57 protein-coding genes and 4 tRNA genes (2 of these 61 only partly in view) are annotated in these 55089 nt (G+C 72.3%); 35 read left to right on the top strand and 26 right to left on the bottom strand.

The window, feature by feature from the left end; translation table 11 throughout:
* On the top strand, positions 1–1063 hold the 3' portion of the coding sequence (gene purF / locus BMZ30_RS10545) for an amidophosphoribosyltransferase (RefSeq protein ID WP_093378639.1). It extends 485 nt beyond the left edge of the window; 1063 of the gene's 1548 nt are visible here — the last part of the coding sequence; the start codon falls outside the window, past its left edge; the stop codon is at positions 1061–1063.
* A 13-nt stretch (positions 1064–1076) separates the two neighbouring features.
* Positions 1077–2183 carry a phosphoribosylformylglycinamidine cyclo-ligase gene (gene purM, locus BMZ30_RS10540; protein ID WP_093378341.1) on the top strand — a complete coding sequence of 369 codons (1107 nt, stop codon included), beginning with the start codon at positions 1077–1079 and terminating at the stop codon, positions 2181–2183.
* Positions 2184–2240: 57 nt separating this feature from the next.
* On the opposite strand, the gene BMZ30_RS10535 is transcribed toward purM, so the two are convergent.
* Entirely contained in the window at positions 2241–2432 is a 192-nt protein-coding gene (locus BMZ30_RS10535; RefSeq protein WP_093378339.1) for a DUF3073 domain-containing protein, read from the bottom strand.
* A 376-nt stretch (positions 2433–2808) separates the two neighbouring features.
* On the opposite strand from BMZ30_RS10535, the gene BMZ30_RS10530 reads away from it, so the two are divergent.
* Positions 2809–3021 (top strand): BldC family transcriptional regulator, encoded by a 213-nt coding sequence (locus tag BMZ30_RS10530; RefSeq protein WP_093378336.1) that lies wholly within the window; start codon positions 2809–2811, stop codon positions 3019–3021.
* Positions 3022–3088: 67 nt separating this feature from the next.
* Here the strand turns inward: BMZ30_RS10530 and BMZ30_RS10525 are convergent, their stop codons facing one another.
* The 5 genes from BMZ30_RS10525 to BMZ30_RS10505 all read right to left on the bottom strand — a co-directional run bounded on the left by BMZ30_RS10525 (position 3089) and on the right by BMZ30_RS10505 (position 4277).
* Entirely contained in the window at positions 3089–3373 is a 285-nt protein-coding gene (locus BMZ30_RS10525; protein WP_093378333.1) for a DUF3618 domain-containing protein, read from the bottom strand.
* A complete protein-coding gene (locus BMZ30_RS10520; RefSeq protein WP_093378330.1) occupies positions 3370–3795 on the bottom strand; it encodes a phage holin family protein in 426 nt (141 codons plus the stop codon). Before BMZ30_RS10520 ends, BMZ30_RS10525 begins: the two co-directional genes overlap by 4 nt.
* A 123-nt stretch (positions 3796–3918) precedes the next feature.
* Positions 3919–3991, bottom strand: a tRNA-Phe gene (locus BMZ30_RS10515).
* Between the two features lie 41 nt (positions 3992–4032).
* A tRNA-Asp gene (locus BMZ30_RS10510) sits at positions 4033–4106 on the bottom strand.
* Between the two features lie 98 nt (positions 4107–4204).
* A tRNA-Glu gene (locus BMZ30_RS10505) sits at positions 4205–4277 on the bottom strand.
* Positions 4278–4429: 152 nt separating this feature from the next.
* On the opposite strand from BMZ30_RS10505, the gene BMZ30_RS10500 reads away from it, so the two are divergent.
* Both BMZ30_RS10500 and galE read left to right on the top strand, forming a co-directional pair.
* On the top strand, positions 4430–4774 hold the full coding sequence (locus BMZ30_RS10500; protein ID WP_093378637.1) for a metallopeptidase family protein: 345 nt from the start codon (positions 4430–4432) through the stop codon (positions 4772–4774).
* 25 nt (positions 4775–4799) lie between these two features.
* Positions 4800–5786, top strand: a complete 987-nt coding sequence (gene galE, locus BMZ30_RS10495; RefSeq protein WP_093378327.1) for a UDP-glucose 4-epimerase GalE — start codon at positions 4800–4802, stop codon at positions 5784–5786.
* A gap of 49 nt (positions 5787–5835) precedes the next feature.
* Here galE and BMZ30_RS10490 read toward each other — a convergent pair whose 3' ends face one another.
* The 3 genes from BMZ30_RS10490 to BMZ30_RS10480 form a co-directional block, all read right to left on the bottom strand.
* A complete protein-coding gene (locus tag BMZ30_RS10490) occupies positions 5836–6879 on the bottom strand; it encodes a hemolysin family protein (protein ID WP_093378324.1) in 1044 nt (347 codons plus the stop codon).
* Positions 6872–8239 carry a hemolysin family protein gene (locus BMZ30_RS10485; protein ID WP_093378322.1) on the bottom strand — a complete coding sequence of 456 codons (1368 nt, stop codon included), beginning with the start codon at positions 8237–8239 and terminating at the stop codon, positions 6872–6874. The genes BMZ30_RS10490 and BMZ30_RS10485 overlap by 8 nt, the downstream gene beginning before the upstream one ends.
* 66 nt (positions 8240–8305) lie before the next feature.
* Complete coding sequence (locus BMZ30_RS10480) at positions 8306–9397, bottom strand: FAD-dependent oxidoreductase (RefSeq protein WP_093378319.1); 1092 nt, start codon at positions 9395–9397, stop codon at positions 8306–8308.
* Positions 9398–9456: 59 nt separating this feature from the next.
* Here BMZ30_RS10480 and BMZ30_RS10475 point away from each other — a divergent pair, with 59 nt between their 5' ends.
* Entirely contained in the window at positions 9457–10908 is a 1452-nt protein-coding gene (locus BMZ30_RS10475; protein ID WP_093378634.1) for a mechanosensitive ion channel family protein, read from the top strand.
* Positions 10909–10946: 38 nt separating this feature from the next.
* Positions 10947–11597, top strand: coding sequence for a maleylpyruvate isomerase family mycothiol-dependent enzyme (locus BMZ30_RS10470; protein WP_093378317.1), 651 nt, complete (start codon positions 10947–10949; stop codon positions 11595–11597).
* Here the strand turns inward: BMZ30_RS10470 and BMZ30_RS10465 are convergent.
* Both BMZ30_RS10465 and BMZ30_RS10460 read right to left on the bottom strand, forming a co-directional pair.
* The gene (locus BMZ30_RS10465; protein ID WP_143073182.1) at positions 11586–12089 is read right to left on the bottom strand and encodes a DUF3592 domain-containing protein; all 504 of its coding nucleotides are present in this window, start codon (positions 12087–12089) and stop codon (positions 11586–11588) included. The genes BMZ30_RS10470 and BMZ30_RS10465 overlap by 12 nt on opposite strands.
* 128 nt (positions 12090–12217) lie before the next feature.
* Positions 12218–12580 carry a DUF6518 family protein gene (locus tag BMZ30_RS10460; RefSeq protein ID WP_143073181.1) on the bottom strand — a complete coding sequence of 121 codons (363 nt, stop codon included), beginning with the start codon at positions 12578–12580 and terminating at the stop codon, positions 12218–12220.
* Here BMZ30_RS10460 and BMZ30_RS10455 point away from each other — a divergent pair.
* Positions 12572–12871 carry a maleylpyruvate isomerase mycothiol-dependent enzyme family protein gene (locus tag BMZ30_RS10455; RefSeq protein ID WP_093378310.1) on the top strand — a complete coding sequence of 100 codons (300 nt, stop codon included), beginning with the start codon at positions 12572–12574 and terminating at the stop codon, positions 12869–12871. The genes BMZ30_RS10460 and BMZ30_RS10455 overlap by 9 nt on opposite strands.
* A 15-nt stretch (positions 12872–12886) precedes the next feature.
* Here BMZ30_RS10455 and BMZ30_RS10450 read toward each other — a convergent pair whose 3' ends face one another.
* Genes BMZ30_RS10450 through BMZ30_RS10440 form a run of 3 tightly spaced genes read right to left on the bottom strand, consistent with a single transcriptional unit; the run spans position 12887 to position 14926 of the window.
* Positions 12887–13654: an ABC transporter permease gene (locus tag BMZ30_RS10450; protein ID WP_093378308.1), complete on the bottom strand. Its 768-nt coding sequence runs from the start codon at positions 13652–13654 to the stop codon at positions 12887–12889.
* The gene (locus BMZ30_RS10445; RefSeq protein ID WP_093378305.1) at positions 13651–14376 is read right to left on the bottom strand and encodes an ABC transporter ATP-binding protein; all 726 of its coding nucleotides are present in this window, start codon (positions 14374–14376) and stop codon (positions 13651–13653) included. The genes BMZ30_RS10450 and BMZ30_RS10445 overlap by 4 nt, the downstream gene beginning before the upstream one ends.
* Positions 14369–14926, bottom strand: coding sequence for a TetR/AcrR family transcriptional regulator (locus tag BMZ30_RS10440; protein ID WP_093378303.1), 558 nt, complete (start codon positions 14924–14926; stop codon positions 14369–14371). The genes BMZ30_RS10445 and BMZ30_RS10440 overlap by 8 nt, the downstream gene beginning before the upstream one ends.
* 108 nt (positions 14927–15034) lie before the next feature.
* On the opposite strand from BMZ30_RS10440, the gene BMZ30_RS10435 reads away from it, so the two are divergent.
* Positions 15035–15307: a DUF1905 domain-containing protein gene (locus BMZ30_RS10435; RefSeq protein WP_093378300.1), complete on the top strand. Its 273-nt coding sequence runs from the start codon at positions 15035–15037 to the stop codon at positions 15305–15307.
* Positions 15308–15339: 32 nt separating this feature from the next.
* Here BMZ30_RS10435 and BMZ30_RS10430 read toward each other — a convergent pair.
* A tRNA-Lys gene (locus BMZ30_RS10430) sits at positions 15340–15412 on the bottom strand.
* A 197-nt stretch (positions 15413–15609) separates the two neighbouring features.
* On the opposite strand from BMZ30_RS10430, the gene BMZ30_RS10425 reads away from it, so the two are divergent.
* Positions 15610–16065: a hypothetical protein gene (locus BMZ30_RS10425; RefSeq protein ID WP_093378298.1), complete on the top strand. Its 456-nt coding sequence runs from the start codon at positions 15610–15612 to the stop codon at positions 16063–16065.
* A 297-nt stretch (positions 16066–16362) separates the two neighbouring features.
* Here BMZ30_RS10425 and BMZ30_RS10420 read toward each other — a convergent pair whose 3' ends face one another.
* The gene (locus tag BMZ30_RS10420) at positions 16363–17208 is read right to left on the bottom strand and encodes an RsiV family protein (protein WP_143073180.1); all 846 of its coding nucleotides are present in this window, start codon (positions 17206–17208) and stop codon (positions 16363–16365) included.
* Between the two features lie 609 nt (positions 17209–17817).
* Between BMZ30_RS10420 and BMZ30_RS10415 the strand changes: the two genes are divergently transcribed.
* From BMZ30_RS10415 to BMZ30_RS10400, 4 genes are all read left to right on the top strand, one after another.
* Positions 17818–18114, top strand: coding sequence for a hypothetical protein (locus BMZ30_RS10415; RefSeq protein ID WP_093378293.1), 297 nt, complete (start codon positions 17818–17820; stop codon positions 18112–18114).
* Positions 18111–19808 (top strand): alpha/beta hydrolase family protein, encoded by a 1698-nt coding sequence (locus tag BMZ30_RS10410; protein WP_093378290.1) that lies wholly within the window; start codon positions 18111–18113, stop codon positions 19806–19808. The genes BMZ30_RS10415 and BMZ30_RS10410 overlap by 4 nt, the downstream gene beginning before the upstream one ends.
* Positions 19809–19921: 113 nt before the next feature.
* On the top strand, positions 19922–20413 hold the full coding sequence (locus BMZ30_RS10405; RefSeq protein WP_143073179.1) for a hypothetical protein: 492 nt from the start codon (positions 19922–19924) through the stop codon (positions 20411–20413).
* A gap of 119 nt (positions 20414–20532) precedes the next feature.
* Positions 20533–20823 carry a Fe-S cluster assembly protein HesB gene (locus BMZ30_RS10400; RefSeq protein ID WP_093378285.1) on the top strand — a complete coding sequence of 97 codons (291 nt, stop codon included), beginning with the start codon at positions 20533–20535 and terminating at the stop codon, positions 20821–20823.
* A 57-nt stretch (positions 20824–20880) separates the two neighbouring features.
* Here the strand turns inward: BMZ30_RS10400 and BMZ30_RS10395 are convergent, their stop codons facing one another.
* Positions 20881–21633 carry a M50 family metallopeptidase gene (locus BMZ30_RS10395; RefSeq protein ID WP_308430770.1) on the bottom strand — a complete coding sequence of 251 codons (753 nt, stop codon included), beginning with the start codon at positions 21631–21633 and terminating at the stop codon, positions 20881–20883.
* Between the two features lie 280 nt (positions 21634–21913).
* On the opposite strand from BMZ30_RS10395, the gene BMZ30_RS10390 reads away from it, so the two are divergent.
* Both BMZ30_RS10390 and msrB read left to right on the top strand, forming a co-directional pair.
* The gene (locus tag BMZ30_RS10390) at positions 21914–23437 is read left to right on the top strand and encodes a DEAD/DEAH box helicase (RefSeq protein WP_229828702.1); all 1524 of its coding nucleotides are present in this window, start codon (positions 21914–21916) and stop codon (positions 23435–23437) included.
* 106 nt (positions 23438–23543) lie between these two features.
* Positions 23544–23942, top strand: a complete 399-nt coding sequence (gene msrB, locus BMZ30_RS10385; protein WP_093378283.1) for a peptide-methionine (R)-S-oxide reductase MsrB — start codon at positions 23544–23546, stop codon at positions 23940–23942.
* Positions 23943–23952: 10 nt separating this feature from the next.
* Here msrB and BMZ30_RS10380 read toward each other — a convergent pair whose 3' ends face one another.
* From BMZ30_RS10380 to BMZ30_RS10370, 3 genes are all read right to left on the bottom strand, one after another.
* Positions 23953–24441 (bottom strand): MarR family winged helix-turn-helix transcriptional regulator, encoded by a 489-nt coding sequence (locus BMZ30_RS10380; RefSeq protein WP_177191348.1) that lies wholly within the window; start codon positions 24439–24441, stop codon positions 23953–23955.
* A complete protein-coding gene (locus BMZ30_RS10375; protein ID WP_093378279.1) occupies positions 24438–25991 on the bottom strand; it encodes an MDR family MFS transporter in 1554 nt (517 codons plus the stop codon). Before BMZ30_RS10375 ends, BMZ30_RS10380 begins: the two co-directional genes overlap by 4 nt.
* A gap of 124 nt (positions 25992–26115) precedes the next feature.
* Positions 26116–27546 carry a sugar porter family MFS transporter gene (locus tag BMZ30_RS10370; RefSeq protein WP_093378276.1) on the bottom strand — a complete coding sequence of 477 codons (1431 nt, stop codon included), beginning with the start codon at positions 27544–27546 and terminating at the stop codon, positions 26116–26118.
* 36 nt (positions 27547–27582) lie between these two features.
* Between BMZ30_RS10370 and BMZ30_RS10365 the strand changes: the two genes are divergently transcribed.
* The 5 genes from BMZ30_RS10365 to BMZ30_RS10345 all read left to right on the top strand — a co-directional run bounded on the left by BMZ30_RS10365 (position 27583) and on the right by BMZ30_RS10345 (position 34207).
* Complete coding sequence (locus tag BMZ30_RS10365; protein WP_093378274.1) at positions 27583–28245, top strand: hypothetical protein; 663 nt, start codon at positions 27583–27585, stop codon at positions 28243–28245.
* A gap of 371 nt (positions 28246–28616) precedes the next feature.
* Positions 28617–29237 carry a DUF47 domain-containing protein gene (locus BMZ30_RS10360; protein ID WP_093378271.1) on the top strand — a complete coding sequence of 207 codons (621 nt, stop codon included), beginning with the start codon at positions 28617–28619 and terminating at the stop codon, positions 29235–29237.
* Between the two features lie 5 nt (positions 29238–29242).
* Entirely contained in the window at positions 29243–30247 is a 1005-nt protein-coding gene (locus BMZ30_RS10355; RefSeq protein WP_093378269.1) for an inorganic phosphate transporter, read from the top strand.
* Positions 30248–30329: 82 nt separating this feature from the next.
* Complete coding sequence (locus BMZ30_RS10350; protein WP_143073178.1) at positions 30330–32210, top strand: DUF4198 domain-containing protein; 1881 nt, start codon at positions 30330–30332, stop codon at positions 32208–32210.
* A gap of 215 nt (positions 32211–32425) precedes the next feature.
* Positions 32426–34207, top strand: coding sequence for a carboxypeptidase-like regulatory domain-containing protein (locus tag BMZ30_RS10345; protein ID WP_093378263.1), 1782 nt, complete (start codon positions 32426–32428; stop codon positions 34205–34207).
* Positions 34208–34213: 6 nt separating this feature from the next.
* Here BMZ30_RS10345 and BMZ30_RS10340 read toward each other — a convergent pair whose 3' ends face one another.
* Genes BMZ30_RS10340 through mshD form a run of 3 tightly spaced genes read right to left on the bottom strand, consistent with a single transcriptional unit; the run spans position 34214 to position 38515 of the window.
* On the bottom strand, positions 34214–35257 hold the full coding sequence (locus BMZ30_RS10340; protein ID WP_229828706.1) for an NUDIX hydrolase: 1044 nt from the start codon (positions 35255–35257) through the stop codon (positions 34214–34216).
* A complete protein-coding gene (locus BMZ30_RS10335) occupies positions 35254–37557 on the bottom strand; it encodes an RNA degradosome polyphosphate kinase (RefSeq protein WP_219810214.1) in 2304 nt (767 codons plus the stop codon). The genes BMZ30_RS10340 and BMZ30_RS10335 overlap by 4 nt, the downstream gene beginning before the upstream one ends.
* A gap of 37 nt (positions 37558–37594) precedes the next feature.
* Positions 37595–38515 (bottom strand): mycothiol synthase, encoded by a 921-nt coding sequence (mshD, locus tag BMZ30_RS10330; protein ID WP_093378258.1) that lies wholly within the window; start codon positions 38513–38515, stop codon positions 37595–37597.
* Between the two features lie 83 nt (positions 38516–38598).
* On the opposite strand from mshD, the gene BMZ30_RS10325 reads away from it, so the two are divergent.
* On the top strand, positions 38599–38988 hold the full coding sequence (locus BMZ30_RS10325) for a tautomerase family protein (RefSeq protein ID WP_093378256.1): 390 nt from the start codon (positions 38599–38601) through the stop codon (positions 38986–38988).
* A 426-nt stretch (positions 38989–39414) separates the two neighbouring features.
* The gene (locus BMZ30_RS10320) at positions 39415–40815 is read left to right on the top strand and encodes an NAD-dependent malic enzyme (protein ID WP_093378253.1); all 1401 of its coding nucleotides are present in this window, start codon (positions 39415–39417) and stop codon (positions 40813–40815) included.
* Between the two features lie 6 nt (positions 40816–40821).
* Here BMZ30_RS10320 and BMZ30_RS10315 read toward each other — a convergent pair whose 3' ends face one another.
* Positions 40822–41868: an NADH:flavin oxidoreductase/NADH oxidase gene (locus BMZ30_RS10315; protein WP_093378624.1), complete on the bottom strand. Its 1047-nt coding sequence runs from the start codon at positions 41866–41868 to the stop codon at positions 40822–40824.
* A 128-nt stretch (positions 41869–41996) separates the two neighbouring features.
* On the opposite strand from BMZ30_RS10315, the gene BMZ30_RS10310 reads away from it, so the two are divergent.
* Complete coding sequence (locus BMZ30_RS10310) at positions 41997–42479, top strand: GNAT family N-acetyltransferase (protein ID WP_093378251.1); 483 nt, start codon at positions 41997–41999, stop codon at positions 42477–42479.
* Here BMZ30_RS10310 and BMZ30_RS10305 read toward each other — a convergent pair.
* A complete protein-coding gene (locus tag BMZ30_RS10305) occupies positions 42421–43038 on the bottom strand; it encodes a shikimate kinase (RefSeq protein ID WP_093378247.1) in 618 nt (205 codons plus the stop codon). The two genes, BMZ30_RS10310 and BMZ30_RS10305, sit on opposite strands and share 59 nt — an antisense overlap.
* Positions 43039–43129: 91 nt before the next feature.
* Here BMZ30_RS10305 and BMZ30_RS10300 point away from each other — a divergent pair, with 91 nt between their 5' ends.
* The 4 genes from BMZ30_RS10300 (at position 43130) to BMZ30_RS10285 (ending at position 49894) form a co-directional block, all read left to right on the top strand.
* A complete protein-coding gene (locus tag BMZ30_RS10300) occupies positions 43130–43948 on the top strand; it encodes a formate/nitrite transporter family protein (protein WP_093378245.1) in 819 nt (272 codons plus the stop codon).
* 78 nt (positions 43949–44026) lie between these two features.
* Positions 44027–46054 (top strand): acetate--CoA ligase, encoded by a 2028-nt coding sequence (acs, locus tag BMZ30_RS10295; RefSeq protein WP_093378242.1) that lies wholly within the window; start codon positions 44027–44029, stop codon positions 46052–46054.
* A gap of 9 nt (positions 46055–46063) precedes the next feature.
* Positions 46064–46468, top strand: coding sequence for a VOC family protein (locus tag BMZ30_RS10290; protein WP_093378239.1), 405 nt, complete (start codon positions 46064–46066; stop codon positions 46466–46468).
* Between the two features lie 63 nt (positions 46469–46531).
* Complete coding sequence (locus BMZ30_RS10285) at positions 46532–49894, top strand: proline dehydrogenase family protein (RefSeq protein ID WP_093378237.1); 3363 nt, start codon at positions 46532–46534, stop codon at positions 49892–49894.
* Here the strand turns inward: BMZ30_RS10285 and BMZ30_RS10280 are convergent.
* On the bottom strand, positions 49860–50654 hold the full coding sequence (locus BMZ30_RS10280; protein WP_229828811.1) for an HAD family hydrolase: 795 nt from the start codon (positions 50652–50654) through the stop codon (positions 49860–49862). The two genes, BMZ30_RS10285 and BMZ30_RS10280, sit on opposite strands and share 35 nt — an antisense overlap.
* A gap of 87 nt (positions 50655–50741) precedes the next feature.
* Between BMZ30_RS10280 and BMZ30_RS10275 the strand changes: the two genes are divergently transcribed.
* The 7 genes from BMZ30_RS10275 to BMZ30_RS10245 all read left to right on the top strand — a co-directional run.
* A complete protein-coding gene (locus BMZ30_RS10275) occupies positions 50742–51200 on the top strand; it encodes a hypothetical protein (RefSeq protein WP_093378232.1) in 459 nt (152 codons plus the stop codon).
* Positions 51201–51307: 107 nt separating this feature from the next.
* The gene (locus BMZ30_RS10270; protein ID WP_177191347.1) at positions 51308–51985 is read left to right on the top strand and encodes a CpaE-like family protein; all 678 of its coding nucleotides are present in this window, start codon (positions 51308–51310) and stop codon (positions 51983–51985) included.
* Positions 51975–53132 (top strand): TadA family conjugal transfer-associated ATPase, encoded by a 1158-nt coding sequence (locus BMZ30_RS10265; protein ID WP_093378229.1) that lies wholly within the window; start codon positions 51975–51977, stop codon positions 53130–53132. Before BMZ30_RS10270 ends, BMZ30_RS10265 begins: the two co-directional genes overlap by 11 nt.
* The gene (locus BMZ30_RS10260; RefSeq protein ID WP_093378226.1) at positions 53129–53821 is read left to right on the top strand and encodes a hypothetical protein; all 693 of its coding nucleotides are present in this window, start codon (positions 53129–53131) and stop codon (positions 53819–53821) included. The genes BMZ30_RS10265 and BMZ30_RS10260 overlap by 4 nt, the downstream gene beginning before the upstream one ends.
* A gap of 4 nt (positions 53822–53825) precedes the next feature.
* Entirely contained in the window at positions 53826–54383 is a 558-nt protein-coding gene (locus BMZ30_RS10255) for a type II secretion system F family protein (RefSeq protein ID WP_229828710.1), read from the top strand.
* Positions 54384–54429: 46 nt separating this feature from the next.
* Positions 54430–54897, top strand: coding sequence for a hypothetical protein (locus BMZ30_RS10250; RefSeq protein WP_093378224.1), 468 nt, complete (start codon positions 54430–54432; stop codon positions 54895–54897).
* 38 nt (positions 54898–54935) lie between these two features.
* Positions 54936–55089, top strand: partial view of a S66 family peptidase gene (locus BMZ30_RS10245; RefSeq protein WP_093378618.1) — the beginning only. It continues 896 nt past the right edge of the window; the window shows 154 of its 1050 coding nt (coding positions 1–154); its start codon is at positions 54936–54938; its stop codon lies beyond the right edge, outside the window.

The raw sequence follows: 55089 nt of genomic DNA, 5'->3' as shown, positions 1-55089 counted from the left end.
CGCGCTGTTCGCGGGCGACGCCGACCACACGCTCGAGGCGACGGCGCTCGAGGTCTTGCCCCGGCTGCGCGGCGCCTTCTCGCTCGTCTTCATGGACGAGCACACCCTGTACGCGGCCCGCGACCCGCAGGGCGTGCGCCCGCTCGTCCTCGGCCGGCTCGAGCGCGGCTGGGTCGTGGCCAGCGAGACGTCCGCCCTCGACATCGTCGGTGCGTCGTACGTCCGTGAGGTCGAGCCCGGCGAGATGGTCACGATCGACGCCGACGGCCTGCGCTCGCAGCGGTTCGCGCCCGTCGAGCGCGCCGGCTGCGTGTTCGAGTACGTGTACCTCGCCCGCCCGGACACCACGATCGCCGGCCGGTCCGTGCACGCCGCACGGGTCGAGATGGGCCGCCAGCTCGCCCGCGAGCACCCGGTTGAGGCGGACCTCGTCATCCCCGTCCCGGAGTCCGGCACCCCGGCGGCCGTCGGCTACGCGCAGGAGTCGGGCATCCCGTTCGGCCAGGGCCTGACGAAGAACGCCTACGTCGGCCGGACCTTCATCCAGCCGTCGGACTCGCTGCGCCAGCTCGGCATCCGCCTCAAGCTCAACCCGCTGCGCGAGGTCATCCGCGGCAAGCGGCTCGTCGTCGTCGACGACTCGATCGTGCGCGGCAACACCCAGCGCGCGCTCATCCGGATGCTCCGGGAGGCCGGCGCGGCCGAGGTGCACGTGCGGATCAGCTCCGCACCCGTGAAGTGGCCCTGCTTCTACGGGATCGACTTCGCCTCGCGGGCGGAGCTGATCGCCAACGGGCTCAGCTCCCACGAGATCGGCGCCTCCCTGGGGGCCGACTCGCTCGGGTACATCTCGCTCGACGCGATGATCGCCGCGACCGAGCAGCCCACCACCCAGCTCTGCTCGGCCTGCTTCACGGGCAAGTACCCCATCGAGCTGCCGAGCGCGGACCGCCTCGGCAAGCACCTGCTGGAGCAGAACGAGCTGCCGCTGGGCGACCCGGCCGACAACCTGCCGCACCTGACCGTCTCCGCCGGCGGCGCCGGCGCGCTCGACCACCCCTGACGCGAGGAGCACCATGACCGACGGACTGACCTATGCCGCCGCCGGCGTCGACACGCACGCCGGTGACCGGGCGGTCGAGCTGATGAAGGACGCCGTGCGCGCCACGCACGGGCCGCAGGTGCTCGGGGGCGTGGGCGGGTTCGCCGGCCTCTACGACTTCAGCGAGGTGGCGAGCTACACCCGCCCGCTGCTCGCGACGTCGACGGACGGCGTGGGGACCAAGGTGGCGATCGCCCAGGCGATGGACAAGCACGACACCATCGGGTTCGACCTCGTCGGCATGGTCGTGGACGACATCGTCGTCGTCGGCGCCAAGCCGCTCTTCATGACCGACTACATCGCGTGCGGGCGCGTGGTGCCCGAGCGCATCGCGGCCGTGGTGCGCGGGATCGCGCAGGCGTGCGAGGTCGCCGGCACCGCCCTCGTCGGCGGCGAGACGGCCGAGCACCCGGGCCTCCTGGGGCCCGACGAGTACGACGTCGCCGGCGCGGCCACGGGTGTCGTGGAGGCGGACGCGCTGCTCGGCCCGGACCGTGTGCAGGACGGGGACGTCCTGATCGCGATGGCGTCGTCGGGCCTGCACTCCAACGGCTACTCGCTCGTGCGCGCCGTCGTGGCGCACGCCGGCTGGGCGCTCGACCGCGACGTGCCGGACCTCGGCCGCACGCTGGGGGAGGAGCTCCTGGAGCCGACCCGCGTCTACGCGGCGGACTGCCTCGCGCTGGCGGCCGACCCCGCCGCGCAGGTGCACGCGTACACGCACGTCACCGGCGGGGGGCTGGCCGCGAACCTCGCCCGGGTGCTGCCCGCCGGCATGATCGCGACCGTCGACCGCGCCTCGTGGGAGCTGCCGCCCGTGTTCCGGATGGTCCGCGAACTCGGTCAGGTGCCGCGCGGCGACCTCGAGAGCACGCTCAACCTCGGTGTCGGCATGGTGGCCGTCGTCGGGCAGGACGCCGCCGACGCGGCCCTCGCGCGCTGTGCCCAGCTCGGGGTACCCGCCTGGGTGCTCGGCACGGTTGCGACCGACGAGCAGGCTGGCACCGAGCGTGCCGACGTCGTCGCTGGCACCAAGGGAGTCCAGGCCGGAGCCGTGCGCCTGGTCAACGACTACCGCTGACGCGCGCCGCGGGCCCGACGCCGAGGCGAACGGTGCCGCGGCGACGAGCCGAGCGCGTCAGCGCTCGTTGCTCCAGGGGGCGCCGAGATCCTCGTCGTCGTCGTGCGTCGGACGGCTCTCCACCGCGACGTCGGTACGGCCGGAACGCGCGAGCTCTTGCTCGAGCGCACGGATGTCCGTGGGAGGCGTGTAGTACTTCAGCTCGCGAGCGACCTTGGTCTGCTTCGCCTTCTGACGGCCGCGGCCCATGGCTCCGACCCCCCTTACATAGAGGCGGGACTGGCCTGTGCGTGGCGGTGCCACATCACACGGGCGGTCCCAGCGTGGTGTCTCGTCTGTTCGTGGTCCCACGGTACATGCTCGCTCGGCGTTTGGACCACTTGCCCGCCTGCTGGGCCTGGGCCCTGGGCGCTCGGGCGGCCCTGCGCCGAGCCCGCTGACGTGCCCGGCGGCCGTTTCGCCGCGCCTTATCCGTGGGCCACGTGTGAGCGCTGCCACACGTGCAGGCCCGCGAGGCGCGTCAAGCCCGGATTGCCCGAATCTGACCAGGCGTTTTGGGTAATACTCCCAGGCTCCGGTGCGATGATATGGACGTATCCGCAACAGACTTCATGAAGGAGAGACCATGCCTGTCCACGGCACTGAGTCCGACGTACTGCTGACTCCTGCCGAGGTGGCGAGTCTCTTTCGGGTAGACCCGAAGACGGTCACCCGCTGGGCGAAGGCCGGCAAGCTGTCGGCCATCCGCACCCTCGGCGGCCACCGCCGCTACCGCGAGGCCGAGGTCCTCTCGCTGCTCGACGGCAGCGCCGAGGAGCGCACCGAGCAGGTCGGCTGACCGTCCTCCGATGAGCACCACGGAGGCCGCCCTCCCTCACGGGACGGCGGCCTCCGTCGTCTTCCGGCTAGCGGCGGATCAGCTTGAGCGCGACGAGCCCGACGACGCCAGCAGCGGCGCCGAGCAGAACCTTCACGTTGCGCGCGCGCGACGGGTCCTCCTCCGGCAGGCCGGCGCCCTTGAGGAACGCCGCGGTGTCGGAGCCCGCCTGCACCGCGGCGACCTTGGCCTCCGCGGCGCGGATGCGAGGGTCGAGCCGCAGCGAGAGCGAGTCGATCGTCGCGGCGAGCTCAGCGCGGGTGGCGGCGATCTCGGACTCGAGGGTCTTCTGGGAGATCTTGTCGTCGCTCATGACTTCAGACCCTTCTTGACGGCGTCGACGTCCTTCTTCACGCTCGCGGCGGCGGCCTCCGGCTTGGGCGGCGTGCCGGCGTCGAGGCGCTTCTTGCCGACCAGCGCGAGCACGCCGACGACGAGGAAGAGGACGACGGCGACGATCAGCGCGGACAGCCACGGCGCGAGCGCCTCGGAGAGCCCGAGGACGGCGGCGTCGATGAGTACGCCGAGCCCGTAGAGCGCGAGGATGCCGGCGGCGGCGAACAGACCGATGGCCATGCCCAGCTTGCTGAGCTTGGCCGTCATCTCGTTCTTCGCCAGCGCGATCTCGGCGCGTACCAGCTTGGACGTCTGCTCGGTCAGCCGGCTGAAGAGCACGCCGAGCGACGGAGGGGCGTCGTCCGCGGCCGTCGGGCCGGTGGGGTCGTGGTACGTCATGTCGTCGTGCCTTCCGGGGCGTAGGACGGGTGAGCTGAGCCCTACTCAACCGCGTCTGGGCGACCGGGGCAATCGGAGGCGACAAGACAAGAGCCCCGCACGGCGGACCGGGCGGGGCTTGCGTGGCCACTGGCAGGGTCGAACTGCCGACCTTTCGATTTTCAGTCGAACGCTCTACCAACTGAGCTAAGTGGCCAAACCGACAACGCCCGGCCAGATGACCGGGCGATGATCGAGCGACCCCGACGGGACTTGAACCCGCGACCTCCGCCGTGACAGGGCGGCGCGCTAACCAACTGCGCTACGGGGCCTTGGTGGTACCAAGACCGTACTGCTGGGTGATGCTGATCGTGCTGTTCTCCGTGCTGGTGATCGAGTCTGACCGGCCGTGCTGCACCGATCCTACCTGTACCCCCAACGGGATTCGAACCCGTGCTACCGCCGTGAAAGGGCGGCGTCCTAGGCCACTAGACGATGGGGGCCTAGTCTTGTTGCCCGGCGTCGAACCGTCGAAGACCTCGCATAGCATATGCGTATCTGCGGCGAGAGTGCAAAATCGTTGCGGTTCCAACGATCTGATGCCGTTCGCCGGCCTCGGACCACCAGCGGAGAGACGGACACCCACGTGATCGAGATGACACGCGAGCGCTTCGAAGAGCTCGTCAGCGACGCGCTGGACGAGATCCCCGCGGAGCTCGCCAGCAAGATCGACAACGTCGTCGTGCTCGTCGAGGACGACGCCCCGGCCGACGACCCCACGTTGCTGGGCCTGTACGACGGGGTGCCGCTCACCGAGCGGACGCCCCTGTGGTCCTCGGGGTTCCTGCCCGACCGCATCACGATCTTCCGCAACCCCACCCTGGCGATCTGCGACACCGAGGAGGACGTCGTGGAGGAGGTCCTCGTGACGGTGGTGCACGAGGTCGCGCACTACTTCGGTATCGACGACGCCCGGCTGCACGAGCTCGGCTGGGCCTGAGCCGACCGGCGACTAGGCTCGGGGCATGACGACTCTCGTGACTGGTGGTGCCGGCTACATCGGAGCGCACGTGGTGCGCCTGCTGCAGGAGGCCGGTGAGCACGTCGTCGTCGTGGACGACCTGTCGACCGGAGCGGCGGACCGCATCGGCGACGCGACCCTGATCGAGCTCGACGTCGCGTCCCCGGGGGCGGTCGAGGTCCTCACCACGGCGATGCGCGACCACGACGTCGACGCGGTCATCCACTTCGCGGCCCGCAAGCAGGTCGGCGAGTCCGTGCTGCGTCCCACGTTCTACTACGCCCAGAACGTCGGCGGTCTCACGAACGTGATCGACGCGATGGTCGCGGCGGGCGTCGAGAAGCTGGTGTTCTCCTCCTCGGCGGCGACCTACGGCAGCCCGGAGGAGTCGGTGGTCTCCGAGACCGCCCGCACCGCGCCGATCAACCCGTACGGCGAGACCAAGCTGATCGGCGAGTGGCTCGGCCGCGACGCCGAGCGGGCGCACGGACTCAAGTTCGTGGCGCTGCGGTACTTCAACGTCGCCGGCTCCGGCTGGGACGACCTGGGCGACCCCGCCGTTCTCAACCTGGTGCCGATGGTGCTCGAGCGGGTCACCCAGGGCCAGCCCGCGCGGCTGTTCGGCGAGGACTACGACACGCCCGACGGCACGTGCATCCGGGACTACGTGCACGTGGCCGACCTGGCCGACGCGCACATCGCCTCGCTCGACTACCTCGACCGGGTGGACCGCGAGTTCGACGTGTTCAACGTGGGCTCAGGCGCCGGCGCCTCGGTGCGCGAGGTGATCGACGCGATCGCGCGGCACACCGAGCTGCCCGTCACGGTCGACGTCGAGCCTCGGCGCGCGGGCGACCCCGCGCTGCTCGTGGCTTCCCCGGAGCGGATCGAGCAGGCCATGGGCTGGCGCACCAGCCGCACGTTCGACGACATCATCGCCTCGGCGTGGTCCGCCTGGCAGGCCGGACCGCGCGCGGTCGAGCTCGACTAGCAGCCCGGGTGCGCCCCTCCCGCACGAGGGGCGCACGGCTCGTGACAGCTCAGGACGTGATCTGCTGGGCGGCGTCGACGATCTCGCCCACCATCTCCTCCACGAGGTCCTCGAGCATCGCGACGCCCGTCGCGGCGCCGTCGGACGCGAGCACGAGCGACAGGTGCGAGCCCGCGCGCTGCATGGCGGCGAGCGCGTCGTCGAGCGTGGTGCTGGCCTCGAGCAGCGTGAGCCGCCGGATCTGCTCCGCGCTGATCGGTCGGTGCAGGTCTTCGGCCGCGGTGCCGAGCAGGTCCTTGAGGTGGACGTAGCCCTCGAAGCCGTTGGACCCGTAGATCGGGAACCGCGAGAAGCCGGTGCGCACGCACGCCGCCTCCGCGTCCGCGATGGTCGCGCCGTGCGGCAGGACCTCGAGGTCGGCCACGGGGACCGCGACGTCGGCGACGGTGCGCTCGCCGATCCCGAGGGCGCCGGCGACGAGCTCGTGCGCCTCGGCGTCGAGCAGCCCCTCAGCACGGGACTGCGCGACGAACGAGGCGACCTCGTCGGCGGTGAATGCTGAGGCGACCTCGTCCTTCGGCTCGACGCGGATGAGCCGGAGCACCAGGTTCGCGGAGTGGTTCATCACCCACACGATCGGCTTGAACACCGTGGCGACGAAGTAGAGCGGGGGCGCGAGGATCAGCGCCGAGGCCTCGGGCGAGGCGATCGCGATGTTCTTCGGGACCATCTCACCCAGCACCATGTGCAGGTAGACGACGATCGAGAGGGCGATCGCGAACGCGATCGGGTGCACCGCGTCCTCGGGAACGCCGAGCGAGGCGAGCGGACCCTCGATCAGGTGCGCGACGGCCGGCTCAGCGATCGCACCGAGGCCGAGCGAGCACATGGTGATGCCGAGCTGGGACGCGGCGAGCATCAGGGAGACGTTCTCGAGGGCACGCAGCGTGATGCGCGCGGCCCCGGAGCCCTCGGCGGCACGCGGTTCGACCTGCGTGCGACGGACGGAGATGACGGCGAACTCGGCGCCGACGAAGAACGCGTTGCCCAGCAGCAGGGCGACCGCGACGAGCAGTGCGACCTGGTCAGACATCGGTGTTCTCCTCGTCGTCCGGCTCCACGACCGTCAGCAGGACGCGGTCGATGCGCCGTCCGTCGAGGTGGCGCACGGTCAGCAGCGCGGTGATGATCGGCGCGATCCCGTCCTCGTCGAGGTTGCCCGTGTGGCGGGCCTCGACCTCGACGGAGTCGCCGACCTCCGCGAAGCGTTCGAGCTCCTCGGTGATCAGCCCCGCGAGCGTGTCGGAGTCGCGCCCCTCGGGCAGCTGGACACCGGTGATCTCCTCGACCTCGTCGGGGCGCAGGAGGCCGTCGAGGCTCCAGGCGCGGTCGCCGATCTCGACGTGAGGGTTGCCAGGCTCGTCCTGCTCGTCGGAGATCTCGCCGACGATCTCCTCGACGATGTCCTCGAGGGTGAGGATGCCGGCGGTCCCGCCGTACTCGTCGATCACGACGGCCATCTGCAGGCCGGTGCGGAGCTCGGCGAGCGCGGCGTCGAGCGGCATGGGGGAGGGGACCTCGCGGACCGGGTTGGCCATCGCGGTGACCAGGCGGGTCTCGCGCTCGGCGAGCGGGACGGCCAGGGCGTGCTTGAAGTGGACCACGCCGATGATGTCGTCGACGTCCTCGCCCATCACCGGGAACCGTGCGTGGCCCGTCTCGTGGGCGGCGACCAGCACGTCCGACGCCGTGGCGTCCGAGTCGAGGAACGTCACCTGGGTCCGGGGGGTCATGGCGTCCGCGGCCGTGCGTTCGGCCATCTCGATGGAGTGCTCTACGCGGCGCGCGAGCCGCTGGTCGAGCATCCCCTGCGCCGCGGACCGGGTGGCCAGCGAGCTGAGCTCCCCGGGCGTGCGGGCGGAGGCGAGCTCTTCCTGCGGCTCGATGCCGAGGCGCCGGATCAGCCAGTTGGCGGAGCCCTGCAGCACGAAGAGGAACGGGCGGCTGGCGGCGGTGAAGCCGCGCTGCGTGCCGGCGACGGCGCGGCCGACGCGGACCGGCTCGGAGATCGCCCAGTTCTTGGGGACGAGCTCCCCGAAGACCATCTGGCTGAACGTCGCCAGGATGAAGGCCGCTGTGAGCGAGATACCGGTCGTGGCGGTGTCGGACAGGCCGGTGAGCCCGAGGGGGCCGCGCAGCAGCGTCGCGATGGACGGCTCGGCGATCACACCGACGACGAGCGACGTGACGGTGATGCCGAACTGCGCCCCCGACAGCTGCGTGGACATCTTGCGCAGCGCCGTCTGCAGCGAGCCGGCGCGCTTGTCGCCGGTCTCGGCGAGGCGTGCGACCGTCGGTCGGTCGACGGTGACGAATGCGAACTCAGCGGCGACGAAGATCCCGTTCAGGACGATCAGCACGACCACCGCACCGAGGAGCAACCACTCGGTCATGCGCCCACCTCGGCCGACGCGCGCTGCGCAGGATGTCGGAACTTGGTGGGCTGGGGACTACAACTGTCAGACTCCATGCGCCTCATCGTAAATGGTCCGGGACCCCAGGCGCTCGGCAGCGACGCGCGCGGCCTGGCGCCCGGCCCGGGTGGCGCCGAGCGTGGAGGCGCTCGCGCCGTAGCCGACGAGCAGCACGCGCGGGTCGCGCTCGACGACGACGCCGCCGTCGGTGCGGATCCCGCCGCCTGGCTCGCGCAGCCGCAGCGGCGCCAGGTGCTCGAGCGCGGGCCGGAAGCCCGTGGCCCACAGGATGGCGTCCGCGCGCACCTCCTCGCCGTCGTCGAACACGACGCCGTCGGGCGTGAGGTGCGTGAACATGCCGCGGGAGACCAGGACGCCGTCGGCGATCCCCTGGCGGTACTCGGCGGTGAGCGGGAGTCCCGTGGCGGCGACGACGCTGAGGGTGGGCAGGCCGGCGCTCGTGCGGGCGGCCACCGACCGCTCGACCTCGCGGCCCCAGGCGGCGTCGAAGGCGCGGTCGGTCCACTGCGGCGGGCGCCGCGTCGCCCACGTGGTCGTGGCGATGCCACGCAGCCGCAGCAGGAACTGCACGGCGGACGTGCCCGCGCCGACGACCACGACGTGCTGGCCGCGGAAGTCCTCGGCGGACCGGAAGTCGCGCGTGTGCAGCTGCCGGCCGCGGAACACGTCGCGGCCCCGGTAGAACGGCCAGTAGGGGCGGTCCCAGGTGCCGGTCGCGTTGATGATCTGCCGCGCGGAGACGTCGACGTCGCCCTCGGGCGTCGTGGTGTGCACGAGCAGCGGGCCGTCCGGACCGTCGGGCGACGTGACGCTGCGGACGCGTACCGGCCGGCGCACGGGCAGGCCGAAGAGGCGCTCGTAGGCGTCGAAGTAGCGGGACACGACGCGCGAGGACGGCTCGTCGCGATCGACCTCGCCGAGCGGCAGGCCGGGGAGGTCGTGCACGGCGTGGGCGCCGCCGAGCGTGAGCGACGGCCACCGGTGCCGCCACGCGCCGCCCGGGCCGTCGTTGGCGTCGAGGACCACGACGTCGGCCCGTGGCGCGCGCCGGCCCAGGTGGTAGGCGGCCGACAGGCCGGCCTGGCCCGCGCCGATCACCACCACGTCCACCGTCATGCCGGGCCAACGGCGACGGCGGCAGGCGGTATTCCCGTGAGGTCCCTAGCGTGGAGGCCATGGAAGAACAGGAGATCGGAGCCGCGACCGACGTCGTGCAGACCCTCGTCGCTGTGGGGGCCGCCTGCGTGGCGGCGTTCGTGCTGGGGACCGTCGTGTCGTTCGTCGTGCGCAGGCTCGGCCGGGGCACGGTGTTCGCGACCGACCTCTCACGCCGGCTGCGCAGGCCGCTGCGTTACCTGCTGACCGTGGTGCTCGTGTGGATCGCGGTGCGCCTGGTGACGGACCCGGAGGTGGGCTGGCTCGGCCCCGTCGAGCACGTCCTGCTGATCGCGCTGATCGTCGTGGGCGCGTGGTTCCTGGGCGCGACCGCGTTCGTGGTGGAGGACAGCGCGTTGCAGCGCTACCGGACGGACGTGCCCGACAATCGGCACGCGCGGCGGGTGCGGACCCAGATCATCGTGGTGCGGCGCCTCACGGTCGCGCTCGTGGTGCTCCTGGCGATCGCCGGCGTGATGCTGACCTTCCCGGGGGCGCGGGCGGCCGGGGCGAGCCTGCTGGCGTCGGCGGGTGTCATCTCGATCGTGGCCGGGCTCGCGGCGCAGACGTCGCTCGCGAACGTCTTCGCCGGGCTCCAGATCGCGTTCACCGACGCGATCCGGGTGGACGACGTCGTCGTGCTCGAGGGCGAGTGGGGGCGGATCGAGGAGATCACGATGACCTACGTCGTCGTGCACCTGTGGGACGACCGGCGGCTGATCATGCCGTGCACCTACTTCACCTCGACGCCGTTCCAGAACTGGACGCGGCGGGCCGCCGAGCTGCTCGGCACGGTCGAGCTGGACCTCGACTGGGACGTCCCCGTGGCGGGCATGCGCGCGGAGCTCAAGCGGCTGCTCGAGGAGACGTCGCTGTGGGACCAGCGCGTCGGGATCCTGCAGGTCACGGAGGCGACGGGTGGGTTCGTGCGGGTGCGCGCGCTCGCGTCCGCAGCCGACGCCGGGACGCTGTTCGACCTGCGCTGCTACCTCCGGGAAGGCCTGCTCGGCTGGTTGCAGCGTGAGGCCCCCCAGGGCATGCCGCGCACGCGTGTGCTCGGGGCGGGCGAGCTCCGGGCGGAGGCCGGCCGGGACGACGACGGCGCGCGGCCGGGTACGTCGGTCCGGGTCGGCGGTGGTGAGGATGGTGCGGTGGACGACGGCACGTCGTCGAGCGCCCCGCCCAGCCTGCCCGCGCTCGCCGAGGACGCGGTGCAGGCCGGCAAGCCGGTGCCGCGCCGGGTGTCCGTGCGCGCGGAGCGGGACGCTGCTGCCGTCGAGGAAGCCGCCGCCTCGCACGCGACCGCCCCCACCCTGGTGCTCGACGAGGGGCTGTTCACGGGGAGCGCGGACGCAGAGCGGCGCTCGCGTGCGTTCGCGGGGCCGGGGGCCGACGTGATCGCCGAGCGCGAGCAGACCGCTTCGCAGCAGCGCGTCGAAGAGGGCCCCGCCTCCGACGACGAGCGTCGCTGACCCTGGCCGTGGGGGGCCCGAGCAGGCACGATGGGCGGGTGACCGAGACGACGATCGATGTCCTAACGGCGACGACGACCGAGCGTGCGGCGCTCGCACGGGACCTCGCCGGGCTGGACCACGCCGACTGGGCGCGGCCGTCGCTGTGCGGTCGATGGACCGTGGAGGAGGTCGTCGCGCACCTCACCGCCGCCGCGAGCCTCGGGCGGGCGCGGTGGATGCGCAGCGTCCTGGGTGCCCGGTTCGACTTCGACGAGCACAACGCGCGCCGGCTCGCCGAGCACCGCGGCGCGACCCCGGCCGGGACGCTCGCGCGGTTCGAGGCGATCGTGCCCAGCACGACGTCGACGTTCGGCCCGAAGGAAGCCTGGCTCGGCGAGGTCGTGATCCACGGGGCGGACATCCGCCGACCGCTGGGGATCGAGCATCAACCCAACACCGCCGCCGCCACCCGCCTGGCCGGGTTCCTCGCGCGCACGAGCTTCACCGTGCCGAGCAAGAAGATCGCGACCGGGCTGCGTCTCGAGGCGACCGACGGCCCGTTCGCGGCTGGCGCGGGGTCGGTCGTGCGGGGCTCGACGCTCGCGCTGATCATGGCGATGGCGGGGCGGTCCGCCTACCTCGAGGACCTCCAGGGTCCTGGCATCGACGTGCTCGCGCAGCGGGTGGCCGCGGCGTCATCGTGGTGAGTTCTCGACTTTGCTGCGCCCCGCGACGAGGGCGGCGATCCCGAGGGCGAGGACCACGTGGCCACCGACGGCGAGAGCGGTCGGCACCCATGCGGGGCTGCGGTCGTACCGGGGCGAGGGCGCGCTCGACGTCGGCTCTGAGGGGTCGTACGTGATGTCGATCGGGCCGCCCACTGCCAGGGAGCAGTACCGCTCGCTCACGTTCGGGCTGCTCGCCGACACAGCGACGCCATCGAGCATGAACGTGTAGCGCGGCCCGCACGGACGGTAGTCGTCGTCGCCGTACGGGAAGACCTCGGACACCATCGCGGTCACCGTCGCGGTCGTGGTCGCGCTGTAGACCGGCAACGTCCCCATGGCCGCGGCGAACGACATCGCCCAGGCAGCGAACAGGGCGGCTGCGTAGACGAGGAGCGCCAGGACGAAGGCGACGATCCGCGCCGGGCGAGGTCGACCTCGAGCAGGGCGCACTCGGGCGGACTTCAGGACCACGATCGACCAGTCCTCTCGGCCGGGGGCACCGGCGCTCTGCCGGATCGACAGAACATATCGGATCCTGGCCGCACGGTGACATGACCTCGTTCGAGGTTCGAGGTTCGAGGCGATGGCCATGGCGCCGGTCAGCCCGTGAGGACGACCGACGCGGCCAGGAGCAGCATCCCCGCGACGCCGATCGTCCCGCCGAGCGCGACGAGCCTGTCCCGCGTGGACTCCGCACGCATCGCAGCCACCCACGCCAGCAGGGCGAGCGCCACGACTCCGACCCCGATCCAGTAGGTCACGCCGGTGCTCTCCGCGACCTCGGTGAGGCCGTACGCCGCCTCCGCCATGCCAGCCCCGCTGAGCGCCGCGGCGCCGAGCGCGGCGCGCAATCCGACCGTCCGCAACCACGTCGCAGCGACGCCGACGACCGGCCCGGCGATCAGACCCACCAAGCCGAAGAACACCGGAAGGAAGCCTGGCTCGGCGAGGTCGTGATCCACAGCGCGGACATCCGCCGGCCGCTGGGGATCGAGTACACGCCCGACGGCGCCGCCACCACCCGCCTGGCCGAGTTCCTCGCGCGCACGAGCTTCACCGTGCCGAGCAAGAAGGTCGCGACCGGGCTGCGGCTCGAGGCGAGCGACGGCCCGCTCGCGGTCGGCGCGGGGCCGGTCGTGCGGGGGTCGACGCTCGCGCTGATCATGGCGATGGCCGGGCGGTCCGCCTACCTCGACGACCTCCTGGGTCCTGGCGTCGACGTGCTCGCGCAGCGGGTGGCCGCGGCGTCCTGAGGATCGTCGGACCGGTCAACGGTCGAGCTGGAGGCGCCGCCATGCGAGCACCGTGAGAGCGCCGAACCCGAGCGGGACCACGAGCACGGTGGCCAGCTGGCCCGCGTGCACCGCCCCCGGGTCGAGAGCCCACAGCGCCGGTGCGGCGACCGGAAGCCAGGCCGCCACCTCGAGCGAGGCGATGGCGGTGACCTGGGCGACGACGAGGATCGCGAGCGTGGCGCCGATGCCCGCGAGCAGCCCGCGACCCAGGGTGGCCGCCCACGCGGCCGGGACTGCGACCAGGCCGGTGAGCGTCCCGAGGGCGAGCTGCCTGGCGAGCTGAGCGACGACGTCGGCGTCGAGAGGGCCCAGGCGCAGGGCGAGGCCCGCGACGAGCACCAGGGCCGTCAGCGCGAGCGCGACGACGAGGACCCACACGAGGTGGACCACGAGCTTCGCGACGGCGATCGTCGACCGCGGCACCGGGAGCGCGAACAACCCGGTGACGGTGTGGTCCGCGAACTCCCGGCCGTAGGTCCAGCTGAGCCCGACGCCGAACGCCAGGAGCGCTCCGGCGGCGGTGATCTGAGCGGTGACGCCGGTGAGCAGGGCCCAGCCGGTGCGGTCCGCGAGCGGGCCCAGCTTGGCGACGATCTGGGCGTTGCCGCCGTCGGCCGCGGCGACCATCGCGCCGCCGATCGCGGCGATGCCGACGACGACGAGGAGCGTCGTGGTGCGCAGCACGCGGGAGCGCCAGGCCTTGGTCAGCTCCACGTGCACGGAGGTCTGTAGGCCGGTCATCGTCCCCGCTCCTCGTCGTCGGCGTGCAGCAGGTGGAAGAACGCCCGTTCGAGGTCGGGCGTGGCGGGGTCCAGGGCGCCGACGATCTGGCCGTGGTTCAGCACCGAGATGCGGTGCGCGATGCGCGCGACCTCGTCGAGGTGGTGGCTCGAGACGAGCACGCCGGTGCCGGTGGCGGCCCGCGCGAGGAGGACCTCGCGGAGCGCGATCACCCCGGCGGGGTCGAGGGCGTTCGTCGGCTCGTCCAGGACGACGAGCCTGGGCCGGTGCTGCAGGGCGGCGGTGAGCCCGAGGCGCTGTCGGTTGCCCTGAGAGAGGCGCGCTGCGCGGATCGCGGCGTAGCGCGTGATGCCGAGGTCTGCCATGCCGGTCGTGACGATTTGGGCGACCTGGTCCGCGGCGACCCGGCGCAGCCGCGCGGCGAGCTCGAGGTTCTGGCGGGTGCTCAGCTCGGGGTAGGCGAACGGGTGGTCGACGAGGTGGCCCACGCGGCCCCATGCCTCGGCCGGGAGGTCGTTCAGCGCGATCCCGCCGAGGTGGACCGTGCCGCTGGTCGGGCGGAGCATGCCGAGCACGGCGCGCATGAGCGTCGTCTTGCCGGCGCCGTTGAGGCCGGCGAGCGCATGGATCTCGCCCGGCGCGACGGTGAGATCGAGCCCGAACAGCCCGGCGTCGGGCCCGAACTCGCGGACGGCGCCCGTGACGCGCAGAAGGTCAGTCATCGTCGGCTCCCAGCACCCGGAGGGCCGAGGCGAGAGCGCCAGCGAGGGTCTGACCGTCAGCGCCCGCCCAGTCGTAGAGCGCGGCGGTGAGGGCGGCCAGGGTCGCAGCGGCGGCCACGCTGGCGTCGCTCGGGGCGGTGCCGTCCTGGACGAGCTGGTCCCGGATGGCGGTCTCGGTGGCCTCGTTCGCGCGTGTCGCTGCTGCACGGAGGGCGGGAGACGACGACACCACCCGGACGCGTCGGCGGGTGCTCTCGCCCGCCAGCTCCGGCAGGGATCGCGTCGCGTCCCGGACCGCGCGGGCGACGCGCACCAAGGGCGGCTCGTGCGTGGGCCGCAGGGCGATCGCAGCGGCGAGCACGGGGTCGAAGGGGTCCGTCGTCACGGCGGCCTCCTTGGTGGGGAAGTGCCGGAAGAAGGTCATCTCGGAGACGCCGGCGACGGCGGCGATCTCGGCCACCGTCGTGCGCTCGAAGCCCTGGCGCTCGAACAGCTCCAGCGCGCAGGCAGCGAGACGCTCGCGGGTGCGCTCACGCTTCGACGGGGCCATGCGTGAAATGTTAGTGACTAACGTTTGGAAAGTCACGCGAGGTGTCGGCGCCGTCCCGACCGCTACACCGCCGTAGACGGGCACCGCCAGCTCGCCTAGCGTGGCGCCATGGCAGCTGAGCAGAAGACGTTCCAGACGACGATCGGGGTCGAGGTCAAGGGAGAGACGTGGAGCTGCGTCGAGATCCCGGACTCGGCGGACTTCTTCGGGACCGGCAGGACGGTGCGCGTCGACGCCGAGATCGACGACGTCGTGCTCGAGAACGTCGGCGCGATGGTCACCGGCACCGGCGGGCACATGGTGTCGCTGAGCGCCAAGGTCCGCAAGAAGCTCGGCAAGGAGATCGGGGACGCGGTCTCCGTCGTGATCACGCGGCGGTAGTCGCCGGGTCTATGCGCTGCGGTGCTGTGCGGTGGGCCCCGTGGGGCTCGAACCCACGACCCGCGGATTAAAAGTCCGATGCTCTGCCAACTGAGCTAGAGGCCCGGGGCACGCCGGATCGAACCGCCGTGCCGCCGCAGACATGCTACGTGGCCGGGGCGGCGTCGGGCACGGGAGGCGACGCGTGCGCACCTCAGCCACGCCCAGCCGGGCCCCGCAGCCCTTCCGCCGCGGCGCGCGCGCCACTAGGTTGTGGGAGCAGAGCAGAGCCGAGGACGGACTCGGCGCAGGGGGAGAGACACATGCGCAACGCACTGAGCAGGCCCAGCAGCACCACGCGTGCGGTCGTGGCCGCCGGCGCCATCACCGCTGCCGCCGGCGTCGTGCTGATCGGCACCCAGACGACGGCCTTCGGAGGGGCCGCCGACCCGGACTGCGAAACCGAGCTGCTCGCCCTGGAGACGGTCGCCGCCGGGTACAACGTCGACGACTGCCCCGAGGGCCCCAGGGAGGTGCGCATCGAGGGTCGGTTCCAGGCGCAGGTCCCGCAGCGGGACGGTCACGTCAGCCTGTCCGCCTTGGAACCGCACGGTGACAGGACGTCGTTCAAGGTGAAGGTTGACAACCACGGCACCGTGCGCGTCCACCTGTCGACGTCCGACGACGACCTGATCGCCGACTTCCACCCGCTGCTGGACGCGAGCGTCTTGGTCGACGGCCTCCCCACCGTGACGCTCGCGGAGCACGCCTCGAGCTGAGCCCGGCGCCGGTCAGCCCGCGAGGACGACCGACGCGGCTAGGAGCAGCATCCCCGACGCCGGTGGGACCAGTGAGCTGACCGGTTCCGCATCAGCCGCCCGGGCGACCCGAGGCCCGTCCCCTCCACCCCTGGTCGTAGCGCGCCGGTGCGCGCGGGCCCGCGTCCTCCCTAGCCGCGCGACAACCGCGCGCGGCGCACGCCCGTCCACGAAGCTTGAGCGCGCGCGATCAGACCCGCGACCTTCTCCCTCCCGCGGGCTGAGCGGCCAGCGGACCTTGCGCTCGTCAGGCGCTCCTCAGAGCCGGCAGAACTTCAGGGCGTCGGTCCCCACACCCATCGACCGGAAGCGCGAGAGCTCCTTCGCCGTCGCGAGCCTCCAGCCCTTGCCGAGCCGCAACTTAGGTGCGCCCTTGGTGCCACTGAGGTTGAAGACGTATCGGGACGCGGACTCTGTATCGAATGCTCGGACCTTCTTGCCGGTCCGTACGCCGAGGGTGCAGTAGGCCTCGGAGAACAGGTAGCCATCGAACCTGGCGACCTGCTTCCCCTGGACTGTCATTCCCACGATCGCGCCGGTGAAGCTGTCGCCGTGGTCCACGAGGTCCTTCACGTAGACGCGCGAGGTGCGCTTGCCCTTGAGCTGCGCTGACGTCGCGACGTCGGTCCACGGGACCAGCGCGGAGACGGCGCCGCAAGCTCCTGCGGCTATTGCGTAGCGGTTGAACCACACGCGGACGCCCTTCGGGGAGACGTTCCAGGCATCCGGCGCGGGAAGGCTGGAGGTGGATCCCCGCCTCGCTGTCACCGCCCCGGTGACGCAGTCCGAGTTCTGGGTGCGGAGCGCGGAGAGAGTGGCAAGCCGGTTGACGCCGGCGGTCGATGCGACGAACTTGGAGAGCTTTGCCTTCTTGCCTGTCTTGAGGTCGATGGTGAACGAACGCGCTGACTGTTGGGTCACACCGCCGCACCCGGCGTCCGAGCTGAAGGCCATCGTCACCGAGGCGTACCGCTTCTTGTAGATCGATGCGCTCACGTCGGTCACCCTGACCTCGGCAGGGTACGGCGACGTGGCACACCCCGCGCGCCACTTTCTGGCCATCGACTTCTCAGCCGAGAGGAACGCCTTCGCGTACTTCTGCACCCGCGAGCGGTTCTTCGCCGTGGATCCCTTGAGGACGGGCAACCGGTAGGTGGTCGTGAGCGGGAACGGAGTCGTGGCGACCGTCGTGCGGGTCTTCGACACGACCAGGCGCGCCCTGGGCGACGCCTTCGCCGCAGCCAGGGAGGAGGTCGCGACCGTGGAGACAGGACTCGACACCGCCGCTGACGCTGCGTTCGCGGGTACGGACGTCAACGTGAGGCTGCCGGCCACGGCGGTGACGACCGCGAACGCGGAGAACCGCCGACGCCGCACTCGGGCTCGGACGGTGGGACCTGAGCGAGGTGCTGCGGCGACCATGATGGCTCCATCTGACGAGGCGATACGACCATGCTGCAGGGGTATCGACGCAGTGGCGGCCGCTATTGAGGTGCGGACGGGGTGAAGGTCGAGCGGCGCCGCCCGGCAGGCCGAAGACAGAGCCCCGTGACCTCGGCCCCTGCGTCCTCCACAAGCGATCGCCGCGCATCCACGTCCACGACGCCGGCAACGCCGCCGCCGGTGCCCGCGACACCCTCCCTACCGTCGGTCTCTCAGCGGCCTGAGCGGCCGGACCGGAACGGCCCCGGTGGCCAGGGAGACGGAGGAGCGATGGCGGACGTCCACCTCGACGCACGGATGCTCGCGGTGGTGCAGGTGCGCCTCGCCGAGGCCGAACGTCAGATCGTCTGGGTCCCACCCATGGTCGCGCCCGGGTGCGGCTCTCCCGTGGTGGCTCGCGCGATGGCCGACCGCGGCGCGTGGCTGCAGTCCGAGACCGACGCCGTTGTGCAGCACGCCCAGGAGCTGGCTGCGTCGCTGCGGCGCATCGAGCGGGCGTGGCGCACAGCCGACGCGATGCTCGCGAAGCGCGGAAGCTCCGACGACGCGTCCGGGGGTGCGGGGTGACGACCTGGACACCGCAGAGCCCCGGCGCCGGCGTGATCAGCGAGATCGCCGCCGTCGCGCAGGACCTGCGCCTCCTCGCGCCTCGCCTGCGGGCCGCGGCAGACGCCCTCGGCGCCGCGGCGCGTGAACTCGGTGATGGTGCGCGTGGGCTCGCCGCGTCGGCATGGACAGCGCAGACCGACGCGCTCGCCGTCACCGCGGCGGCCCTGGGCGAGCCGACGGCCGCGATGGCCGGGGCGATCGACCGCTACGCCGCGCGCATCGCGGAGATCCAGGCGCGGGAGCGCGTGCTGGGGAGCGTGGCCGAGGCCGAGGCGGCGCCGGCTCTCGTGGTGCTCGCGGCGCTCCGCGAGCAGGCCGACGCTGATCTGGTGGCCGCGCTCGTCCAGGCGACCCGGACGACGTCGACCTCGTCGGGCCGCGAGCTAGCACAGGACGCCTCCGCCGCTGGCCGCGGTTGGCAGGACGCCATCGGGGCTTCGTTCACCCGGTGGCTCGTGAGCGGCCTGACGGACGACGAGCTCACCCGGCTCCTCGAGGACTCCCCGCACGTCGCGGACCTGCTGATGACGCCCACGGATCTTGCCGCAGAGTCTCGGTTCGCCGCCGTCGCTGAGGCGGCCGGTGCCCCCGCGGGGCCCGACCGCGTCGCGGCCGTCGCTGCCGCGCTCGCGGCGATGCCGGCAGCCGACCGCGCGGCGCTCGCCCGGCTGCACCCGTGGTTCGTCGGCAACCTCGACGGCGCTCCCTTCGCGGACCGGATCCACGCCAACACGACGGCGATCCGCGCGGCGCTGCACCGCGCGCGACGAGAGGGCTCCGCTGACCCGCAGGGTGCGGCCGCCCGGTACGAGAAGCTCCTGGCCGCCGGCCACCAGGTCGTCCTCTTCGACCCCGAGGGCTCGCGCTTCGCGGAGATCGTCGGCGACCTCGATGCCGCGAGCGCCGGCGTCGGCGTGCTCGTGGGAGGTACAGGAACGAACCTCGGCAACGCCCACCGCCAGCGCGACCGCGTCGCGACGTTCGTGGACCGCGCCGACGGACGCCTGGCGATGATCACCTTCCAGGGCGGCGAGATGCCGCAGACGCTCACCGACGCGGCCTCGTCGTCGTACGCCAACGACGTCGCTCCGCACCTGCGGGACTTCGTGGCGGCGCTCGACCTCGAGACGGACGCGCCCGTCACCGTCGCCGGGCACTCGTACGGTGGCTCCGTCGTGGGCGCCGCGGAGAGCGCCGGCATGGTCGCGGACCGCATCCTCCATATCGCGTCGGCCGGAGCGGGTCCGGGGGTCGGGTCCGTCGCTGACTACCAGGCGCCGGACACGCCGCGCTACTCCATGACGGCCCCGGGGGACCCGATCGGCCACGTCCAGGGGCACGAGCTCGGCTCGTGGGGCCACGGCGCCGACCCCGACGTCATGCCCGGTCTCACCCAGCTCGAGACCGGACGCGTGGTGCACGGCGACCCGTCGAGCCCGCTCCTGCAGGGGATCGACGCGCACAGCGGCGTGCTCCGGCAGGACTCGACCGCGTGGCGGAACATCTATGGCGTCCTCACCGGCGGGGACGTCATGCTGTACGGCGAGCCTCGCCTGGTCGAGGAGATCTGGACCCCGGGAGGGTACGTGCAGCAGCGCGAGCTGCCGATGACCGATCCCACCTACGACCCGCCCACGGTGGACGTCCCGTGAGCGCGCGCGACCGGCCGCTCGTCGCGCCCGGCCTCCTTGCGTCCGGCCTCGTGGTGGTCCTCGGGGTCCTCGGGGCGTGCACCGCCGCCAGCCCATCGAAGGAGTCGCCAGCCATGTCCACGACCTCGAGCGCCGACGGCGGCCCCTCCGGCTCGCCCGAGCTCGACCCGGTCCGCACGGCCACCCTCGCCGCTGCCGCCCAGGGAGCCCGCGTCGTCGCGGACCGCTACCCGGACCTGCAGCTCGAGCACGACCCGGAGCGTGACGACCGCTGGTACGACTGCACGGCGTGGGTGGTCGAACCTCCCGGGGACACACCGCCCGAGCGGATCCAGTGGCTGTCCTCCCGGCGGTTCGCCACCGCTCCGCCGCGCCCGACCGCACCGCTCGTCGACGCGGTGATCGGTGATCTCACCGCCGCGGGCTGGGTCCTCGAGGCTGAGGTCAACGGGGACGCGGGACGCGACGTGACCCTGCGCAAGGACGGCTTCGCGCTCACCGTCGGCGGGCGGCGGGACGTCCGAGACGGGCAGAGGTCGTCCCTGCTCGTGAGCGTGTCGTCGCCCTGCGTCGCGGCGCCCGCAGGACTCGACGGCCCGGACTGACGGTCCGCGACGCACAGCCAGCGCTTGCATCGGGGACCAGAACTTGTGACGGTAGAGAAGACCGCAAGGCTGTCCGGGCGCGCCCGGAGGGTCCCCATGGCAATGGAGAGGATCTCCGCATGCTCACTCTGACCGACAACGCCCGACTCACCGTCGAAGGCCTCGCAGCACAGGCCGAGCTCCCCGAGACCGGCGGCCTGCGCATCGCGCAGTCCGAGGCCCAGGGCGGTACCTACGAGCTCAGCCTCGTCACCGCCCCGCAGGACGACGACCAGGTGATCGACACCGGCGCCGCCAAGGTGTTCGTCGAGGCCAGCACCGCTGACGTCCTCGCGACGCAGAGCCTGGACGCCGAGCTCACCGAGCAGGGCCCGGGCTTCATGCTCGCCCCGCAGGCGCCCCTCGGCTGACGCATCCCCAGCTTTGCCGGAGGCCGGCCCGCACCTGTGCGGGCCGGCCTTCGTGCGTCACAGCCCAGCGGTGAGCTCGCCCCACCACCCCTCGCCGAGGGCGTCGGACGCGATCCACCAGCCGCCCAGGGCGAGGCAGCCCAGCGTCACGGCCAGGAACACCACGACCCAGAACATCCCCGGGAACGGGGTGAGCCGCGCAAGCATGTCCGCGTCCGACGTCCCGGTGCGCCGCCGTCGGCGCTCGGACTGCAGCTCCACCACCGCGCGCGGGGCGCCCAGCAGCAGCACGAACGTGACGAGGTACGCGGCCACGGTGACCACGACGTCGGAGCCCCACCACGAGACCGCAACCAGGGCCACGCCCGACACCAGCACGGACCACAGCCCGAACCAGTTGCGGATCTGCACCAGCATCAGAGCGAGCACGACGACGAGCGCCCACAGCAGGCCCGCCGCATACCGCTGACCCACCAGCGCCGCCGCCCCGAGCCCGAGAAGCGCCGGCCCGACGTACCCGGCGAAGGCGGTCAGGACCATGCCCGGCCCGCGCGGCTTGCCCCGGGACACCGTGAGCCCCGAGGTGTCCGAGTGCAGCCGGATGCCGGACAGGCTCCGGCCCGAGACCAGGGCCGCGAGGGCGTGCGACGCCTCGTGCACGATCGTGATGCCGTGCCGGGCCACGCCCCACGCCGGGCGCCAGGCGACGACGACGAAGGCGACACCCGCCGTCAGCGCCAGGAGCAGGCCCGACGGCGCCGCCCCGGCCGTGGTCATGCGGTCCCAGATGTCCTGCAGTGCGTCCGTCACCACCCGAGTATGCCCGGGTGCCCTCGGTCACCTTTGCCGCACGTCAGGCGCGAATGAGGCATGATGGACGCATCAGGGCGCCGCACCGTGCGCGCCCAGCGTCGTGGAGCTACCGCCCGACCGCCCAGAGCCCGTACCGGGCCGGTGCGTCGGATCGTTTTTCTAGCGGCGGACCCCGACCCGTCTCAGGGACTTGCGACTGCCGCGAGCGTGCCTGAGCGCCTATGCCCGAAAGAGGCCCAGCATCTCTGTTTCTGACGCTCCCCAGAAGAACTCTGCCGTGACGTTCGCGTCCTTCGACCTGCCCGCGCCGCTCGTGCGCCAGCTAGCCGACGCCGGCATCACCACCCCGTTCCCCATCCAGACCGCGACGCTCCCGGACACCCTCCAGGGCCGCGACGTCCTGGGCCGTGGCCGCACCGGATCCGGCAAGACCCTCGCGTTCGCGCTGCCGATGGTCACGCGCCTCGCCGCCCAGCCCAGCCACGACTCCGGTCGCCGCAAGGCGGGCCGCCCCCGCGCGCTGATCCTCGCGCCGACGCGTGAGCTCGCCAACCAGATCAACGCGACCGTCGAGCCGATGGCCAAGGCCATGGGCCAGGTCACCACCGTGATCTTCGGCGGCGTCTCCCAGGGCAAGCAGGTCTCGGCCCTCAACGCCGGCGTCGACATCGTCATCGCCTGCCCGGGCCGCCTCGAGGACCTCCTCGGGCAGCGCTGCCTGTCGCTCGACGGCATCGAGATCACGATCCTCGACGAGGCCGACCACATGGCCGACCTCGGCTTCCTGCCGGGCGTCAAGCGCATCATGGACCGCACCCCCGAGCGCGGCCAGCGCATGCTGTTCTCCGCGACGCTCGACAACGGCGTGGACCAGCTGGTCAAGCGCTACCTGCACAACCCGCTCAGCCACTCCGTCGACAGCGCCGAGTCGCCCGTCGCCGCGATGACGCACCACATCCTCGAGGTGTCCGGCGCGGACGCCAAGAAGGACGTCGTCAACCAGCTCGCGTCCGGGACCGGCCGCCGCGTGCTGTTCATGCGCACCAAGCACCAGGCCAAGAAGCTCGCCAAGACGCTCACGGCCGAGGGCATCCCCGCCGTCGACCTCCACGGCAACCTCAGCCAGCCGGCGCGCGAGCGCAACCTCGAGGCGTTCTCGACCGGCGCCGTCAAGGTGCTCGTCGCGACCGACATCGCGGCCCGCGGCATCCACGTGGACGAGGTCGAGCTCGTCGTGCACGTCGACCCGCCCGCCGAGCACAAGGCGTACCTGCACCGCTCGGGCCGCACGGCCCGCGCGGGCTCGGGCGGCGACGTCGTGACAGTGATGCTCCCCGAGCAGCGCGGCGACGTACGCACCCTCACGCGCCTGGCGAAGATCAACGCGCGTCCCGTCCCGGTGAAGCCGGGCGACGCGACCGTGATGGCGCTGGTCGGCGAGGTCGCCGCGTACGTGAAGCCGGCCCCGCCGGCTCCCGTCCAGCAGCAGCGCGCCCCGAAGAAGCCCAAGGCTGCGGGTGCCGCCTCCGGCGGTCGCGGTGGTGCGGGTGGCCGTGGCGGCGCCTCGCGCGGTGGCGGCCAGCGCTCCGGCGCTGCGGCCAGCACGGGCGAGCCGGGCCGTCGTTCCGGTGGTCGCCGTGGCCAGAGCGCCGCGCCGACGACCTACTCGACCTCCACGCCGTCGGCTCGCTCGACCGGTGGCGGCCGCTCCGGCGGGTCCGGCGCTGCGCCGTCGGGCGGCGCTCGCCGCAGCCACTCGGCTGCGGACATGTCGCGCGGCACGCGCGTCGGTCGTCGCTGACCCCTCGCTCCACCCACGGCGGCGCTCTCGGGAATCCCCGGGGGCGCCGTCGTCGTTGTCTCAGGGCAGACTGTGCAGGCAGGGACGACAAGCTGAAGGAGCACCCATGGGCTACCGCGTGGACAAGACCGAGGACGAGTGGAAGGTCGAGCTCAACCCGCAGGAGTTCCACATCCTGCGTGAGGCCGGCACCGAGCGTCCGGGCACGGGCGAGCTGCTCAACGAGAACCGCGAGGGCGTCTACCGCTGCCGCGCCTGCCAGGCGGAGCTGTTCCGCAGCGAGACGAAGTTCGACGCCCACTGCGGGTGGCCGAGCTTCTACGCCCCGCAGGAGTCCGACGCCGTCGAGCTGCTGCCCGACACGAGCCTGGGCTACGAGCGCACCGAGGTCCGGTGCGCGGCGTGCGGCTCGCACCTGGGGCACGTGTTCGACGACGCCCCGCAGACGCCGACGGGCAACCGGTTCTGCATGAACTCGGTGTCGCTCGCCTTCGACCAGGCCTGAGCGCTTCGCGTCAGGGACGGTCGACGGACTCGACGAAGCGGTCGATGAGGCGGGCGAAGGTCTGCAGGTCGTCCTCGTCCCAGTCCCCGAGCACCTCGTGGAACCATGCCCGACGGCGCTCGCGGGCGGCCCGCAGGCTCGCCCTGCCCGCGTCGGTCAGGGACAGCACCTGGCCGCGGCAGTCGTCGGGATCCGTGGCGCGGTGCACGAGGCCGAGCTCGACGAGGCGGGTGATCTGGCGCGACGCCGTCCCGCGGCCGATCGAGAAGTGGTCCGCCACCTCGCTGGGCCGGACGCCCGGGGTCTGCGCGATGTGCAGCACGAGGGGGTAGGCGGACGCGTCGAGGTCCGGGTGGATCCGCGCGGCGAGGCGCGCCGTGGACGTGTGCGACCGCCGCGCGAGCACGCCCAGGCGCTCGTCGAGGTGGGCGACGACGTCCTCGGGCGCGGCTCGGTCGTCGGGGACGGCTCCGTCGTCGGACGTGCCGAGCGGGCTCACCGGGCGCCCTGCGCGGGAGCGTCGTCGTCGAGCCGGCGGACCTCCTCGGCGAGCCGCTGCTCGATCCCGCTGCGGGCCCCGAGCGGGACCTCGCGGAGCAGGAAGACGCAGACGACGGAGACGAGCGCGAACGGCACACCGATCAGGAACACCTCGGCGATGCCCGCCGCGTAGGCAGACTCGACGAGCTCACGGACCGGCCCGCTCAGCGTGTGCACGTCGGGGAGGCTACCCGAGGCGATGCCCGGGGCTTCGATGCCGAGGTCGGCGAGGCCCGTGCGCATCTCGTCGGTCACCCGGAGCGTGAGGGCGGCGCCCAGCACCGAGACGCCCATGGTGCCGCCAAGCGTGCGGAAGAATGCGACCAGCGAGGTCCCGGAACCGATGTCCCGGACCGGCAGGGTGTTCTGCACGGCCAGCACGAGGTTCTGCTGCAGCATGCCGAGGCCTATGCCCAGGACGGCCAGGTAGACGCCGATCAGCACCAGGCTCGTGTGCGAGTCGATGGTGCCCATGAGCCCGAGGCCCGCCGCGAGCAGGATGGACCCGGCGATCATGTAGCCCCGGTACCGCCCGTAGCGGGAGATGAGCTGGCCGCTGAGGGTCGAGGACAAGAAGATGCCGACGACCATGGGCGTGGTCATCAACCCGGACTGGGTGGGGGACATGCCGCGCGAGATCTGCATGTACTGGCTCAGGAAGACGGCGGAGCCGAACATCCCGATGCCGACCGCGATGCTCGCGACGACCGACAGCACCACGGTGCGGTTCTTGAACAGCACCAGGGGGATGAGCGGCTCGGGGAACCGGGCTTCGACGACGACGACGAGGCCGAGCGCGAGGACCGCCCCGCCGACCATCGCGGCCGACTGCCACGAGACCCAGTCGAAGTTGTTGCCGGCGAACGTGACCCACAGCAGCAGCAGGGCGACGCCGGTGCTGATGAGCATGATGCCGAGGTAGTCGATGCGCACGCGGCGCTCGACCACCGGCGGCAGGTGCAGCGTGCGCTGCAGCACGACGATCGCCGCGATCGCGAAGGGCAGGCCGACGAAGAAGTTCCACTCCCAGCCGAAGCTGTCGGTGATGATGCCGCCGAGCAGCGGGCCGCCGACCATCCCGACCGCCATCACGGAGCCGAGCAGGCCCATGTACCGGCCGCGCTCGCGCGGGGAGATGATGTCGGCGATCAGCACCGAGCCCAGCGCCATGAGGCCACCGGCGCCGACGCCCTGGACCGCACGGCACGCGATCAGCATCTCGGTGCTCTCGGAGAAGCCCGCCGCCGCGGACGACACCACCGAGATGACCAGCGCCACCTGGATGAGGGTCTTGCGGTTGACCAGGTCGGAGAGCTTGCCCCAGATCGGCGTCGAGATCGCTGTGGTCAGGAGGGTGGCCGTGACCACCCAGGTGAACGCGGCCTGCGTCCCGCCGAGGTCCGCGATGATCTTCGGCAGCGACGACGACACGACCGACGTTGCGAGGATCGAGACGAACATCCCGAGCATGATTCCGGAGAGGGCCTCGAGGACCTCTCGGTGCGTCATGGCTTTGTCTTGCTGTTCCACGCGTGCGACTCCAAACGATTGCCTCGGGCGATAGTTGCCCGGAGCAACAGTACGCCTGGATCGGCAGGGTCGCACTGTGGGTTCAGCCACGCGGGGCCAGGCGTCAGCCGTCGTCGCGCATGTCCTCCAGCTCGCGGTGGCGGGTCTCCTTGACCTTCGCCCACACGAAGAGGAAGGACAGGCCGGCGAACGTGCCGTACATCGCGTAGACGAACGGCAGGCCGAGGTTCTCGGCGAGCGGCGGGAAGCTGACCGTGATCGTGAAGTTGGCGATCCACTGCGCGGCCGCGGCCAGCGCGAGCGCTGAGGCGCGGATCCGGTTGGGGAACATCTCCCCGAGCAGCACCCACACGACCGGACCCCACGAGGCCCCGAAGGACACGACGAACAGGTTGGCGGCGATCAGCGCGATCGTGCCCCACGGCGCGGGCAGCGACACGTCCTCGCCGGTCCCCGACGCCTGCGTGAACGCGACGGCCATCGTGATGAGGGACAGGGTCATGCCCGCAGAGCCCGCCAGGAGCAGCGGCTTGCGGCCGATCTTGTCGATCAGCGCGATCGCGATGAAGGTCACGACCACGTTGGTCACGGCGGTGATGGTGGAGAACGTGAACGAGTCGGAGTCGTCGAACCCGACGGACCGCCACAGCGTCGTGGAGTAGTAGAAGATCACGTTGATACCGACGAACTGCTGGAACACCGACAGGATGATCCCCACCCAGACGATCGGCAGCAGCCCGAACCGCGATCCCTTGAGGGACGCGCTCTTCTCGAGCTTGGCGTCCCGGTCGACCGACTCGCGGATCGAGGCCACCTTCGCGTCGACGTCCACCGGTCCCAGCACCGTGCGCAGCACGACGACGGCCTCGTCGTCCCGGTTCGCCATGACGAGGTAGCGCGGCGACTCGGGCACGCGCAGAGCGACGACGACGTAGAGCAGCGCCGGGAGGACCTCGATCAGCAGCATCCAGCGCCAGGCCTCGAGCCCGAACAGGCTCGCGCCGAGGGCGATCGGGCTGCCGGACGAGACGTCGTCGGCCGTCAGCGCGAAGAGCTGGTCGGAGAGCAGGGCGACGAGGATGCCGAAGGTGATGGCGAGCTGCTGCAGCGAGGCGAGGCGCCCGCGGACCGCGGTGGGGGAGATCTCCGCGATGTACGCGGGGGTGATCACCGACGCGATGCCGACGCCGATGCCGCCGACCACCCGCCACAGCACCAGGTCCCACACGCCGAAGGCGAAGCCGCTGCCGATCGCCGAGACGAGGAACAGCAGCGCCCCGATCAGCATGACGCGGGGGCGGCCGAACCTGTCGGCGAGCCGGCCCGCGTACCAGGCGCCGAGCGCGCACCCGAGGAGCGCGACGGCGACCGCGAACCCCGTCACGGTCGCGCTGAGCTCGAAGTCCGTCTCGATTGCGTCGACGGCGCCGTTGATCACCGAGCTGTCGAAGCCGAAGAGGAATCCCCCTACCGCGGCCGATACCGAGAGCAGGATCGCCCTGCGGTGGCCCTTGCGTACCTCTACCTGGCTCATCAGGTCCCCTTCTCGTCGGTCAGTCACACTGTAGGAGTGACCAGAGCAGACGGCGCGGCGAGCGGAGGCGCGGGCGGACGGGGACGATTCCGGAGGCCGGCGTCGCTCGACGCGCGAGCCGCCGAGACCCTTCCCGGGGTCGAGGACCCCACGCTCCGCGGTGAGATCGCGCACACCACCGCCGGCGCCCTGGTGCATCGCACCCGCTCGGTCGAGGACCCCGCCGTGGTCGACCGTCTGATCCGGCTGGTCGAGACCGAGGGGCTCGACGTCGTCGCCGGCCTGTGGGCAGACAGCCCGGCCGACACTCTGCCGGGAGCGCTCTGGCGGCTGTACGTGCTGCGGGAGTGGGTGCGGCGCGACCCGGAGACCGTCACGCTGCGCTTCCGCCTCGGCGTCGCCGCCGCGCCGGTGCAGGAGGCCGTCGCGGGCGCCGCGGGTACCTCGCCCGACGACATGGCGCGCCTGGCCGACGCCGTGCTGACCGGCGTCTTCGCCGGAGACCTGGCCGTGGCGCTGGAGCGCGCGGCCGCGTTCTGCAGGATCCTGGCTGCGGGTGCTGCCATGGACGCCGACAGCATCGAGCCGACCGACGATCATCGTGCCGCCCGGATGACCCGAGGGGCCGGCGCGCTGGTCCGCACCGCCGAGGAGCTCGAGGAGTGCGCGCACCTCTGGCGGGCCGACCGGCTGGAGTGAGGCCGTTCGCCCTGCCTCGAGCGGGGCCGCGACCTATACTCGAACAGACGCCGGGCTGCGGTAGCCCCGGGCTCCATCATCAGCCGCTACGAGCGGCCACGCGCCGAGAGGCGCTCCCAGCCCGGCGTCGCCTCTTCCCGCTCTGTGCAGCCGACCTGCGCGGCCGACGCCGTCGTCGTCCGTCAACCCGGAGGGTGTCTTCCACGTCACGCCCCGGGCAGGGCGATGGTCCCAGGATGCGCTCCGGGATGTCCGGCGCGTCACGATCTGTTCACGGGCCCGACGCCGCGGTGTGGCCCGAGTGGTTGCGTGTTCACCCTGGGCCTGCCCTACGCTGAGCACGACATGCACCCCGTTCATCGGAGACCCCTGTGCGTTTTCGGCTGACCCCGCGCGATACCTCGTTCTTCGACCTCTTCACCGACTCGGCGCAGCACCTCGTCACCGGTGCCAAGCTGCTCGGCGAGCTCCTCGGAGCGGACCGCCCCGGCCGCAAGGCCCTGGCGAAGCAGCTCAACGAGGCCGAGCACCTCGCCGACGAGGCGACCCACGCGATCATGCGCCGCGTGAACCAGACCTTCGTCACGCCGTTCGACCGCGACGACATCTACGAGCTGGCGTCGTCCCTCGACGACTGCATGGACTACATGGAAGAGGCGTCGGACCTCATCGTCCTGTACAAGATCGACGAGCTTCCCCCGCGCGTGGCTGAGCAGGTCGCCATCCTGCAACGCTGCGCCGAGCTCACCGCGGAGGCCATGCCGCACCTGCGGTCCATGGGTGACCTGAGCGAGTACTGGGTCGAGATCAACCGCCTCGAGAACCAGGCGGACAAGCTGCACCGCAAGCTGCTCGCGCAGCTGTTCGACGAGGTCACCGACCCCATCCACCTGATGAAGGTCAAGGAGGTCGTCGAGGTCCTCGAGCAGGCCGCCGACGCGTTCGAGAAGGTCGCGAACACCGTCGAGACCATCGCACTCAAGGAGTCCTGAGCCCGGTGGATACCGCGCTTGTCGTCGTCGTCGTCGCGCTCGCGCTGGCGTTCGACTACACCAACGGCTTTCATGACGCCGCCAACGCGATCGCGACCTCGGTCTCGACTCGCGCCCTGACGCCGCGCGCGGCCCTGATCATGGCGGCCGTCATGAACTTCGCCGGGGCGCTGCTCGGCACGGAGGTCGCCGAGACGATCGCCAAGGAGATCGTCAATCTTGACGCGGCCTCCACCCATGCGGGTCTCGTGGTCGTCCTGTGCGGGCTCATCGGCGCGATCACCTGGAACATGATCACCTGGTGGTTCGGGCTGCCGTCATCGTCCACGCACGCACTGATCGGCGGCCTGCTCGGCGCTGGCCTGGCAGGCGGCCTGGGCATCTTCTGGTCGGCGATCGTGGACAAGGTCGTCCTTCCGATGATCTTCTCGCCGTTGATCGGCTTCTTCCTGGCGTTCTTCCTGATGGTGGGCGTGCTGTGGCTCGTGCGCCGTGCGTCGCCCACCAAGACGATGCGCCGGTTCCGTCTCTCCCAGACGGCCTCCGCCGCCGCGATGGCCCTGGGCCACGGACTCCAGGACGCACAGAAGACCATGGGCGTGATCTTCCTCGCGCTGCTGACAGCAGGTTGGGCGGACCCGGACGACGGCATCCCGCTGTGGGTCAAGCTCTCCGCCGCGGCCGCGATCTCCCTCGGGACGTACTCGGGTGGGTGGCGCATCATGCGGACGCTCGGGCGCAAGATCATCGAGCTCGACCCGGCGCGCGGCTTCGTCGCCGAGACCGTCGCGGCCGGCGTGCTCTACGTGAACGCCTTCTGGCTGCACGCGCCCGTGTCGACCACCCACACGATCACCTCGGCGATCATGGGCGTCGGCGCGACCAAGCGCCTGTCCGCGGTCCGCTGGGGCGTCGCGAAGAGCATCGGCATCGCCTGGGTCCTGACCATCCCGGCTGCCGCCGCCGTGGCCGCCGTGTGCTTCTGGATCCTGCACCCGATGCTCGGCTGAGCCGGGCTCGGCGCGACGATCTTCACCGCACAGGCACATCGGCACGGGACACGTGCGCGGGTTCGAGTGGTTTGATGACCCTATGAACGCGAACGCAGGGGGCGCTGCGCGCCGGTCCGGAGCAAGAATCGTGGCGGCGCTGGTCGCCGCCTGTACCGCGATGGTGATGGTCGTGGTGGGGATGCCGGCGGCGTCGGCCGCTGCCGGGTACGTCGTCACCGGGCGACTGGTCTCTGACGACGGCAAGCCGCTCGCCGGGCTCAAGGTTCGGGCGGTGCCCGCGGCCGGGTACGGCTCGGTCGGCTCGTCGAAGACGGTCACGACGAACGCGAAGGGCGACTTCCGGTTGCCGATGCCCAAGGCGGGTTCTCGCTTCCTGCTGGAGGCCTTCGACCCGGCGCGGACCGCGACGGCGGACACGTGGGGGGACTGCGTCGAGCCGGCGCGCACCAAGGTCCTCACGACCTTCATCGGCTCACGGGGCAAGCAGACCTTCACGGACCTGGACCCGATCACCGGGTACAAGGCGCGCAAGAGCAGTCACATCAGGTCCGGCACGCACCGGCTCTCGGCATCGAGCGGTTTCGATGTCAAGGTCGAGGGGGCGACGAGCGACGCGTTCCCGAGCGTCGAGATCATTCGCGAGGACGGGACGTACGCGAGCACGAGCAACTGCGGAGACCTGAGCCACGGCTTCATCCCTGGCCGCTACACGATCGAGGTCAGCGCTTACCGCTTCGAGACCAAGCGGATCCGGACGACGCTCGAGCGCGGGGAGGTCGAGAAGCACACGGTGGTGCTCGACGACGTTCCGGCCGCCCGCGTGACCGGAACGCTCACGATCGAGGGCAAGCCCGTCCCGGACGCCCTCGTCGTCGCGACGGACGGCGACGACAGGTGGTTCAGCGCCACGGACGCGAACGGCGCCTACGACATCCACACCTACTGGAACCCCACGGACGCGATGCCGGCGGACGAGCCCCTCTCGGTCACCGTCCAGAGCACGAACGACGCACGGTTCGCAGGTCTGGGACGCACGAAGATCGTGCTCAAGGACGGCGTGACGACGCAGCTGGACATCTCTGATGCCCCGACCGCCGATCGTGGGGTGGTGCGCGGGAGGTTCGTGCGCACCGGAAGGGCCTCGTCAGGGACCGCGGAGCTGCGGACGCTCAGCGGCGCGCTCGTCGCCTCGGTCGAGCTCGGCAACCGTGACGTGTTCCTGATCGGTGCCCCTGCTGGCACCTACCGACTGGCGTACGTGGACCCCCAGGGCGACCGGTTCTCCTACACCACGGTCCGCGTCGCCGCCGGCACGACCACCCAGCTGGGGAACGTGAAGGTCACACGCAAGACGGCCAAGATCTACGGCAAGGTTCCCCGGGGCTTCACGGTCGTCGTCAGGGCGTTGGACGGCAAGAGCCACACCCCGACGTGGGGTGATGTCGTCCGTGACCGGTACAGCATCGAGGACCTGATCCCGGGCCGGTACACGATCGAGTACGCCCGGTCGGGCTACGTCAGCAAGAACATCTCGGTGAACGTCCGCACGACCAAGCGCCAGGACGCCCCCCGGCTCCAGAAGGCTGGCCGTGTCCAGGGCACCATCGTCTACAAGGCCAACGGCAAGCGCGTGCCCGACGACGCGATGGTGCACGTCGAGATGACGAGCAAGCGCACGGGCCGGGTGGGCGAGCGGGGGATCAAGGACCACGACTCCTCCTTCTCCGTCAAGCACCGCTACGCAACTGCCGGGAAGTACGCCCTGAAGCTGGTGGCGCCGCGTGGCACTGCACGCTGTGGTGTCTGGATCGAGGAGAGTGTGAGCAAGACATGCTCTCCGGTGGAGGGCATCAACAGCTGGCGCAGCCCTTACTACTGGGACGGCCGCAAGATCTTCCGCCTCACGGGTGGCACCAACAACGTGGGCAAGGTCCAGGTGGTGATGCGGGGCGGCCTCTGAGCGGCACCCCTCAGCTCGTCGGGAGGGCCTTCGGGAGGAGCGGTCGGATCGACCGCCACCTTCCGGAGGCCCTTCGGCGTCTGCGCCCTCGGCCACTGCGTTCTTTGCACGATCGACACATCTGCGCTGGCGGCGGCGCGACATCGGCGTGCTTGACTTCACGCATGAACATCAATGCAGGGGGCGCTACGCGCAGGTCTGGTAGAAGTCGACGAATGCTGGCGGCGATGGTCGCCGGCGTGATGACCGTGACGATGGCGGTGGTGGGGATGCCCGCGGCGTCGGCGGCATCGCACGCGGTGACCGGCACGCTCGTGTCGGCGTCGGGCGAACCGCTGGCTGGCCTCAAGGTCCGCGCGGTGCCAGCGGCCGGCTACGGCTCCGTGGGAGCGACCACGACGGTCACCACGAACGCGGAGGGCAGCTTCAGCCTCCCCATGCCGAAGGCCGGGACCCGGTTCCTGCTCGAGGCCTTCGACCCCGCGCGGACCGAGGCGAGCGCCTCGTCCCCGGAGTGCCGCGAGCCCGCGCGCACGTCCGTGCTGACGACGTTCATCGGCTCGCGCGGCAAGCAGACGTTCACCGACCTCGACCCGATCACCGGCTACAAGGCGCGCTCGGGCAGCTCGATCAGCTCGGGGACCCACGAGCTGACCGCGTCCAGCGGCTTCGACCTGACGATCACGGGCGCTGAGGAGTACGAGCGCACCGTGACGGTGCTGCGCGCCGACGGTCAAGAGGCCTACTGGGGCGAGTGCGGCGCGCTCGACCACGGATTCATGCCCGGCCGCTACACCGTCGTCGTCGGCGGGCAGGGCTACGACGAGGTCCGGATCCCCGCCACGCTCACGCGCGGCGAGGTCGAGAAGCACGCCGTGACCCTCAAGAAGACTCCCAAGGCCACGGTCACCGGCAAGGTCGTCATGGGCGGTAAGCCCGTCGACATGGCAGTGGTGGTGGCGACGACGGGCGACAAGCCCGTGGTCGCGATCTCAGACGAGGACGGCTCGTACAAGCTGACCGCTCCTGCTGGCAAGCCCCTGACCATCACAGCCAACGGCGCGGGTGCGTACGCCGCGCTCGGCCGCACGAGCATCTCCCTGGAAGCCGGCGCCTCCACGCGGCTGGACATCACGGAGAAGCCGACGACGGACCGCGGCGTGGTCCGCGGCCGTTTCGTCCGCCCCAGCAAGTCCTCCTGGGGTTCGGTGGAGCTGCGCACCGCGGGCGGCGACGTCGTCGCTTCCGCGGACCTCGACAACCGTGAGGTGTTCCACCTCGGTGCCCCGGCGGGCAGCTACCGGCTCGTCTACGTCGACGGACGCAACAACCTCTTCTCCTACACTTCGGTGCGGGTCGCTGCCGGACAGACCACGCAGCTGGGCAACGTCAGCGTCACCCGGAAGACCGCCAAGATCTACGGCGACGTCGCGGCCGGCACCAAGCTGACGGCCACCATCCTCAGCGGCAAGAGCGACGGGTTCGACTACGTCTCCGGCGGGCGCTACCGCCTGGAAGACCTGATCCCGGGCAAGTACACCGTGCGGTTCGACCGCCCGGGGTACGTGAGCAAGACGGTCACCGTGACCGCGCGCTCGACCAAGCGCCTGACGCCGCCGAGGCTCGCGAAGCGCAGCGTCGTGAAGGGCGTCATCGTCTACGCCGCCAACAGCAAGCGCGTCGCCACGGACGCCATGGTCCACGCCACGTTGACGAGCAAGCGCACCGGCGACGTGGCCGCACGCAGCGTGACCGACCACGACGCGTCGTTCACGATCGCGCCGCGCGGCGTCACCCGGGGTCGCTACGCAGTCGAGCTCTCGGCGCCCGACCGGGACGCACGGTGCTCCGCGGAGCCCGGCGAGGTGTGCTACCCGCCGATCGGCGTCAACGCCTGGCGTAGCCCGTACTTCTGGGACGGCCGGGAGGTCTTCACCTACTCCGGCGGATCCAACAACCTCAGCACCGTCAAGGTCGCGCTCCGCAACGGCCTCTGACCTCGATCAGCTCGTCGGGAGGGCCTTCGGGAGGAGCGGTCGGGTCTGTTCGACCGCCACCACCCGGGGGCCCTTCGGCGTCTGCGCGACGTGCACGACCAGGACCTCGGCCGGCTTGAGGTACGGGTTCTCGGTCGGCAGTTGACTGCGCACGGATGCCCGGGCGTGCTCACCGATGACGCCCAGGACGGTAGGGAGCACCGGCCGGTGGGTGCAGATCATGCCGGGGACGCCCGAGGACAGCAGCTCGGTGACGCTGCGGGTGACCTTGCCGGGGGCCTTGGCGTGCGCCAGCTCGGTCAGGTCGAAGCTCAGCCCGGACGTGAGGCCGGTCGCGCGTCCGTACGGCGCGATCGTGTCAGCGCAGCGCAGCCACCGGCTGGTGGTCATCTCGCGCACCCCGTAGGCAGCGGCGATCGGCACCAGGAGCGCGGCCTGCAGGTAGCCCGCGGGCGTCAGCGGTCGGTCCTCCTCCGAGCCCGCCCACGCGGAGCGCTTGCGGGCGCGAGCGTGGCGCGCCACGAGCAGCGGCGTCGTCGCCAGCCGGCCCTTGGTGTGCGCCTCCACGAGCGCGTCGAGCGGGGTGCGGTCCTGGCGGCGGGTGAGCATCGCGCGCGCCTGGTCAGCCGGCACCCAGACGGCGTCGTCGATCTCCTCCGGGTCGACGGGCGTCGCGGGCTTGCGCGCCCGGACCGCAGGCTGGTCCGCCGCTTCCGCGCGCCGGGCCGCCCAGTAGTGCACCCGCTTGAAGCGGCGGTCTGGCATGCGGTAGCGAAGCATGGGCAGCGGGATGCCGAGGACGACGTCGTGCCCGGTCTCCTCGGCAACCTCACGGACGGCACACTCGCGCAGCGTCTCTCCCGGGTCCACCTTGCCCTTGGGCCACGACCAGTCGTCGTAGCGCGGGCGGTGGATGAGCTGCACCTCGAGGACGCTCTTGCGCTCGCGCCACACCAGCGCCCCGGCGGCCTCGACGGCGTGCCGACGCGGGGACGCCCCGATCTCCTCGATCGAGTGCCCGCTGAGGTCCTCGAGCGGGGCGTGCGTCACCGCGACATGCCCAGGCGCCGGCGCTGGCGGGCGATGAGCACCGCCTGCAGGTCGCGCAGCGGCTCGCCCTCGCCGTCGAGGTGGTGGCGCTCCCAGTCGCCGTCCGGGCCCAGGTGCCACGAGGACGTGGCGTCGTCCATCGACCCGTCGAGGAGGGTGACGAGGTTCTGCACCTGCTCGGGGTCGCAGATCGAGACGAGGGCCTCGACACGGCGGTCGAGGTTCCGGTGCATGAGGTCCGCGGAGCCGATCAGCACGTCCGGGGCGCCGTCGTTGGCGAACGCGAAGATCCGGGAGTGCTCGAGGTAGCGACCGAGGATCGAGCGCACCCGGATGGTCTCGCTCAGGCCGGGCACTCCGGGGCGCACCGAGCAGATGCCCCGGACGATGAGGTCCACCGGGACGCCCGCCTGCGAGGCGCGGTAGAGCGCGTCGATGGTGTCCTCGTCGACGATCGAGTTCACCTTGAGCTTGATCCACGCGTCCTTGCCGGCGCGCGCGTTGTCCGCCTCTCGCTCGATGCGCTCGATGAGGCCTGACCGCACGGAGCGGGGGGCGACGAGCAGGCGGTGGAAGCGCGACTTGGGGGCGTACCCGGACAGCTGGTTGAACAGCCGGGTGAGGTCCTGGCCGACGTCCGGGTCCGACGTCAGCAGGCCGAGGTCGGTGTACTGGCGCGCCGTCTTGGGGTTGTAGTTGCCGGTGCCCACGTGGCAGTAGCGGCGCAGGCCGTCGGACTCTTGGCGCACCACGAGCGAGAGCTTGCAGTGCGTCTTGAGCCCGACGATCCCGTACACGACGTGCACGCCTGCCTGCTCGAGCTTGCGGGCCCACGAGATGTTGTTCTGCTCGTCGAAACGCGCCTTGATCTCCACGAGCGCGAGCACCTGCTTGCCGGCCTCGGCGGCGTCGATCAGTGCGTCGACGATCGGGGAGTCGCCCGACGTCCGGTACAGCGTCTGCTTGATCGCGAGCACGTGCGGGTCTGCCGCGGCCTGCTCGAGGAACGTCTGGACCGACGTCGAGAACGAGTCGTACGGGTGGTGCAGCAGGATGTCGCGCCGGCGGATCGCGGCGAAGACGTCGGTGGGCTTGGCGCTCTCCACCTCCGCCAGGTAGCGGTGCGTCGTCGGCACGAAGCGCGGGAACTGCAGGTCCGCACGGTCGAGGTCGGCGATGACGTTCAGCCCCGTGAGGTCCAGCGGGGCGGGCAGCTCGTACACCTCGTCCTGCTCGACGCCGAGCTCCTTGATCAGCAGCTCCTTGATGCGCGGAGTGATCTTGTCCGCGATCTCGAGGCGTACGGGCGGCCCGAACCGGCGGCGCAGCAGCTCCTTCTCCATCGCCTGCAGGAGGTTCTCAGCGTCGTCCTCTTCGACCTCGACGTCCTCGTTGCGCGTGACGCGGAAGGTGTGTACCTCGACGATCTCCATCCCGGGAAACAGGTGGTCGAGGTGCTGGGCGATGACGTCCTCGAGGGGCACGAAGGACATCGGCCCACGACCCTGGTGCGCGGTCTGGGCGTCGGGCGCGGACGGGCGGCCGCGCGAGTCGACGGCGATGAACCGGGGCAGCAGCGGCGGCACCTTGACGCGCGCGAAGTGCTCCTTGCCCGTGGCCGGGTTGGCGACGATCACCGCGAGGTTCAGCGACAGCCCGGAGATGTACGGGAACGGGTGGGCGGGATCCACGGCCAGGGGCGTGAGCACCGGGAAGATCTGCTTGCGGAAGTACTTGTGCAGCCGCAGCTGCTCGTTGTCCGCGAGCTCCTCCCAGCGCACCAGCGTGATGCCCTCCTCGGCGAGGGCGGGCTGCACGTGGTCGGCGAAGACGCGGGCGTGGCGCTCGGCGAGGGCGTGCGCGTGCTTCGCGATGCCCTCGAGCACCTGGCGCGGGCTCTGGCCCGAGGGCGAGGCGACCGCGATGCCCGTCGCGATGCGCCGCTTGAGGCCGGCCACCCGCACCATGAAGAACTCGTCCAGGTTGGACGCGAAGATCGCTAGGAACCGCACCCGCTCCAGGAGCGGCTGCGTGGCGTCCTCGGCGAGCTCGAGCACCCGCTGGTTGAACGCGAGCCAGCTGATCTCCCGGTCCGCGAAGCGGTCCGCCGGCAGCGGCGCCATCTCCTCGGGGGTCCGGCCGTCGGCGTGCGGCGGGGGCCCGCCGATGTGCTCGGCGATGTGCGCCGCGAGCTCCGGGTTCAGCGGGATCGTGGGGATCGCCCGCGGCTCGGCGGAAGCGTCACCCGGGGCGCCCTCGGCGCGTGGGGACTCGTCGGTCGCGGTCTGCGGCTCGTTCATAGGGGACATCGTGGCACTCCTGCGTGAACGGGGCGTGTCAGGCCGGCGGGACGTCGCCCAGCTGGACGCGGGAGGACGCGGTGGTGAAGCCCGCGCGTCCGTAGGTGGCCACGGCGCGGACGTTGTCGGCTTCCGTCCACAGGGTGGCCTGCGCGAGGCCCGCGTCGGCTAGGTGGCGCAGGGCGAGGGCCGTCGTGACGGTCCCGAGGCCCCGCCCCTGTGCGTCGGGATCCACGGCGACGACGTACAGCTCGCCGGCGTCGTCGCCCTGGACCAGCTTCAGCCAGACGAACGCGACGAGCGCGTCGCCCTCCTCCAGCAGGAGGATGTCTGCGGCGTCGAACCACGGCTCGGTCTGGCGGGCGCGGAGGTCGGCCAGGGACATGCGGCCCTGCTCGGGGTGCCAGTCGAACGCACGCGCGTTGACCCGGAGCAGAGCGTCCTCGTCCTGCCCGACGACGAACCTGCGGACCGCGACGCCGTCGGGAAGCGGGACCGGCCCGGTCGGCAACGTTCCCGACGTGAGGTCCCGGCTCATCAGGACGAGCTCGCGCACGGGCTCGAGCCCGAGGCGCGCCGCGAGGCCCTGCGCTGCCGGGTCGCCGCCCTCGGCCCAGACGCGGATGCCGTCGGCGCCAGCCGTGCGGGCGGTGTCACGGGCCACGGCGACGAGCGTGGTGCCCACGCCGTGGCGACGGGCGAAGGGGTGCACCACGACCTCGACCGATGCTGCACCGGGTGCCCCGAGGTCGAGCTGTGCATAGCCGGCCAGGTCGTCCTCGGCGCGCACCAGGAGGTGATGGACGGGGGCGTCGTCCTGCGTGAGCCGGAGCAAGGGCTGCTCGCTCAGGGCGGGGCGTCCGTCGACGTGCTCGGCTGCGCGCGCGAGGCGCTCGACGGCCTCGGCGTCGGCGACCGCGAGGGGCCCGGTGACGTGCTCGACCTGATCGTTGTCCATCAGGCCATCCCATCACGGGGAGCGCTGGTCCGGCCTTCCGGTAGGACCGCTAGCGTCGCTCCATCCGACGAGAGGGGAAGCGCGTGGCTCAGATCAAGGTGTACGGCCGCGACACCGTGCTGCGACCGCTGCGGGAGGCGCTGTCCGACGTCGTGCACGCCGCTGCCGTCGACGTCCTCGGCCTGCCGGAGACCAAGCGCTTCCACCGGTTCTTCCCGATGAGCGCCGAGGACTTCCCGGTCCCCGAGGGACGCAGCGAGCGGTACACGATCGTCGAGATCCTCATGTTCGAGGGCCGGGAGACCGCCACGAAGAAGGCCTTCTACCAGCGCCTGTTTCGCGATTTCGAGCGGGAGCTGGCGATCGGTCCGGTGGATCTCGAGATCGTGATCGTGGAGACGCCGCGGCACGACTGGGGCATCCGCGGGCAGGCGGGGGACGAGCTGACGTTGAGCTATCGCGTCGAGCAGTGACGTCCGTCGAGGCGGATCGACGCTGCCGGCGACAGTCTCCGCAGGTCACGAGCCTGCCCCCGGAACCGGCGGAAATCAAGGGCCCACAGGCCCTTCCCTTCCCCGCCGGACAGGCGTAGAAATGGAGTCATAACAGCACATCGGAGCAGGCGGAACCCACGCGCGATCAGTCCACGCATAGGACCTGCGGATCGCGGGGCACTCCCCACACCGCAGTTAGCTGCACGCCTGATAGCCACCTGCTCGTGCTGACCGAACGGCGCTCCCTGCGGGGGCGCCGTTCGTGTCGTCTGCGCCCGGTGCAGCCGCCGACGCCCGCGTACCAGCACACTCTGGCTCGGGTGAGCCGAGCAGAACTGTGCTCGGGTGCGCGCGCGGAGCCTGTGCGACGCGAAGGCGCCACCGCGACGGGGTAGAAAGGTACCCATGAGCTCAGCGCCGAGTGTGTCGTCCTCCATCACCGCCCGCCTGCACGTCGAGGCCCGGCCCACGGTCGTCAGCGAGCTGACGACCGCGATCGAGGGCGCGGGTGGCCTGGTCACCGGCATCGACGTCACCGCCTCGGGGCACGAGCGCATCACCGTGGACGTCACGTGCGCGACCCGCGGGGACCAGCACGCCGAGGAGATCGTCGCGACGCTCGAGACGCTGCCGGGCGTCGTCGTCGACCGCGTGAGCGACCGGACGTTCCTGCTGCACCTGGGCGGGAAGCTGCGGATCGAGTCCAAGGTGCCGATCCGCAACCGCGACGACCTGTCGATGATCTACACCCCGGGCGTCGCGCGGGTGTGCGAGGCGATCGCCCGCCGCCCCGAGGACGCGCGGCGCCTCACCATCAAGCGCAACACCGTCGCGGTCGTCACCGACGGCACCGCCGTGCTGGGCCTGGGGGACATCGGACCCCTCGCGAGCCTGCCTGTGATGGAGGGCAAGGCCGCGCTGTTCAAGCGGTTCGCGGACATCGACGCGTTTCCCATCGCGCTCGACACGACCGACGTCGAGGAGATCGTGCGGACGGTCAAGGCGATCGCGCCGGTGTTCGCGGGCATCAACCTGGAGGACATCTCCGCGCCGCGCTGCTTCGAGATCGAGCGCCGGCTGCGCGACGAGCTCGACATCCCCGTGTTCCACGACGACCAGCACGGCACGGCGATCGTCGCGCTCGCGGCCCTGATGAATGCGCTGCGCGTGGTCGAGAAGGAGCTGCGGGCGGTGCGGATCGTGCTGTCCGGCGCGGGCGCTGCGGGCACCGCGATCCTCAAGCTGCTGCTGGCCGCGGGGGCGGGCGACGTCGTCGTGGCGGACATCGACGGCGTCGTGCACGTCGAACGGCCCGGGCTCGCGGAGAGCCTGCGGTGGACCGCGGAGCACACAAACCCCCGCGGGCTGTCCGGCACGCTCAAGGACGCGATGGTCGGAGCGGACGTCTTCATCGGCGTCTCGGCGCCGAACGTGATCGACGGAGACGACGTCGCGCGCATGGCTGAGGGCGCGATCGTGTTTGCGATGGCCAACCCGGCGCCCGAGATCGACCCGGTCGAGGCCGCCAAGCACGCCGCGATCGTGGGGACGGGCCGCAGCGACTTCGCGAACCAGATCAACAACGTGCTCGCGTTCCCCGGGGTGTTCCGCGGCCTGCTCGACGCGCAGTCGTCACGCATCACCGACGAGCTCCTGCTCGCCGCCGCGCAGGCGCTCGCCTCGACGGTCAAGCCGGAAGAGCTGAACCCGACCTACATCGTGCCGAGCGTCTTCAACCCCGACGTCACCACGGTGGTCGCGGAGGCCGTCGCCGCAGCCGCGAGGGCGGACGCGGAGCCCACCTGACCGGGGCTAGAGCCACGCGCCCCGGACGTGCTGGGGGCGCCAGCCCGCATCCGCCACCGGCACGCCCAGCTCGTGGGCAGCGCGCAGCGGCCAGTGCGGGTCGCGCAGGGCGCCGCGGCCGATCATCATCGCGTCGGCCGCGCCGTCGCGGAGCGTCTGCTCGGCCTGGGCGGCGGAGTCGATCATGCCGACGGCGCTCACCGGCAGCCCTGACGTCTCGCGGACCTCGCGTGCGGCGGGGACCTGGTAGCCCGGGCCCACGGGGATGGGGGCGACCACGTTGCCGCCCGTCGAGACGTCCACGAGGTCGACGCCGTCGAGGTCGGCGCAGACCTGCGCGACGTCGGCCACGGTGAGCCCGTCCTCGGTCCAGTCGGTCGCGGACACGCGCACGAGCACCGGCTTGTCCTGTGGCCACGCGGCGCGGACCGCAGCGACGGTCTCGTGCAGCAGGCGCGCGCGGTTCGCGAGCGTCCCGCCGTAGGCGTCGGTGCGGTGGTTCGACAGGGGCGAGAGGAACTGGTGCAGCAGGTAGCCGTGCGCGGCGTGCACCTCGACGACGTCGAAGCCCGCCTTGTGCGCGCGGCGTGCGGCGTCGGCGAACTGGCCGGGGACCTCCGCGACCTGCTCGGGCGTCATCTCCGCCGGTGGTGCATAGGAGGGGAACGCTTCGCCGGACGGGCCGAGCGTCGTCCAGCCGCCCTGGTCGGCCGGGACCGAGCCGCGGGAATCCGCCCACGGGCGGAAGGTCGAGGCCTTGCGGCCGGCGTGCGCGAGCTGCACCCCGACGGCAGCGCCCTGCGCGTGCACGACGTCGACGACGCGCGCCCATGCGGCCGTCTGCTCGTCGTTCCAGAGGCCCGCGTCGTCGGGCGTGATGCGCCCCTCGGGGACGACGGCTGTGGCCTCCGCCAGGACGAGCCCGAACCCGCCCTGCGCGCGGGCTCCCAGGTGCACCACGTGCCAGTCGTTCACGACGCCGTCGACGGCCGAGTACTGGCACATGGGCGCGAGCCAGACGCGGTTGCGCAGCGTGAGCCCGCGCAGGGTCATCGGCTGGAACAGCAGCGGGAGGAGCGAGGCGGGAGCGGGGGGCACGGCCGGGGCGGTTGCGGTCACGTCGCACGACAACGTCGGTAGCCGCCTGGCGCATTCCCGGCCCGGGCGTACAGTCCGTGTCCATGCCCGCCATCGTGATCGCCCAGCCGGGGACCACCGCGGCCGACGCGATCGTCCGGGACTACCTGACCGACGTCGCGTCCCGGTACTACGGGCGGCCCGCGAGCCGTGCCGAGGTCGACCAGGCCCTGCGCGACGAGCCGTACGGAGACCTGACGGCGCCCACGGGCGTCTTCCTGCTGGCCACCGACGGCGACGAGCCGGTCGCTTGCGCCGGCGCACGCTTCGTCGGCGACGTGGCGGAGCTGACGAAGATCTTCACCCGGCCGGCCTGGCGCGGGCATGGCCTGGGGGCGCTGCTGGTCGGGGCGCTCGAGGAGGCTGCGCGCGAGCACGGGGCGCGCACCGTGCGGCTGGACACCCGTGGCGAGCTCGCCGAGGCGTGCGCGCTGTACGAGCGGCTGGGCTACGCGCGCGTCACCGCGTTCAACGCAGATCCGTACTCGGACCGTTGGTATGCCAAGAGCCTGGAGCTGACGCCGTGACGAGCCCGGCCACCCGGTGCGCCGTCGTCGCGGGCGTCTCGTCGCCGGAGTAGACGATCTCCGTCGCCAGGGAGCGCGTCCCGGCGTCGTCGAGCCACTCGGCGAGCAGGTCGTGCCCGTCGTAGGTCCAGGTCGTGCCCTTGGACGCGAGGGACCGGGCGCGCAGCAGGGCCAGGGACTCGTCACGGTCGGCGGACGGCAGCAGCAGGACGACGCGCACCCCGGCCAGCGCGGCCCGCACCTGCGCCAGGTGCTCGGCCTGCGTGTAGGAGGTGTGCCCGGCGCCCAGGGCGAGCACCACAGCCGGATGGTCGCCGACGGCGCGGCTCACCGCGTGCGCCCGGGCCGGCTCCCACTCGCGCTCGGCGGGGATCCGTCCGACCTCGCCCACGCGGCGCACGAGCCGGTCGAGGCTCCACCCCACCTCGGCGTAGTACGGGTCCGCGACGGCGTCGATGTCGACGAATCCCGCGCCGAGCAGCGGTGCGAGCAGTTCTCCCACCGTGGACTTCCCGGCCGCGGCCGGGCCGACGAGGACGACGGCGGGGCCCGGGTTCATACCGCCACCGTGCCACACGGGCGTGCTGGGCCCAGGCACACGTGCCCATAGGTCCCACGAATCTGCCTGTGGGCGCCGTCACGCTGGAACGGTGCTGAGCATCGACGAGACCATGACACGCCAGGCGGAGACCGCAGCCACGAAGGTCGCCTTCACCCGCCGCCCCCTTGCGTACGCCGTGCAGGCGATGCTCGCGGGCTCCTACATCGGCGTCGCGGTCGTGCTGATGATGAGCGCGGCCGGACCGTTCCGCGCCGAGGGGTCTCCCGCGGCCCCGCTGGTCTCCGGCCTCGTGTTCGGTGTCGCCCTCACCCTCGTGTTCACGGCGGGCGGCGAGCTCGTCACGTCGAACATGATGACGCTCACCCAGGGCGCGTTCCGCCGCCTCATCACCTGGGGCGCCGCGGGCCGGACCATGGCGTTCGGGTTCTTCGCCAACATGGCGGGCGCCTTCGTGTTCGCAGCGATGGTGCACTTCACCGGCCTGCTGGAGCGCGGCAAGCCCGCCGGGGACATGCTCGCCGGCGTGCTCGCGGCCAAGGGGCACGAGTCGATCCCTGAGCTGTTCTGGCGTGGGGTGCTGTGCAACATGCTCGTCTGCCTCGCCATCTGGTCCACCGTCCGCCTCACGAGCGAGGGCGCGAAGCTGTTCACCATCTTCTGGTGCCTGCTGGCGTTCATCACCTCGGGCTTCGAGCACGTGGTCGCGAACATGACGAGCTTCGGCATCGGCCTGTTCAGCGGCATGCCCGAGACCAGCTGGGCGGACTTCGCCCGCAACATGACCACGGTGGGCCTCGGCAACCTGGTGGGCGGCGCCGTCGTCGTGGGCCTGGCCTACGCCGTGAGCGCGAGCCGGATGTCGCCGGTCGTCGCGGCGGCCGTCAAGGAGACCGTGCCCGCCGCCTGACACCCCGGTGTGATCTGCGCCACGCGGCGCTAGACTCGCGGCCAAGCCAGGACCAAGGTCCCGGCCGCACCAGAGTCGATGCGCACCGGAGGAGCACCCGTGACGAACGAGGCCGCAGCCCACGAGCCCAGCCTGGAGAACCTCCTCCACGAGAACCGGAGCTTCCCGCCCAGCGCCGAGTTTGCCGCGCAGGCCAACGGCACCCCGGACCTCTACGCCGACGCTCGGGCGGACCGCCTCGCGTTCTGGTCCCGCCAGGCCACCGAGCTCGTCTCGTGGCGCAAGCCGTTCACCGAGGTCCTCGACTGGTCGCAGGCGCCGGTGGCCCGCTGGTTCGCGGACGGCACCCTCAACGCGTGCTGGAACGCCGTGGACCGGCACGTCGTCGCCGGCCACGGGGACCGGGTCGCGATCCACTTCGAGGGCGAGCCGGGTGACACCCGCACGCTCACCTACGCGGACCTGCAGCGCGAGGTCTCCCGCGCCGCGAACGCCCTCGCCGCGCTCGGCGTGCATACGGGTGACCGCGTCGTGATCTACCTGCCGATGATCCCCGAGGCCGTCATCGCGATGCTCGCCTGCGCGCGCCTCGGGGCGCCGCACTCGCTCGTGTTCGGCGGCTTCTCCGCCGACGCCCTGCGCTCGCGGATCGACGACGCCGGCGCCCGCCTCGTGATCACGGCCGACGGTGGCTACCGGCGCGGGGCGGCCACGGCGCTCAAGCCCGCCGTCGACGACGCGCTCGCCCCGCGGGACGGCGTCGAGTCCACGGTCGAGCACGTGCTCGTCGTGCGGCGGACCGGCCAGGAGACCGCGATGGCCGAGCACCGCGACGTGTGGTGGCACGAGGCCACCGAGGTTGCCGACGTCCAGCACGAGCCCGTGTGGGTCGAGGCCGAGCACCCGCTGTTCATCCTCTACACCTCGGGGACCACCGGGAAGCCCAAGGGCATCCTGCACACCACGGGCGGCTACCTCACGCAGGCCGCGTACACCCACCGCTACGTCTTCGACCTCAAGCCGGAGACGGACGTCTACTGGTGCACGGCCGACGTCGGCTGGGTCACCGGGCACACCTACGTCACCTACGGCCCGCTCGTGAACGGCGCGACGCAGGTCATGTACGAGGGCACGCCGGACACCCCGCACCAGGGCCGCTGGTGGGAGATCGTCGAGAAGTACAAGGTGTCGATCCTCTACACGGCGCCCACGGCCATCCGCACGTGCATGAAGTGGGGCTCGGAGGTCCCCGCGAAGTTCGACCTGAGCTCCCTGCGCGTGCTCGGCTCGGTCGGCGAGCCCATCAACCCCGAAGCGTGGATGTGGTACCGCCGCGTGATCGGCGGCGACCGCTGCCCCGTGGTGGACACGTGGTGGCAGACGGAGACCGGCGCGATCATGATCTCCCCGCTGCCCGGCGTCACCCACGCCAAGCCCGGCTCCGCCCAGGTCCCGCTGCCCGGGATCGTCGCGGACGTCATCGACGACGAGGGCAAGCCCGTGCCCGACGGCGGCGGCGGGTACCTCGTGCTCACCGAGCCGTGGCCCGCGATGCTCCGCGGCATCTGGGGTGACCTGGAGCGGTTCAAGGACACCTACTGGTCGCGGTTCCCCGACATCTACTTCGCCGGTGACGGCGCGAAGAAGGACGAGGACGGCGACGTCTGGCTGCTCGGCCGGGTCGACGACGTCATGAACGTCTCCGGCCACCGCCTCTCCACCACGGAGATCGAGTCCGCGCTCGTGTCCCACGACGCCGTCGCGGAGGCCGCCGTCGTCGGGGCGCTGGACGAGACCACCGGCCAGGCCGTGGTCGCGTTCGTGATCCTGCGCGGCGAGGCTGCGGCGGCGCTCGAGGCGACCGGCGGCGACCAGGACGCGATCGTCGCCCAGCTCCGCGACCACGTCGGCAAGCAGATCGGACCGATCGCGAAGCCCAAGCGGATCCTCGTGGTGCCGGAGCTCCCCAAGACCCGGTCGGGCAAGATCATGCGCCGCCTGCTGCGCGACGTCGCCGAGAACCGCGCCGTCGGGGACGCGACCACGCTCGCGGACGCGTCGGTGATGGCCTTGATCTCGACCGGTCTGAACAAGCCGAAGGCCTGAGGAGGCACCATGGCGCTGCGCTGGTACTCGACCGTGATCGACTGCCACGACGTCGCCGCCCAGGCAGACTGGTGGGCGCAGACGCTCGGCTGGAAGGTGGCCTACGCCGACGACGACGAGGTCACCCTCGTCCCGGCGCACGCCTCCGTGGAGCTCGTCCGGGCGACGCCCTGGGCACAGGTGCCGCCAGGTCTCGTGTTCGTCCCGGTCCCCGAGGGCAAGAACGTCAAGAACCGCCTGCACATCGACCTCGCGCCGCACCTGACCGACGACCGTGACGCCCTGATCGCCGAGCTCCTCGAGCGAGGTGCCACGCGGGTCGACGTCGGGCAGGACGCCGACGAGGTCACCTGGGACGTCCTCGCCGACCCGGAGGGCAACGAGTTCTGCGTGCTGTCCTCCCGGGAGGTCTGAGCCAGGTCCCCGGGCGCTGCCCCGCCTGGTGGCGATGTCGGCGTGATGATGCATGATCGGTCCATGACGCTCATCGGAGAGCTCGTGCCTGAAGCCATCGACCTGGCTCGCACCTGGCTCGACGCCACTGCCCACGGGGAGACCCCCCGCGAACGCCGCACCACCGGACGCCTTGCTGCGCTGGTCTCCGACCCGGCGGGCCTCGAGCTCGCCGTGCGGTTCGTGGACCGGGTCGCCCGGCCCGACGACCAGCGTGTCGCCGCGCACGAGCTCGCCGCGATGGCGAGCCTGACCTCGGCTGCCGGGAGCTTCCTGGGTCCTGTGGACCGGGCGCTGCTCGGCCTGGGTTCTCGGCTCGCGCCCGTGCTGCCCGGCGTCGTCGTACCAGCCGCGCGGGTGCGCCTGCGCCAGCTCGTCGGGCACCTGGTGGCCGACGCCGGGCCCGGCCTGGGCGCGCACCTCGCCCGCACGCGCGCGGAGGGCTTCGGCCTGAACGTGAACCTGCTGGGTGAGGCCGTCCTCGGGGAGGCCGAGGCGCAGCGGCGCGCTGAGCGCGTCCGTGCGCTGATCGAGCGCCCCGACGTGGACTACGTCTCGCTCAAGACGTCCGCGATCGTCAGCCAGCTGTCCACCTGGGACCTGGCGGGCAGCGTCGACCGCGTCGTCGACCGCGTGCTGCCGCTGTACCGCGCGGCTGCTGCGTCGTCGGGCACCTTCCTCAACCTCGACATGGAGGAGTACCGCGACCTCGAGCTCACCCTCCAGGTGTTCGAGCGGATCGCCCTGGAGGACGACCTGCTGGACCTCCCCATGGGCATCGTCCTGCAGGCGTACCTGCCGGATTCCGCGGGGGCGTTCGACCGGCTCGTCGGCCTCGCCCGGCGGCGCGGCGCGCGGGGCGGTGCGGCGCTCAAGGTGCGCCTGGTCAAGGGCGCGAACCTCGCGATGGAGCGCGTCGAGGCCGAGGTGCACGGCTGGCAGCAGGCGCCGTACCCGGCCAAGCCCGGCGTCGACGCGAGCTACGTGCGGCTCGTCGACCGGGCGCTCGACCCGGCGACGTCGGGCGTGCTGCGCGTGGGCGTCGCGAGCCACAACCTGTTCCACGTCGCGCTCGCGCACCTGCTCGCGGAGCGCCGGGGCGTGGCCGACGCGCTCGACATCGAGATGCTGCAGGGCATGGCGCCCGCCCAGGCTCGCGCCGTGCGGGCCACCGTGGGCCGCGTGCTGCTCTACACCCCGGCGGTCGCGGCCCGGGACTTCGACGTCGCGATCTCCTACCTGGTGCGTCGCCTCGAGGAGAACGCGGCCGAGCAGAACTTCTTGCACGCCATGTTCGCGGGGGGCGCCCCGGCCGGCGAGCATGGGGGCTCTGCGACGAGCCAGGCGAGCGCGATGGACCGCCAGGAGGCGGCGTTCCGCGCGTCGGTCGCCCACAGCGCGACGGTGTCCGCCGAGCCGCGACGCCGTGAGCGCGAGGTGCACGAGCTGGAGCCGGGCGAGTTCGCCAACGCCGAGGACTCCGACCCCACGCTCCCGCCCGTACGCGCGATGGCGGCCGACGCCGTCAGCCCGCGCACGGCCGAGCGGCTCGCGGCGACCGTCCCGCCCGCGACGGTCATCACGACCACGGCCGACGTCGACGCCGCCGTCGCGCGCGCCGAGGCCGTCCGGGAGACCTGGGCTGCCACACCGGTGGACGTGCGCGCGGCTGTGCTGCGGCGCGCCGCGGTCCACCTGGAGGAGGCGCGCGCCGACCTCGTCGCGACCGCCGTGCACGAGGCCGGCAAGACCGTCCCCGAGGTCGACCCCGAGGTCAGCGAGGCGATCGACTTCGCGAACTACTACGCGGCGCGCGCCCCCGACCTCGAGGCCGACCCGGACGCGGCGTTCGTGCCCGACGGCGTCACGCTCGTCACCCCGCCGTGGAACTTCCCCGTCGCCATCCCGACCGGGTCGGTGCTGGCGGCGCTCGCGGCGGGCTCGCCGGTCCTGATCAAGCCCGCCCCGCCGACGCCGCGGTGCGTGCAGGTCGCGATGGATGCCGTGCACCGGGCGCTCGACGACCACGGCCTGCCCCGCGACGTCGTCCAGGTTCTGCTGTCGCCCGAGGGCGAGGTGGGGCGGCACCTGGTCACGCACCCCGGCGTCGCGCGCGTGCTGCTCACCGGCTCGATCGAGACGGCCGCGCTGTTCGCGGGCTGGCGGCCCGAGCTCGACGTGCTCGCGGAGACGAGCGGCAAGAACGCGCTGATCGTGACGCCGTCGGCAGACGTCGACCTCGCGGTCGCGGACGTCGTGCGCGCGGCGTTCGGGCACGCGGGGCAGAAGTGCTCGGCCGCGTCGCTGCTGATCCTCGTCGGGTCAGCCGGGCGTTCTGATCGCCTGCGCCGTCAGCTCGCTGACGCCGTCACCTCGCTGGCCGTCGGCCCCGCCACGGACCTGGCGACCGTGATGGGCCCGCTGACGGAGCCGGCGTCGGGCAAGCTGCTGCGCGCCCTGACCACGCTCGACGACGGCGAGTCCTGGCTCGTGCAGCCGCGCCGACTCGACGACGAGGGTCTGCTGTGGACGCCCGGCGTGAAGTTCGGTGTGCGGCCTGGGTCGTTCTTCCACCTCACCGAGGTGTTCGGGCCCGTGCTCGGCGTCATGCGCGTCGAGACCCTCGACGAGGCGATCGCGCTGCAGAACCAGGTGACGTTCGGGCTCACGGGCGGCATCCACTCGCTCGACGCTGGCGAGATCGCGCACTGGCTGGACCGGGTCGACGTCGGCAACGCCTACGTGAACCGGCACATCACCGGGGCGATCGTGCGCCGGCAGCCCTTCGGCGGCTGGAAGGCCTCCACGGTCGGACCAGGCGCGAAGGCGGGCGGACCACACTACGTCGCCCAGCTCGGCACGTGGACGGACGCGCCAGCGGTTCCCGCGCGCACGGACGACGCCGCTGGATGGCTCGCGCGGGCGCAAGCTAGCGACGCGGCGTGGTGGGACGAGGAGCTCTCCCGCGAGCACGACCCGAGCGCGCTCGTGGCCGAGGCGAACGTGCTGCGATACCGGCCGGTCCCGGGCCTCACGGTCCGGGTGGGTGCAGACGCGCTCCAGGTGGAGGTCGAACGCGTGCTCGCCGCGGCGCGGACCGCGGGCGTGCCCGTCGAGGTCAGCCGCGTCGCGGACGAGGCCGACGACGCGTTCGCGCAGCGGGTCGCGCGCGGTCGGGTCAGTGGTCGCATCCGCGTCGTCGGGCGTTCGTCTGGGCTGCGGGAGGCCGCGGCGAGCCGCGTGGGTGAGGTGACCGTGCTCGATCAGCCGGTGGTGGCGAGCGGTCGGCGCGAGCTCCTCGCGATGGTCCGGGAGCAGGCCGTGTCACGCACCCGGCACCGCTTCGGTCACGTCAGCGACGACGCCGGCGCAGTGCCCACCAGGTGACGGCGGCCGCGGTCGCGAGCGTCGCCGTCACCGCGACGGCGGACCGCGACCGCGGACCGAACGCGCGCAGGGCGACCGGCCGGGAGAACGTCAGCGTCCCCCAACCCTCGTCCTGCGCGAGCCGACGCAGGGTGCGGTCGGGGTTCACGACGAAGCCGTGGCCGACGGTCGAGAGCATCGGGGCGTCAGTGATCGAGTCGGAGTACGCGTAGCAGGCCTCGAGGTCGTAGTTGTGCACGGTCGCGAGCTGCACGATCGCCGATGCCTTGTTGTCGCCGTAGGCGTAGAAGTCGATCTCGCCGGTGTAGCGGCCGTCCTCCACGTGCATGCGGGTCGCGATCACGTGGTCGGCGCCCAGCGCGGCGGCGATCGGCTCGACGACCTCCTGCCCGGACGCGGAGACGATCACGACCTCGCGCCCCGCGGCGTGGTGCTGGGCGATCAGGTCGACGGCCTCGGCGTAGACGTAGGGGTCGATGAGGTCGTGCAGCGTCTCTTCGACGATCTGGCTGACCTGCTCGACGTCCCAGCCCGCCGCGAGGGTCGACAGCACGGCACGCATGCGCTCGGTCTGGTCGGCGTCGGCGCCGCCCACCATGAACAGGAAGTGCGCGTACGCGCTGCGCAGCATCGCCCGGCGGGAGATCAGCCCTCCCGCGAAGAACGGACGCGAGAACGCCGACGTCGAGGACGTCGCGATGATCGTCTTGTCCAGGTCGAAGAACGCCGCAGCCGGTCGGTGCGCCGGGGCGTGCTGGATGGTCTGGTGGTGCCTGTCGCTGGTCGGCTCGGTCACAAGAGCGAGCCTATGCCGTCGGGCGGGAGACGGCTCTGGCAGCATCGGGTCATGGAGGCGTTGCTGCGCATCGAGCACCGACCGCCCGGCGGCGACGTCGGGCAGCTCGACCCTGACCAGGGGCGTGCGCTGCTCGCGCTGCTGCTGCCTGACGTCCAGCGCGTCGAGGTCGGGTTCTGGTGCGGGAAGCAGACGAACGCGGCATGTCGGCTGACGGCGCCGTGGCGCGCGGACGGGTGGCAGATCGACGCGGCGCTCGCGCCGCGGAGCGAGGTCGTGTGGGGGTTCCAGCTCGCGGTGACCGAGGTCGAGGCTGACGGTCCGGCGCTGGCGCGCGCGCTCGGCGTCGTGCTTACCGGCTTCTCCGACGACCTGGAGTGGCCCACCCTCATCCGCGGCGCCCGGTGGGAGACGTACTCCGATCCCGATGCTGCGGCGACCACGGTGCGCGGTGCACCGGAGCTCGTCGACCGCCTGCGCGGGGCGCGCGCGCTCGATCTCGCGCGCTAGTCCGGCGTCCTCCACAGCACCCTCGGCGGGCCGCTCCGTCCACAGGACCGGTGGTCGTGCCCCTGCCCGAGGAGCGAGCGGGCCAGGCTCGCCTGCGGAGGTGGGTCGTGGGACGGGTGATCGGGGTGTGCGGGGCGCGCGGCGGCGTGGGGACGAGTGTGCTCGCCGCGGGCCTCGCCCGGGCGGGGGCGCGACGCGGGCCGGTCGCACTGGTCGACCTCGACGCGGGCGGCGGAGGTCTGGACGTCCTGCTGGGCGTCGAGGATGTGCCGGGGCCGCGGTGGCCCGACCTGCGACTGGCCCGAGGCATCGTGCCGGGAGCCGAGGTCCTCGAGCTGCTCCCGCTCTGGGGTCAGGTGCGCGTGCTGAGCGCGGACCGGCGGCGCCCGGCCGCGCCCGAGGGCGAGGTGGTCCGGGACGTCGTCGCGTCGCTCGCCGACCACGCCGACGTCGTCCTGGACCTAGCGCGACTGCGCGACTGGACGGACGTGGCGGCCCGGTGTGACGACGTCGTGCTCCTCGCCACGGGGGACGTGCCCGCGGTGGCGGGTGCGAGCGCACTCCTTGGGCGCCTGGGGCCGGGGCGCGTCCCGAGGCTCGTGGTGCGCACGGGGGGAGCGCTCGACGCCGGGACGGTCGGCCGGGCGTTGGGGCTGCCGGTCGCCCACGAGCTGCGCCCGGACCGGACGCTGCCCGGGGCCGTGACGCACGGCGCGGGGCCCTGCGGGCGACGGCTCGACCGCGCCGCGAAGGTCCTGGGGGAGCAGGTGCGCGGTGGTCGATGAGCTGGCAGGTCTGCTGCCGGACGTGCGCCGCCGCGTCGGCCTCGCCCCCGACGTGGCGCTCGCGGAGCACGTGCGCGCCGTGCTGCACTCCCGCGGCGTCGTGCTCGGGGGTCTCGCCCTCGACCGGGCGGTGCGCGCCGCGAGCGCCGAGCTCTTCGGCGCGGGGCCCCTGCAGGGGCTGCTCGACGACCCGGCGACGACGGACGTGCTGGTCAACGGGCCGCGCGACGTCTGGGTGGACCGAGGTGGCGGTCTGGTCCGGGCCGACGTCGACCTCGGGACCGACGCGCAGGTGCGCGAGCTCGCCGTCCGCCTGGCCGCCGCCGGAGGCCAGCGCCTGGACGACGCTAGCCCCATGGTCGACGCGCGGCTGCCCGACGGCACGCGGCTGCACGCGGTCGTGCCGCCCGTCTGCGAGCGCGGGGCGCTGATCTCGCTGCGAGTGCTGCGCACGGGGACACTGCGCCTGGAGGATCTGCGGGCCGGCGGGGGCGTGCCGCCGTCCTGGGATCCCGTGCTGCGTGCGCTCGTCGCGGCGCGCGCCAACGTCCTGGTCACCGGCGCCACCGGGACGGGCAAGACGACGCTGCTCGGCGCGATGCTCGGCCTCGTCCCCGCCGGGGAGCGAGTGGTGTGCATCGAGGAGGCGCGCGAGCTCGCCCCTACGCACCCGCACGTCGTGAGCCTCGCGGCCCGCCGGGCGAACGTCGAGGGGGCCGGGCGCGTGGAGCTCGCGGACCTGGTGCGGACGTCCCTACGGATGCGACCGGACCGGATCGTGCTGGGCGAGTGCCGCGGGGCGGAGGTCCGCGAGATGCTCATGGCGCTCAACACCGGGCACGACGGCGGCTGGGCGACCCTGCACGCGAACGCGCCCGCCGACGTGCCCGCCCGCCTCGACGCTCTCGCGGGCCTGGCGGGCATGACCTCGGCCTCGATGGCCACGCAGGCCGCCAGCGCCCTGGACGCCGTGCTGCACCTGCGACGGGTCGCCGGTCGGCGGTTCGTGAGCGACGTGGCGGTCGTCGACCGCGGCCCTGACGGCGGCCTACGGGTCGAGCCGGCGCTGCAGTGGCGTCCCGGGGCTGAGCCGACCGTCACTACCCGGTGGGGCGAGCTGGCCGGGCGCATCGGGATCGGCCGGTGAGCGCCGGGGTCGGGGTGCTCGTCGGGCTCGCGGTCCTGGTTGGTTCCGGAGCGGCCCTGGGGCGCACGAGTGTGCTCGTGGAGCGAACGGGGCGCGGGGGGCTCTTGGCACCGTTGCGTCGAGCCCGGCCGCAGTCCGACGACGGCGAGCGCACCCTCGAGACGGTCACGACGGCCGTGGCGGCGCTGCTGCGCTCCGGGACCGCGCCGGCGCAGGCCTGGTGGACCGCGGTGCGAGTCCCTGCTGACCATCGCGGGGTACCCGATGCGGACGCGCTCGTCGACGCCGTCGCGGGAACGTCGCGCCGACGCCGAGGGCACGACGCCGGACTGCGCCGGCAGGCCGCCGGGGTCGTCGCGGCCTGCGCGGTCGCCGCCGAGGTGGGGGCGTCGCTGGCGCCGGTGCTCGACGCCGTGGGGAGCGCCGTCGTCGTCGCCGAGGAGGAGCGCGCAGCCCGGGAGGGGGCCCTCGCCGGGCCCCGGGCGACGGCTCGGCTGCTCGGGTGGTTGCCGGTCGGGGGCCTCGTCGTCGGCACGCTGCTCGGCGTGGACCTGCCGGGCGTGGTCGTGGGCGGCGGGCTCGGGGCGACGAGCCTGGTCGCCGGGCTGGTGCTCATGGTCGCCGGGCGGGCGTGGACGCGTCGGCTGGTCGCGCGGGCGGCGGGGGAGCGGGACGGCCGTGGGCGGTGAGGGGGTGGCGTGGGCGAGCGGGATCGTCGTCGGCCTCGTCGCGTGGGGCGTCGGCGGGGGGGCGCGCGGGCTCGTGGCGCGCAGACGCGCGGACCCGCGAAAGCCTCAGGGCGAGCGGCAGCGCCCGGGCGGGCGGGTCAGCGTCGCCCCGGAGGTGCCGGTCGTCGTCGTGCTCGCGCTGCTCGGGGCCGCGACCCAGGCCGGTGCTGCGCTCCCCCGGGCGCTGCAGGTCGTCGGCCGCGCCGTCGGGGATCCCACGCTCGAGCGGGTCGGTGGTGCGCTGGTCCTCGGCGCCACCTGGGAGGCGGCCTGGGAGGGCGTGCGTGGCCGCGTCGTCGCGGACGCGCTCCGGGACGCCTGGACGTCGGGCGCGGCGCCGTCGGGTGCGCTCGCTTCGGCGGGGTCCCGGCTGCGGCGCGGCGCTGCCGCACGGGCCAAGGTCGCTGCGCAGCGGCTCGGCGTCCAGCTCGTGCTGCCGCTCGGGCTGTGCCTGCTGCCCGCGTTCGTGCTGGTCGGGCTCGTCCCGGTGCTGCTGTCGCTCGGCGTCGGGCTGCTCGGGTGAGCGGTTCCGGTTGCTGGGCCGCGCGTGGCGTCGTTGTATCGATGTCATGGCACAGGCACGCAGATCCCGGCGCTCCCTCGACGGACCGGACGTCGCCCACCAGGTCCCCGACGGCGTCGACGACGCGACCGTCGAGGCGGTCGGGCAGCTCACTGCCGCGCTCGAGGTCGTCGAACAGGCCCGTGGGATGCTCTACGGCTTCCACCGGATGACGGGCCGCGCTGACAACGACCTGCGCGACGCGATCGACGCCCTCGAGGATGCCGGGCACGGCGAGCTCGCGGGGCGGCTGCGCGAGGACCTGTTCGGGCGCAACGTGCTGCAGCGGCGGTGGACGTTCCAGATCGTCGAGGACTACGACGACCACTACTGGGAGCCGTTCCGCACCATGGAGCGCACGGTGCGCGAGGAGCTCATGGAGGGCCGGCGGCACGTGTACGAGGCGCAGCTCAAGGAGCGCAACCGCACCCACGGGCGTCCCGGCCACGAGGCGCGCCCCGCAGAGGACGAGTAGGTCTCGACGCGCGGCGAGCCATGCTGTTGGATCGGCAGATGGTTCACGAGCTCACGTCCCCGCCCAAGGCCGCGCCCGGCGACAAGGTCGCTGTCCTGTCCCCGTCTTTCGCCGCTCCGGGCTTCGCGCCGGCGCTCCACGAGCAGGCGATGCGCCGCCTGGCCGACCTCACCGGGCTGGTCCCCGTCGAGT

This window comes from Flavimobilis marinus (genome assembly GCF_900113055.1).
Classification (GTDB): domain Bacteria; phylum Actinomycetota; class Actinomycetes; order Actinomycetales; family Cellulomonadaceae; genus Flavimobilis; species Flavimobilis marinus.
This window is presented reverse-complemented; position numbering and strand designations above follow the sequence as displayed.

Coding starts and splice junctions, on each gene's coding strand:
- BMZ30_RS10405 (WP_143073179.1), top strand. CDS start 19,922: ATGTCCACGACCTCGAGCGCCGACGGCGGCCCCTCCGGCTCGCCCGAG.
- BMZ30_RS10285 (WP_093378237.1), top strand. CDS start 46,532: ATGACGCTCATCGGAGAGCTCGTGCCTGAAGCCATCGACCTGGCTCGC.
- acs (WP_093378242.1), top strand. CDS start 44,027: ATGCGCACCGGAGGAGCACCCGTGACGAACGAGGCCGCAGCCCACGAG.
- BMZ30_RS10490 (WP_093378324.1), bottom strand. CDS start 6,879: ATGTCTGACCAGGTCGCACTGCTCGTCGCGGTCGCCCTGCTGCTGGGC.
- BMZ30_RS10250 (WP_093378224.1), top strand. CDS start 54,430: ATGGCACAGGCACGCAGATCCCGGCGCTCCCTCGACGGACCGGACGTC.
- BMZ30_RS10535 (WP_093378339.1), bottom strand. CDS start 2,432: ATGGGCCGCGGCCGTCAGAAGGCGAAGCAGACCAAGGTCGCTCGCGAG.
- BMZ30_RS10350 (WP_143073178.1), top strand. CDS start 30,330: ATGAACGCGAACGCAGGGGGCGCTGCGCGCCGGTCCGGAGCAAGAATC.
- BMZ30_RS10275 (WP_093378232.1), top strand. CDS start 50,742: ATGGAGGCGTTGCTGCGCATCGAGCACCGACCGCCCGGCGGCGACGTC.
- BMZ30_RS10320 (WP_093378253.1), top strand. CDS start 39,415: ATGAGCTCAGCGCCGAGTGTGTCGTCCTCCATCACCGCCCGCCTGCAC.
- BMZ30_RS10335 (WP_219810214.1), bottom strand. CDS start 37,557: ATGAACGAGCCGCAGACCGCGACCGACGAGTCCCCACGCGCCGAGGGC.
- BMZ30_RS10520 (WP_093378330.1), bottom strand. CDS start 3,795: ATGACGTACCACGACCCCACCGGCCCGACGGCCGCGGACGACGCCCCT.
- BMZ30_RS10435 (WP_093378300.1), top strand. CDS start 15,035: ATGGCAGCTGAGCAGAAGACGTTCCAGACGACGATCGGGGTCGAGGTC.
- BMZ30_RS10345 (WP_093378263.1), top strand. CDS start 32,426: ATGCTGGCGGCGATGGTCGCCGGCGTGATGACCGTGACGATGGCGGTG.
- BMZ30_RS10415 (WP_093378293.1), top strand. CDS start 17,818: ATGGCGGACGTCCACCTCGACGCACGGATGCTCGCGGTGGTGCAGGTG.
- purM (WP_093378341.1), top strand. CDS start 1,077: ATGACCGACGGACTGACCTATGCCGCCGCCGGCGTCGACACGCACGCC.
- BMZ30_RS10315 (WP_093378624.1), bottom strand. CDS start 41,868: ATGACCCTGCGCGGGCTCACGCTGCGCAACCGCGTCTGGCTCGCGCCC.
- BMZ30_RS10310 (WP_093378251.1), top strand. CDS start 41,997: ATGCCCGCCATCGTGATCGCCCAGCCGGGGACCACCGCGGCCGACGCG.
- galE (WP_093378327.1), top strand. CDS start 4,800: ATGACGACTCTCGTGACTGGTGGTGCCGGCTACATCGGAGCGCACGTG.
- BMZ30_RS10530 (WP_093378336.1), top strand. CDS start 2,809: ATGCCTGTCCACGGCACTGAGTCCGACGTACTGCTGACTCCTGCCGAG.
- BMZ30_RS10445 (WP_093378305.1), bottom strand. CDS start 14,376: ATGACTGACCTTCTGCGCGTCACGGGCGCCGTCCGCGAGTTCGGGCCC.
- BMZ30_RS10370 (WP_093378276.1), bottom strand. CDS start 27,546: ATGAGCCAGGTAGAGGTACGCAAGGGCCACCGCAGGGCGATCCTGCTC.
- BMZ30_RS10400 (WP_093378285.1), top strand. CDS start 20,533: ATGCTCACTCTGACCGACAACGCCCGACTCACCGTCGAAGGCCTCGCA.
- BMZ30_RS10425 (WP_093378298.1), top strand. CDS start 15,610: ATGCGCAACGCACTGAGCAGGCCCAGCAGCACCACGCGTGCGGTCGTG.
- BMZ30_RS10525 (WP_093378333.1), bottom strand. CDS start 3,373: ATGAGCGACGACAAGATCTCCCAGAAGACCCTCGAGTCCGAGATCGCC.
- mshD (WP_093378258.1), bottom strand. CDS start 38,515: ATGGACAACGATCAGGTCGAGCACGTCACCGGGCCCCTCGCGGTCGCC.
- BMZ30_RS10500 (WP_093378637.1), top strand. CDS start 4,430: ATGACACGCGAGCGCTTCGAAGAGCTCGTCAGCGACGCGCTGGACGAG.
- BMZ30_RS10290 (WP_093378239.1), top strand. CDS start 46,064: ATGGCGCTGCGCTGGTACTCGACCGTGATCGACTGCCACGACGTCGCC.
- BMZ30_RS10450 (WP_093378308.1), bottom strand. CDS start 13,654: ATGACCGGCCTACAGACCTCCGTGCACGTGGAGCTGACCAAGGCCTGG.
- BMZ30_RS10485 (WP_093378322.1), bottom strand. CDS start 8,239: ATGACCGAGTGGTTGCTCCTCGGTGCGGTGGTCGTGCTGATCGTCCTG.
- BMZ30_RS10305 (WP_093378247.1), bottom strand. CDS start 43,038: ATGAACCCGGGCCCCGCCGTCGTCCTCGTCGGCCCGGCCGCGGCCGGG.
- msrB (WP_093378283.1), top strand. CDS start 23,544: ATGGGCTACCGCGTGGACAAGACCGAGGACGAGTGGAAGGTCGAGCTC.
- BMZ30_RS10475 (WP_093378634.1), top strand. CDS start 9,457: ATGGAAGAACAGGAGATCGGAGCCGCGACCGACGTCGTGCAGACCCTC.
- BMZ30_RS10480 (WP_093378319.1), bottom strand. CDS start 9,397: ATGACGGTGGACGTGGTGGTGATCGGCGCGGGCCAGGCCGGCCTGTCG.
- BMZ30_RS10440 (WP_093378303.1), bottom strand. CDS start 14,926: ATGGCCCCGTCGAAGCGTGAGCGCACCCGCGAGCGTCTCGCTGCCTGC.
- BMZ30_RS10375 (WP_093378279.1), bottom strand. CDS start 25,991: ATGACGCACCGAGAGGTCCTCGAGGCCCTCTCCGGAATCATGCTCGGG.